47 protein-coding genes (1 of these 47 running past the window's edge) are annotated in these 57,671 nt (G+C 72.0%); 30 read left to right on the plus strand and 17 right to left on the minus strand.

Annotated features, from left to right (window positions below; all coding sequences use genetic code 11):
* The 6 genes from AB0411_RS15580 to rfbB form a co-directional block, all read left to right on the plus strand.
* The coding region (locus AB0411_RS15580; RefSeq protein ID WP_366417824.1) for an amino acid adenylation domain-containing protein at nt 1-8,723 on the plus strand (8,723 nt) is incomplete at its 5' end.
* On the plus strand, nt 8,720-9,964 hold the full coding sequence (gene ccrA / locus AB0411_RS15585; protein WP_366417825.1) for a crotonyl-CoA carboxylase/reductase: 1,245 nt from the start codon (nt 8,720-8,722) through the stop codon (nt 9,962-9,964). The genes AB0411_RS15580 and ccrA, both read left to right, overlap by 4 nt.
* A gap of 587 nt (nt 9,965-10,551) precedes the next feature.
* Nucleotides 10,552-11,769 carry a DegT/DnrJ/EryC1/StrS family aminotransferase gene (locus tag AB0411_RS15590; RefSeq protein ID WP_366417826.1) on the plus strand — a complete coding sequence of 406 codons (1,218 nt, stop codon included), beginning with the start codon at nt 10,552-10,554 and terminating at the stop codon, nt 11,767-11,769.
* Between the two features lie 21 nt (nt 11,770-11,790).
* A complete protein-coding gene (locus AB0411_RS15595; RefSeq protein WP_366417827.1) occupies nt 11,791-12,669 on the plus strand; it encodes a 2OG-Fe(II)-dependent halogenase WelO5 family protein in 879 nt (292 codons plus the stop codon).
* The gene (locus AB0411_RS15600) at nt 12,666-13,736 is read left to right on the plus strand and encodes a glucose-1-phosphate thymidylyltransferase (protein WP_366418227.1); all 1,071 of its coding nucleotides are present in this window, start codon (nt 12,666-12,668) and stop codon (nt 13,734-13,736) included. The genes AB0411_RS15595 and AB0411_RS15600 overlap by 4 nt, the downstream gene beginning before the upstream one ends.
* Nucleotides 13,733-14,716, plus strand: a complete 984-nt coding sequence (gene rfbB / locus AB0411_RS15605; RefSeq protein ID WP_366417828.1) for a dTDP-glucose 4,6-dehydratase — start codon at nt 13,733-13,735, stop codon at nt 14,714-14,716. The genes AB0411_RS15600 and rfbB overlap by 4 nt, the downstream gene beginning before the upstream one ends.
* 159 nt (nt 14,717-14,875) lie before the next feature.
* On the opposite strand, the gene AB0411_RS15610 is transcribed toward rfbB, so the two are convergent.
* The 3 genes from AB0411_RS15610 to AB0411_RS15620 are packed head-to-tail and all read right to left on the minus strand — an operon-like array spanning nt 14,876 to nt 18,560.
* Nucleotides 14,876-15,883 (minus strand): Gfo/Idh/MocA family protein, encoded by a 1,008-nt coding sequence (locus AB0411_RS15610; protein WP_366417829.1) that lies wholly within the window; start codon nt 15,881-15,883, stop codon nt 14,876-14,878.
* Entirely contained in the window at nt 15,880-17,289 is a 1,410-nt protein-coding gene (locus AB0411_RS15615; protein WP_366417830.1) for an NDP-hexose 2,3-dehydratase family protein, read from the minus strand. The genes AB0411_RS15610 and AB0411_RS15615 overlap by 4 nt, the downstream gene beginning before the upstream one ends.
* On the minus strand, nt 17,286-18,560 hold the full coding sequence (locus AB0411_RS15620; protein WP_366417831.1) for a glycosyltransferase: 1,275 nt from the start codon (nt 18,558-18,560) through the stop codon (nt 17,286-17,288). The genes AB0411_RS15615 and AB0411_RS15620 overlap by 4 nt, the downstream gene beginning before the upstream one ends.
* 158 nt (nt 18,561-18,718) lie before the next feature.
* On the opposite strand from AB0411_RS15620, the gene AB0411_RS15625 reads away from it, so the two are divergent.
* The 7 genes from AB0411_RS15625 to ispG are packed head-to-tail and all read left to right on the plus strand — an operon-like array spanning nt 18,719 to nt 28,591.
* Nucleotides 18,719-19,999 carry a glycosyltransferase gene (locus tag AB0411_RS15625; RefSeq protein WP_366417832.1) on the plus strand — a complete coding sequence of 427 codons (1,281 nt, stop codon included), beginning with the start codon at nt 18,719-18,721 and terminating at the stop codon, nt 19,997-19,999.
* 55 nt (nt 20,000-20,054) lie between these two features.
* A complete protein-coding gene (locus tag AB0411_RS15630) occupies nt 20,055-20,264 on the plus strand; it encodes an MbtH family protein (RefSeq protein WP_366417833.1) in 210 nt (69 codons plus the stop codon).
* A gap of 2 nt (nt 20,265-20,266) precedes the next feature.
* Nucleotides 20,267-20,875, plus strand: coding sequence for a 4'-phosphopantetheinyl transferase family protein (locus AB0411_RS15635; protein WP_366417834.1), 609 nt, complete (start codon nt 20,267-20,269; stop codon nt 20,873-20,875).
* A gap of 42 nt (nt 20,876-20,917) precedes the next feature.
* A complete protein-coding gene (locus AB0411_RS15640; protein WP_366417835.1) occupies nt 20,918-24,616 on the plus strand; it encodes an ABC transporter ATP-binding protein in 3,699 nt (1,232 codons plus the stop codon).
* A complete protein-coding gene (locus AB0411_RS15645; protein WP_366417836.1) occupies nt 24,613-25,596 on the plus strand; it encodes a 4-hydroxy-3-methylbut-2-enyl diphosphate reductase in 984 nt (327 codons plus the stop codon). The genes AB0411_RS15640 and AB0411_RS15645 overlap by 4 nt, the downstream gene beginning before the upstream one ends.
* A 23-nt stretch (nt 25,597-25,619) precedes the next feature.
* A complete protein-coding gene (locus tag AB0411_RS15650; RefSeq protein WP_366417837.1) occupies nt 25,620-27,413 on the plus strand; it encodes a 1-deoxy-D-xylulose-5-phosphate synthase in 1,794 nt (597 codons plus the stop codon).
* A gap of 47 nt (nt 27,414-27,460) precedes the next feature.
* Complete coding sequence (gene ispG, locus AB0411_RS15655; RefSeq protein ID WP_437042180.1) at nt 27,461-28,591, plus strand: flavodoxin-dependent (E)-4-hydroxy-3-methylbut-2-enyl-diphosphate synthase; 1,131 nt, start codon at nt 27,461-27,463, stop codon at nt 28,589-28,591.
* 144 nt (nt 28,592-28,735) lie between these two features.
* Here the strand turns inward: ispG and AB0411_RS15660 are convergent, their stop codons facing one another.
* Together AB0411_RS15660 and AB0411_RS15665 are read right to left on the minus strand one after the other, a co-directional pair.
* Nucleotides 28,736-29,248, minus strand: coding sequence for a GNAT family N-acetyltransferase (locus AB0411_RS15660; protein ID WP_366417838.1), 513 nt, complete (start codon nt 29,246-29,248; stop codon nt 28,736-28,738).
* 285 nt (nt 29,249-29,533) lie between these two features.
* Nucleotides 29,534-30,106 carry a TetR/AcrR family transcriptional regulator gene (locus tag AB0411_RS15665; RefSeq protein ID WP_366417839.1) on the minus strand — a complete coding sequence of 191 codons (573 nt, stop codon included), beginning with the start codon at nt 30,104-30,106 and terminating at the stop codon, nt 29,534-29,536.
* Between the two features lie 137 nt (nt 30,107-30,243).
* Between AB0411_RS15665 and AB0411_RS15670 the strand changes: the two genes are divergently transcribed.
* Nucleotides 30,244-30,573: an antibiotic biosynthesis monooxygenase gene (locus tag AB0411_RS15670; RefSeq protein ID WP_366417840.1), complete on the plus strand. Its 330-nt coding sequence runs from the start codon at nt 30,244-30,246 to the stop codon at nt 30,571-30,573.
* A gap of 217 nt (nt 30,574-30,790) precedes the next feature.
* Here AB0411_RS15670 and AB0411_RS15675 read toward each other — a convergent pair whose 3' ends face one another.
* Together AB0411_RS15675 and AB0411_RS15680 are read right to left on the minus strand one after the other, a co-directional pair.
* Nucleotides 30,791-31,174, minus strand: coding sequence for a hypothetical protein (locus AB0411_RS15675; RefSeq protein ID WP_366417841.1), 384 nt, complete (start codon nt 31,172-31,174; stop codon nt 30,791-30,793).
* 571 nt (nt 31,175-31,745) lie between these two features.
* Nucleotides 31,746-33,098, minus strand: coding sequence for an MFS transporter (locus AB0411_RS15680; protein WP_366417842.1), 1,353 nt, complete (start codon nt 33,096-33,098; stop codon nt 31,746-31,748).
* A gap of 264 nt (nt 33,099-33,362) precedes the next feature.
* Between AB0411_RS15680 and AB0411_RS15685 the strand changes: the two genes are divergently transcribed.
* The 3 genes from AB0411_RS15685 (at nt 33,363) to AB0411_RS15695 (ending at nt 36,117) form a co-directional block, all read left to right on the plus strand.
* Nucleotides 33,363-34,043 (plus strand): GntR family transcriptional regulator, encoded by a 681-nt coding sequence (locus AB0411_RS15685; RefSeq protein ID WP_366417843.1) that lies wholly within the window; start codon nt 33,363-33,365, stop codon nt 34,041-34,043.
* A 93-nt stretch (nt 34,044-34,136) separates the two neighbouring features.
* Nucleotides 34,137-34,979, plus strand: a complete 843-nt coding sequence (locus AB0411_RS15690) for an urea carboxylase-associated family protein (protein ID WP_366417844.1) — start codon at nt 34,137-34,139, stop codon at nt 34,977-34,979.
* A 451-nt stretch (nt 34,980-35,430) separates the two neighbouring features.
* A complete protein-coding gene (locus tag AB0411_RS15695) occupies nt 35,431-36,117 on the plus strand; it encodes a CBS domain-containing protein (protein ID WP_366417845.1) in 687 nt (228 codons plus the stop codon).
* On the opposite strand, the gene AB0411_RS15700 is transcribed toward AB0411_RS15695, so the two are convergent.
* The gene (locus tag AB0411_RS15700; protein ID WP_366417846.1) at nt 36,118-36,513 is read right to left on the minus strand and encodes a universal stress protein; all 396 of its coding nucleotides are present in this window, start codon (nt 36,511-36,513) and stop codon (nt 36,118-36,120) included.
* A 363-nt stretch (nt 36,514-36,876) separates the two neighbouring features.
* Between AB0411_RS15700 and AB0411_RS15705 the strand changes: the two genes are divergently transcribed.
* The 3 genes from AB0411_RS15705 (at nt 36,877) to AB0411_RS15715 (ending at nt 41,043) form a co-directional block, all read left to right on the plus strand.
* A complete protein-coding gene (locus AB0411_RS15705) occupies nt 36,877-37,563 on the plus strand; it encodes a CBS domain-containing protein (RefSeq protein ID WP_366417847.1) in 687 nt (228 codons plus the stop codon).
* 132 nt (nt 37,564-37,695) lie between these two features.
* Entirely contained in the window at nt 37,696-40,395 is a 2,700-nt protein-coding gene (locus AB0411_RS15710) for a bifunctional acetate--CoA ligase family protein/GNAT family N-acetyltransferase (RefSeq protein ID WP_366417848.1), read from the plus strand.
* 57 nt (nt 40,396-40,452) lie between these two features.
* Nucleotides 40,453-41,043: a CBS domain-containing protein gene (locus tag AB0411_RS15715; protein ID WP_366417849.1), complete on the plus strand. Its 591-nt coding sequence runs from the start codon at nt 40,453-40,455 to the stop codon at nt 41,041-41,043.
* 109 nt (nt 41,044-41,152) lie between these two features.
* Here AB0411_RS15715 and AB0411_RS15720 read toward each other — a convergent pair whose 3' ends face one another.
* A complete protein-coding gene (locus tag AB0411_RS15720; protein ID WP_366417850.1) occupies nt 41,153-41,728 on the minus strand; it encodes an Rv1733c family protein in 576 nt (191 codons plus the stop codon).
* 195 nt (nt 41,729-41,923) lie between these two features.
* On the opposite strand from AB0411_RS15720, the gene AB0411_RS15725 reads away from it, so the two are divergent.
* The gene (locus tag AB0411_RS15725) at nt 41,924-42,631 is read left to right on the plus strand and encodes a response regulator transcription factor (RefSeq protein WP_366417851.1); all 708 of its coding nucleotides are present in this window, start codon (nt 41,924-41,926) and stop codon (nt 42,629-42,631) included.
* Here the strand turns inward: AB0411_RS15725 and AB0411_RS15730 are convergent.
* On the minus strand, nt 42,622-44,367 hold the full coding sequence (locus AB0411_RS15730) for a sensor histidine kinase (protein WP_366417852.1): 1,746 nt from the start codon (nt 44,365-44,367) through the stop codon (nt 42,622-42,624). The two genes, AB0411_RS15725 and AB0411_RS15730, sit on opposite strands and share 10 nt — an antisense overlap.
* Nucleotides 44,368-44,818: 451 nt before the next feature.
* Here AB0411_RS15730 and AB0411_RS15735 point away from each other — a divergent pair, with 451 nt between their 5' ends.
* Nucleotides 44,819-45,712, plus strand: a complete 894-nt coding sequence (locus AB0411_RS15735; protein ID WP_366417853.1) for a universal stress protein — start codon at nt 44,819-44,821, stop codon at nt 45,710-45,712.
* Nucleotides 45,713-45,765: 53 nt separating this feature from the next.
* Here the strand turns inward: AB0411_RS15735 and AB0411_RS15740 are convergent, their stop codons facing one another.
* Entirely contained in the window at nt 45,766-46,272 is a 507-nt protein-coding gene (locus AB0411_RS15740) for a hydrogenase maturation protease (RefSeq protein WP_366417854.1), read from the minus strand.
* Between the two features lie 175 nt (nt 46,273-46,447).
* Here AB0411_RS15740 and AB0411_RS15745 point away from each other — a divergent pair, with 175 nt between their 5' ends.
* From AB0411_RS15745 to AB0411_RS15765, 5 genes are read left to right on the plus strand one after another with little or no spacing between them, the layout of a single operon-like run.
* Nucleotides 46,448-47,602 carry a 4Fe-4S dicluster domain-containing protein gene (locus tag AB0411_RS15745; protein WP_366417855.1) on the plus strand — a complete coding sequence of 385 codons (1,155 nt, stop codon included), beginning with the start codon at nt 46,448-46,450 and terminating at the stop codon, nt 47,600-47,602.
* Complete coding sequence (locus tag AB0411_RS15750) at nt 47,599-48,081, plus strand: cyclic nucleotide-binding domain-containing protein (protein WP_366417856.1); 483 nt, start codon at nt 47,599-47,601, stop codon at nt 48,079-48,081. Before AB0411_RS15745 ends, AB0411_RS15750 begins: the two co-directional genes overlap by 4 nt.
* Complete coding sequence (locus tag AB0411_RS15755; protein ID WP_366417857.1) at nt 48,078-48,902, plus strand: FAD/NAD(P)-binding protein; 825 nt, start codon at nt 48,078-48,080, stop codon at nt 48,900-48,902. Before AB0411_RS15750 ends, AB0411_RS15755 begins: the two co-directional genes overlap by 4 nt.
* Nucleotide 48,903: 1 nt before the next feature.
* Nucleotides 48,904-49,692 (plus strand): oxidoreductase, encoded by a 789-nt coding sequence (locus tag AB0411_RS15760; protein ID WP_366417858.1) that lies wholly within the window; start codon nt 48,904-48,906, stop codon nt 49,690-49,692.
* The gene (locus AB0411_RS15765) at nt 49,689-51,059 is read left to right on the plus strand and encodes a Ni/Fe hydrogenase subunit alpha (RefSeq protein ID WP_366417859.1); all 1,371 of its coding nucleotides are present in this window, start codon (nt 49,689-49,691) and stop codon (nt 51,057-51,059) included. The genes AB0411_RS15760 and AB0411_RS15765 overlap by 4 nt, the downstream gene beginning before the upstream one ends.
* 187 nt (nt 51,060-51,246) lie before the next feature.
* Here AB0411_RS15765 and AB0411_RS15770 read toward each other — a convergent pair whose 3' ends face one another.
* The gene (locus tag AB0411_RS15770) at nt 51,247-52,107 is read right to left on the minus strand and encodes a universal stress protein (RefSeq protein WP_366417860.1); all 861 of its coding nucleotides are present in this window, start codon (nt 52,105-52,107) and stop codon (nt 51,247-51,249) included.
* A 74-nt stretch (nt 52,108-52,181) separates the two neighbouring features.
* On the opposite strand from AB0411_RS15770, the gene AB0411_RS15775 reads away from it, so the two are divergent.
* Nucleotides 52,182-52,484, plus strand: coding sequence for a cation-transporting P-type ATPase (locus tag AB0411_RS15775; RefSeq protein ID WP_366417861.1), 303 nt, complete (start codon nt 52,182-52,184; stop codon nt 52,482-52,484).
* Here the strand turns inward: AB0411_RS15775 and AB0411_RS15780 are convergent.
* Both AB0411_RS15780 and AB0411_RS15785 read right to left on the minus strand, forming a co-directional pair.
* Complete coding sequence (locus AB0411_RS15780) at nt 52,414-53,589, minus strand: universal stress protein (protein ID WP_366417862.1); 1,176 nt, start codon at nt 53,587-53,589, stop codon at nt 52,414-52,416. The two genes, AB0411_RS15775 and AB0411_RS15780, sit on opposite strands and share 71 nt — an antisense overlap.
* Entirely contained in the window at nt 53,474-53,770 is a 297-nt protein-coding gene (locus AB0411_RS15785; RefSeq protein ID WP_366418252.1) for a hypothetical protein, read from the minus strand. The genes AB0411_RS15780 and AB0411_RS15785 overlap by 116 nt, the downstream gene beginning before the upstream one ends.
* A 362-nt stretch (nt 53,771-54,132) precedes the next feature.
* On the opposite strand from AB0411_RS15785, the gene AB0411_RS15790 reads away from it, so the two are divergent.
* Nucleotides 54,133-54,597 carry a Crp/Fnr family transcriptional regulator gene (locus tag AB0411_RS15790; protein WP_366417863.1) on the plus strand — a complete coding sequence of 155 codons (465 nt, stop codon included), beginning with the start codon at nt 54,133-54,135 and terminating at the stop codon, nt 54,595-54,597.
* A 176-nt stretch (nt 54,598-54,773) separates the two neighbouring features.
* Complete coding sequence (locus AB0411_RS15795; protein ID WP_366417864.1) at nt 54,774-55,649, plus strand: universal stress protein; 876 nt, start codon at nt 54,774-54,776, stop codon at nt 55,647-55,649.
* 47 nt (nt 55,650-55,696) lie between these two features.
* Here the strand turns inward: AB0411_RS15795 and AB0411_RS15800 are convergent, their stop codons facing one another.
* The 3 genes from AB0411_RS15800 to AB0411_RS15810 form a co-directional block, all read right to left on the minus strand.
* The gene (locus tag AB0411_RS15800; RefSeq protein ID WP_366417865.1) at nt 55,697-56,404 is read right to left on the minus strand and encodes a helix-turn-helix domain-containing protein; all 708 of its coding nucleotides are present in this window, start codon (nt 56,402-56,404) and stop codon (nt 55,697-55,699) included.
* Nucleotides 56,405-56,497: 93 nt separating this feature from the next.
* Nucleotides 56,498-57,367 (minus strand): universal stress protein, encoded by an 870-nt coding sequence (locus AB0411_RS15805; RefSeq protein ID WP_366417866.1) that lies wholly within the window; start codon nt 57,365-57,367, stop codon nt 56,498-56,500.
* Nucleotides 57,364-57,671, minus strand: partial view of a CBS domain-containing protein gene (locus tag AB0411_RS15810; RefSeq protein WP_366417867.1) — the final stretch only. 373 nt of this gene lie beyond the right edge of the window; the window shows 308 of its 681 coding nt (coding positions 374-681); the start codon falls outside the window, past its right edge — the gene reads right to left on this strand; the stop codon is at nt 57,364-57,366. The genes AB0411_RS15805 and AB0411_RS15810 overlap by 4 nt, the downstream gene beginning before the upstream one ends.

The raw sequence follows: 57,671 nt of genomic DNA on the forward strand, positions 1-57,671 counted from the left end.
TGTCGGAGCAGGGCGCAGGCGCGGTCCGTCCGGCCCTCGTCCGCCGGGAGCGACCCGAGGTCGTCCCGCTGTCCTTCGCCCAACGCCGGCTCTGGATCCTCGACCAACTGGAGGAAGCCGGTCCGCTCTACCACCTGCCGCTCGTCGCCCGGCTGTCCGGCGTCCTCAACGAGGAGGCGCTGCGCGGCGCACTGGCGGATGTCGTCACCCGGCACGAGAGCCTGCGCACCGTCTTCCGGCAGGACGGCGGACAGCCCCGGCAGGTCGTGCTCGACGCTGCTGAGGCCCGTCCCTCGCTGCGCGTCACACCGATCGACGCCTCCGAGATCGAGGCAGCCGTCACCGCCGCACGCAACGAGGGGTTCCGGCTCGACACGGACCTCCCGCTGCGGGCCACGCTGCTCGTCCTCGGGCCGCGGGACCACGTGCTGGTGGTGGTGCTCCACCACATCGCCGGTGACGCATGGTCGATGGGGCCCCTGGTGCGCGATCTCGGCGAGGCGTACACCGCGCGGTGCGCCGGCGGGGTTCCGCAGTGGGAGCCGCTCCCCGTCCAGTACGCGGACCACGCCCTGTGGCAGCGGGAACTCCTCGGGGCCGAGGGCGACCCCGACAGCGAGGGGTCCCGGCAACTCGCCTACTGGAAGGAGGCGTTGGCGGGCGTCCCGGAAGTCCTCCCGCTGCCCGCCGACCGGCCGCGGCCGGCCGAGGCGAGCCACCACGGCGGACTGGTCCCCTTCGGCCTGGACGCCGAGCTGCACGGCCGGCTGCAGGAGCTGGCCCGGTCCGGCCGCGCGACGGTGTTCATGGTGCTGCAGGCCGCCCTGGCGGCGCTGCTGACCGGACGGGGCGCGGGATGCGACATCCCCATCGGCACACCCGTGGCCGGACGCGGGGACGCCGCGGCCGAAGAGCTGGTCGGCTTCTTCGTGAACACGCTGGTGCTGCGCACCGACACCTCGGGCGACCCCACCTTCCGTGAGCTGCTGGCCCGGGTCCGGGAGGCGGACCTGGCCGCCTACGCCCACCAGGACGTGCCCTTCGAGCGGCTCGTCGACGGGCTGCGCGTCCCGCGCTCACTGGCGCATCACCCGCTGTTCCAGGTGATGCTCGTGCTGGACAACTTCTCCCGCACGACGGTCGGTCTCGACGGCCTGCGCAGCGTGGGCGGCATCGAAGCGCCGTCCGCCGAGGGGCCGGGACGGGCGAAGTTCGATCTGTCGGTGCGGGTGTCCGAGCGGCTCACGGAGCACGGCGCCGCGGAGGGCATGACGGGCAGTTTCGCCTTTGCGAAGGATCTGTTCGACCGCTCGACGGTCGAGGCGATGGCAGCCGGCTTCGTGCGGCTGCTCAGGACAGTGGCGGCGCACCCCGACCGGCCGGTCGGAGCGGTGGCCGCGGAAGTGGCCGGAGAGGCGGAGAGTGTGAACACCCAAGAGCACCACCAGCGGGCGCAGGAGCGCGACGGCACCGGCCGTCCGCTGCCGGAGCTGCTGGTACCGCAACTGATCGAGGCGCAGGCAGCCGGCGCGCCCGGCGCCCCTGCGGTGGTGTGCGGGGCCGAGACGGTCTCGTACGCCGAACTCAACGCGCGGGCCAACCGTCTGGCGCATCTGCTGATCGCGCGGGGCGCCGGGCCGGAGCGCGTGGTCGCGCTGATGGTGCCGCGGTCCGTCGACATGATCGTGGCGGTGCTGGCGGTGCTGAAGTCAGGCGCCGCCTACCTCCCGGTCGACAGCGCCTACCCGGCCGACCGGATCCGCTACCTCCTCGACGACGCCCGCCCGTCCCTGGTGCTCACCACCACCGAGGCCCTCGGCAGCCTGCCGGACTCCCCGGAGCGGGCCCGGATCGTCCTCGACGAGGCGGCCACCGCGGATGCCCTCGCGGCAAGCCCCGCGACGAACCCCGTCGACGCCGACCGGACGGCGCCGCTCACCCCGCGCACCCCCGCCTACGTCATCTACACCTCGGGCTCCACTGGCCTGCCCAAGGGCGTGGTCGTGGAACACCGCGGCATCCCGAACCTGGTCCTGGCGCGCATCGAGCCCTACGCCATGGGCCCCGGCAGCCGGGTGCTGCAGTTCGCCTCGCTGAGCTTCGACGCCGCGATGTCCGAGATCTGCACCCCGCTCAGCGCGGGAGCCTGCCTGGTGCTCGGGCCGGCCGACATGCTCGACCAGGTCGCCGAGCTGCCCGACCTCATCCGTGCCCACGGGGTGACGCACGCGACGCTGCCGCCCGCCGTCCTCAGCAGGCTCGCACCCGACAGCCTGCCCTCGATCCGGACCCTGACCATCGCGGGTGAGGCCGCCCAGCCAGGCCTGGTGTCCCAATGGGCACCCGGGCGTCGGATGTTCAACGCCTACGGACCCACCGAGACCACCGTCTCGTGCACCATGGCGGGCCCTCTCGGCGCCGAGGGCGGAGTCCCCTCGATCGGGCGTCCGCTGCCGAACACCCTGGCCTACGTCCTGGACGACGGCCTCCGGCCGGTGGACACCGGCGCGGCCGGCGAACTGTACGTCGCCGGGGCGGGCGTGGCCCGCGGCTACCTCGGCCGGGCCGCACTGACCGGTGAGCGGTTCGTCGCCGACCCGTTCGGCCCCGCCGGCACCCGGATGTACCGCACCGGAGACGTGGTGCGCCACCGTCCGGACGGCACCCTGGAGTTCGTCGGACGCGCCGACGACCAGGTCAAGATCCGCGGCTACCGCATCGAACTCGGCGAGGTCCAGGAGGCCCTGCTGGCCTGCCCCGGGGTCGGCGAGGCCGTCGCCGTGGTCCGTGAGGACGAGCCCGGCCACCAGCGGCTCGCCGGATATCTGACCCCGGTGCCGGGCGCGGGCCTGGACACCGCCGCCCTCCGTGCCCGGCTGGCGGACGTCCTGCCGGCGTACCTGGTGCCGTCCGTGCTGGTCGTGCTCGACCGCATCCCGCTGACCGTCAACGGCAAGGTGGACCGGGCGGCGCTCCCGGCCCCGGCCGCCACCGCACCGTCCCCGGCCGCCGCCACCCGCGGCCCGCGGGGACGGCGGGAGGAGATCCTCTGCCGGGTGATCGCCGAGGTGCTCGCCCTGCCCCAGGTCGGCGTGGACGACAACTTCTTCGCCCTGGGCGGTGACAGCATCTCCGCGCTCCAGGTCGCGAGCCGGGCCCGGCAGGCGGGGCTGGCGCTGGCGCCCCGCGACGTCTTCCGGCACCAGACCGTCGCCGAACTCGCCCCCGCGGCCGAGGAGACCGGGCAGCAGCGCACCGCCCGCCCCGACGACGGAATCGGCCAGGTCCCCTCCACTCCCGTACTGCGCTGGCTCGCCCAGCGCCGCGGCCCGATCCAGGGCCTCAACCAGGCCGTCCTGCTACGGGTACCCGCCCTCGGGCAGCGAGCCCTGACCCTCGCACTGCAGACCCTCCTCGACCACCACGACGCGCTCCGCGTCACGCTGGCCGGCTCCGCCACCGGTGTCACCTGGGGGCTGAACGTCCAGGCCCGCGGCGCCGTCCGGGCGGCGGACCGGATCACCCGGGTCGATGTGAGCGGCCTGCCCGACGACCCGGCCGACCCCGCCCTGACCGCCCTCGTCGACGAGCAGGGCGAGGCGGCCCGCCGCCGCCTGGACCCGCAGGCCGGGGCCGTCCTCGAAGTGGTCTGGTTCGACGGCGGCGCCGACCGGTCCGGCTGGCTGCTGGTCGTCGCACACCACCTGGTCGTGGACGGCGTCTCCTGGCGCATTCTGCTGCCGGACCTGGCGGCCGCCTGGCAGACGGCGGCGGCCGGCGGCACCCCCGAACTCGCGCCGGTCGGCACCTCGCTGCGGCGCTGGGCCCAACTGCTGCTCGCGGAGGGCCAGAACCCCGAGCGCACCACCGAACTCGACCTGTGGACGGGGATCCTCGACCGGCCCGACCCGCGCCTCGGCGCCGGGCGGCTCGACCCGGCCCGCGACACCCGGGCCACGGCCCGGTACCTGTCGGTGACCCTCCCCGCCGAGATCACCCACTCCCTGCTCACCGAGGTGCCGGAGAAGTTCCAGGCGCAGATCAACGACGTGCTGCTGACCGGCTTCGCGCTCGCCGTCGCCCGATGGCGCGAGCGCAACGGCTGGGGCGACGAGCGCTCGGTCCTGGTCGACGTCGAGGCCCACGGGCGGGAGGAGATCGCCGAGGACATCGACCTGTCCCGCACCGTCGGCTGGTTCACCAGCATCCACCCCGTACGCCTGGACCCGGGCGCCGTCGACATCGGCCAGGCCTTCGCCGGCCGGGCCGCCGCCGGGAGCGCCCTCAAGCACATCAAGGAACAGCTCCGCGGCATCCCGGACAACGGCCTCGGCTACGGCCTGCTGCGCTACCTCAACCCCGACACCGCAGGACTCCTCGCGCAGTACGGCGCCCCGCAGATCGGCTTCAACTACCTCGGCCGCACCCACTCCGCCGCCCTGACCGCACCCTCGGGCGGGCACGACGGCGGCTGGCGCGGCGAATCGGGGATGGACGTCCGGGTCGTCCCCTCCGACGACGGCATGCCGTTCGCCCACTGCCTGGAGATCAGCGCGGTCACCCGGGAGACCGCGGACGGACCGCGGCTGAACGCCACGGTCTCCTGGCCCGACGCCCTCTTCGCGCCGGACCAGATCCAGGACCTGCTGGACACCTGGGCCGAGGCGCTGCACGCCCTCGCGGCCCGGGCGGGCAGCGCGCCCGCCGGCGGCCTCACCCCCTCCGACCTGCCGCTCGTCGACCTCACCCAGACCGAGATCGACGAACTGGAGGCCCGGCCGGGCGGCGTCGAGGACGTGCTACCGCTCTCCCCGCTGCAGGAGGGGCTCCTCTTCCACGCGCTCTACGCCGACAGCGGACCGGACGTCTACGCCATGCAGATGGCCGTCGACCTGGAAGGCCCGCTGGACACCGACGCTCTGCGGGCCGCCGGACAGGCCCTGCTGGAGCGCCACCCGAACCTGCGCGCCTGGTTCCACCGCCGCCCCGGCGGCCAGGCCGTCCAGGTCATCCAGTCCCGGGTCGGCCTGGCCTGGGACGAGGTGGACCTGACGGCCGAGGACGAGGCCACCCGGCAGGCCGAGCTGGAGCGGCTCACCGACGAGGCCCGCCACCAGCGCTTCGACCTCGCCACCCCGCCGCTGGTCCGGTTCCTGCTGATCCGCCTCGGCACCGGCCGGCACCGCCTGCTGATCCTCAAGCACCACATCGTGCTCGACGGCTGGTCCATGCCGCTGTTCCTGCGCGACCTCGTCACCCTCTACCACCGCGGCGGCGACCGGACGGCCCTGCCGCCCGTCGTCCCCTACCGCACCTACTTCGACTGGCTGGCGGACCAGGACGCCGAGGCGACCCGGGAGGCCTGGCGCGACGCCCTGTCCGGCGTCACCGAACCGACGCTGCTCGCGCCGGCCGGCGCCGGCGCCCCGACCGAGCTGCCGCGGGACGTGACCCGACGGCTCCCGGCCGACCTGACGGCCGCGCTGCAACGCCACGCGGTCGACACCTCGGTGACGCTCAGCACGGTCCTGCAGAGTGCCTGGGCCGTCCTGCTGGGACGTCTGCTCGGCCGGGACGACGTGGTGTTCGGCACCACCGTGTCCGGCCGGCCGCCGGAGATCCCCGGCATCGAATCCATCGTCGGCCTGTTCATCAACACCCTGCCGGTCCGGGTCCGTCTCGACCTGTCCGAGAGCTGGTCGGCGCTCGCCTCCCGGCTCCAGGAGGAACAGACCGCGCTCAGCGCCCACCACCATCTCGGCCTGACCGAGATCCAGCAGCACACCGGCCTCGGTGAACTCTTCGACACCCTCATGGTGTACGAGAACTTCCCCGTGCCCGCGGGGGGCGAGCAGCAGCCCACGGCGCTGCGCGCCACGGCCGTGGAGGGACGCGCCGCCGCGCACTACCCGCTGTCCCTGATCGCCTCCCTGGGCTCCGAAGGCCTCCGCCTGCGGCTCGACTACCGGCCCGAACTCTTCGACGCACCGACCGTGGAGCGCCTGCTCGGCCGCCTGGTGCGCCTGCTGGAGGAGATCGGCGCGGCCCCCGGCAAGGCCGTCGGGGCGCTGGACGTCCTTGCCCCCGACGAGCGTGCGCAGCTGGTCGAGGGCTGGAACGGCGGCCCGCTCACCCTGCCGGCCGGTCCGCCGACGATGCTCCGCGCGTTCGCCGACGCCGTCGCCGCGGGCCCCGACGACCTCGCGGTCCGCCTCGGCGACCAGCGGCTGACCTACCGGCAGCTGGACGAGGAGGCCAACCGGCTGGCCCGGCTGCTGACCGGGCTCGGCGTACGCCCCGAGACCCGCGTGGGAGTGCTGCTCGACCGCTCCACCGAACTCCTGGTCGCCGCGCTCGCCGTGCTCAAGGCGGGCGGGGTCTATGTGCCACTGGAGCCCAACTACCCCGACGAGCGGGTCCGGCTGCTGCTCGACGAGACGGCCTCGCCGGTCCTGCTGACCGACGCGGGACGGGTGGCGGACTGGACGGCGAAACTCGGCGACCGGATCGAGGTCGTCGCCGTCGACGGCGACCCGCGCCTGGCGGCACAGGACCGCACCGCCCCCGAAGTCGTCGTCCTGCCCGACCAGCTCGCCTACGTGATCTACACCTCTGGTTCCACCGGTGTGCCCAAGGGCGTCGCCGTCACCCACCGCAACGTCGTGGAGCTGGCCGCGGACCACTGGTGGCAGCTGGACCGGACCCACCGGGTGCTCTTCCACTCCCCGCACGCCTGGGACGTCTCCACCCTGGAGTGGTGGGTGCCGCTGCTGAACCACGGCGAAGTCGTCATCGCACCCCCGGGAAAGGTCGACCTCGAAGCGATCGCCCGGCTCGTCATCGAGGAGGACATCACCGGACTGTGGGCCTCCGGCGGCCTCTTCCGGCTGCTCGCCGAAATGCACCCGGAGTGCTTCGCCGGTCTGACCGAGGTCCGCACCGGCGGGGACGTGGTCCCCGCGTACGCCGTGCGCAACGCCCTCGCGGCCGTCACCGACACCGTCGTCACCGCCGGATACGGCCCGACCGAGACCACCGTGTTCTCCACCCGCCACTCCATGCGCCCCGGCGACGAAGTGCCCGAGAGCGTGCCCATCGGCGCCCCGCTGGACGAGACCAGGGCCTACGTCCTCAGCCCCGGCCTCGAACCCGTACCGGTCGGGGTGGTCGGCGAGCTCTACCTCGCCGGCTCCGGAGTCGCCCGCGGATACGAGAACAACCCGGCCATGACCGCCGAACGGTTCGTCGCCGACCGCTACGGCGAGCCCGGCACCCGGATGTACCGCACCGGCGACCTGGTCCGCCACCGCCCCGACGGGCTCATGGAGTTCGTCGGCCGCGTCGACGAACAGGTCAAGCTGCGGGGCTTCCGGGTCGAGCTGCGGGAGGTCGAGGTCGCCCTCAGCGCGTACCCCGGCATCGGCCAGGCCGTCGCGCTGGTGCGCGAGGACCGGCCCGGTGACAAACGGCTCGTCGGATACGTGGTGCCGGACGCCGGAGCCGCCGCCCCCGACCTGGCCGCGCTGAAGGCTCAACTGGCGGAGAAACTGCCCGAGTTCATGGTGCCGTCCGCGCTCGTCGTGCTCGATGCGCTGCCGCTGACCGCGAACACCAAGCTGGACCGCAAGGCGCTGCCCGCCCCCGAACGGCAGGCGGAGCACCGGAGCCGGCCGCGCAGTCCCCAGGAGGAGGTGCTCTGCGCCCTGTTCGCCGACGCCCTCGGCGTGCCCGAGGTCGGCATCGACGACGACTTCTTCCTGCTCGGCGGCAACTCGCTGCTCGCCGCGTCCCTGGTCAGCCGGATCCGGGCGGTGCTCGGCTCCGGGCTGAGCGTCCAGGCACTGTTCACCGCACCGTCGGTGCGCGGCCTGTCGCAGCGGCTGGAGGCCGGCATCGGCCCGGACGAGGACAACGGGCTGGAGGTGCTCCTGCCGCTGCGCGCACGGGGGAGTGCGCCCACGCTGTTCTGCTTCCACGCCGGCGGCGGCCTGAGCTGGCGTTACGCCGGACTCCTGCGCCACATACCGGACACCCACCCGGTCTACGGCCTGCAGGCACGCGCCTTCGGCACCCCGGGCTACGTGCCCGGCAGCATCGAGGAGATCGCCGAGCACTTCGTCGAGCAGATGCGGACCGTGCAGCCGGCGGGCCCGTACCACCTGCTGGGCTGGTCCTTCGGCGGACTGGTGGCACACGCCGTGGCGGTGCGCCTCCAGGCGGACGGCGACCAGGTCGGGCTGCTGGCGATCCTCGACTCGTTCCCCGTCGAGAACCCCGGGGCGGCACCGGACGGCCCGGCCGGCGAGGACCTGATGCGGGCCCTGCTGGAAGCCGCGAACCTCGGCACCGGCGAGCGGCGGGACGAGCCGCTCACACCGGACGCTGTCGCCGGTGCTCTGCGCGCGCAGGGCAATCCGCTCACCGACCTGCTCGCCGCACACCTCGGCACGGTCCTGGACACCTACCGCGGCAACCTCGCGCTGCGGTACGCGTTCACCCCCAAGGCGTTCCACGGCGACGCCACGCTCATCACCGCCGGGGCGAACCGGCCCGACGGCCGGCCCGGCGCCGACCGCTGGCGGCCGTACATCGACGGCAGCCTGCACGAGCACACCGTGCCCTGCCGCCACGAGGACATGCTGCTGCCCGGCCCGCTCACCGAGATCGGGCAGATCGTCTCCGGCCGGCTGCGCAACCACAGTGAGGAGGAGGGGAACCGATGACCCGGGAGATCTACGACATCGGCGAGATCCCGCCGCTCGGCGAGGTGCCGCGGTACATGCACGCCGCCCTGGTCCGCCCCGAGCGGTACGGACCGCCCAGCACCGCGATGGCCGTCGAGCCGGTCGAGGTGCCGCCCGTCGGCCGCGGCCAGATCCTGGTGATGGTCATGGCGGCGGGTGTCAACTACAACGGAGTGTGGGCAGGTCTCGGCACTCCCGCCGATGTCATCGCCGCCCGCCGCAAGCAGGGCGACCCCCACGACTTCCACATCTCCGGCTCGGAGGGCGCCGGCGTGGTGTGGGCGGTGGGGGAGGGGGCGACTCAGTACCGGGTCGGCGACCACGTCATCGTGGCCGGCGTCAAATGGGACGAGTCGGCGCCCGACATCCGGATGGGCACCGACCCCACGGCCTCGAAATCCCAGCGTGCCTGGGGCTATGAACTGAACTTCGGTTCCTTCGCCCAGTTCACCGTGGTCGACGAGTACCAGTGCCACCCCAAGCCCGCCCATCTGACCTGGGAACAGGCCGGCTGCTTCCTCGGCGGCGGCTCCACCTCCTACCGCATGCTGAACGGCTGGGCCCCGCACACCGTCCAGCCGGACGACCCGGTGCTGATCTGGGGCGGGTCCGGTGGTCTCGGCTCGATGGCCATCCAGATCACCGACCACTTCGGGGGCGTCCCCATCGCCGTCGTCTCCGACGACGACAAGGCCGAGCACTGCCTGAAGCTGGGCGCGCGCGGCGTCATCAACCGCCGCGACTTCGACCACTGGGGACGGCTGCCGAACGCCGAGGACAGCGCGGAGTTCGGCCGCTGGCAGCAGGGCGCGCGGGCCTTCGGCCGCCGCATCTGGGAGATCCTCGGCGAGCGCCGCTCACCGCGGATCGTGCTGGAACACCCGGGGCGGGACACCCTCGCCACCTCCGTCTACGTCTGCGACCACGCGGGGATGGTGGTGACCTGCGCCGGAACCAGCGGATACAACGGCGACATCGACCTGCGCTTCCTGTGGATGTTCCAGAAACGTCTGCAGGGCTCGCACGCCGCGAATGTCCGGGAGACCCGGGCGATCATCAACCTCGTGGCGGCGGGACGGGTCGACCCCTGCCTGAACCTCACCATGCCGTTCGAGGAGATTTCCCAGGCCCATCAAATGGTCTACGAGAACCGGCACCCGGCCGGGAACACCGCGGTCCTGGTCAATGCCCCCGAAGCGGGACTGACCGGAATGCCGTGACCCACCCATCCCGGCAGCGGAAACAGCTGTGAATACGGGAAAGGAAAAGAAAAGGGCCGCCGGCGACACCGGCGGCCCTTTTGCGTACGGAGCGGCAGTTGTGCGTCAAGGACGTGTCCAGCAGGCCGCCGCCGAAGTCTCCTACGGTGATCCACGTCGAATCGACATACCGCTGGGGGGACATGGTGAAGGCGCCACGAAGTGCTCCAGCGGAGCGAAGCGATGACGGCGGCGGACCGGAAAGGCAAGAAGGAACCGTTCGCCGAGGTTTTCCCACGCCTCTATTGGGCGGTGCTCCGCGACATGTGGAATGCCGCAGCCGAATACGGCGGCGGCCTCGTCGTCCACTCCCGCCATGACCGAGAGTGCGCCGGGCAGCTCGTGGAAGAACCCGGCGTGCCCCACCGCCGCCCTTCGTGCAGCGCGACCTCGCCCCGCCGCACTCGCCGGCGCCCTCCGCCGGGCCGTCGCCGACCCCGGACCTCGCAGCACGGCCGCCCTCGCCCGGCAGGTGCGGACCGAGCACGGCGCCGAACGGGCGGTCCGAGTGCTGGAGCGTCTTCCCACCGAACAGTCAGGAGAACGCCGTGCAGGCGACCACGCATGACAGCGTCACGCAGCCGACCGCACCAGGAGGCCGTGACCTGGCGCTCTTCGGAGGCCGCCCGGCCTTCGACCGTCCGCTGCATGTGGGCTCGCCCAACGTCCCCGACCGCAAGCGCCTGTTCCGGCGCATCGAGGAGGCACTGGACCGTGGCTGGCTCACCAACAACGGCCCCCTGGTGCGGGAGTTCGAGGAGCGGCTGCGCGCCCTCACCGGCGCCGCACACGTCCTGGCCACCAGCAGTGGCACCGCCGCCCTCGAAGTGCTGGTGCGGGCCCGGGGCCTGAGCGGCGAGGTGATCGTCCCGTCCTTCACCTACGTCGCCACCGTCCATGCCCTCCAATGGCAGGGCATGACTCCGGTGTTCGCCGACATCGACCCCGAGACGGGCACCCTGGATCCCGAGCACGTCGAGCAGCTGATCACCCCGCGGACCAGCGGCATCGTCGGCGTCCACCTCTGGGGCAGGCCCTGCCGCACCGACGCGCTCCGGCGGATCGCCGACACCCGGGGACTGGCCCTGCTCTACGACGCCGCCCACGCCCTGGGCAGCGCGGTCGACGGCCGGCCGGTCGGCCGCCTCGGGGACGGGGAGATCTTCAGCTTCCACGCGACCAAGTTCATCAACGCCTTCGAGGGCGGAGCGGTCGCCACCAGCGACCCCGCACTCGCCGAAACCGTCGACCGGATGCGCAACTTCGGCTTCGGCCCCGGACGCGAGGTGCTCACCCACGGCACCAACGCCAAGATGAACGAGATATCCGCCGCCATGGGCCTGACCGCCCTGGAGCACATCGACGAGATCATCGCCGCGAACGTGCTGCGCTTCGAGCACTACCGGGCCGGTCTCGCCGGCGTCCCCGGCGTACGGCTGCGCACGCCGGGACCGGGGGAGCGCAGCAACCACCAGTACATCGTCATGGAGATCGACTCCGCCGTCGCCGGAATCGGCCGCGACCAGCTGCTGCGCCTGCTGCACGCGGAGAACATCGTGGCCCAGAAGTACTTCCACCCGGGCTGCCACCGGATGCGCCCCTACGCCCTGCGCTCCGACATCCACCAGCCGCTGCCGCTGCCCGGCACCGAGCAGCTGGCCGAGCGGGTGCTGGTACTGCCCTCGGGGCTGGCCGTCACCCCCGCCGACGTCGACCGGATCTGCGAGGTCGTGCGGCTGGCGGTCGCCGCCACCCCCGCGCACTGACCACACAGGAGGAACACGCACATGAGCACGATCACCACCGCGACCGCGGGAGGCACGGCCGACGGGCAGCGGCTCACCGGCTGGAGCGGCGACGCCGACTACTTCCGCTTCCGGGAGCTGACCACCTTCGAACCGCAGGCCGTCGTCGACGTCCTCAAGGGCCGCAGCGCGGGCGTCGTCTTCCGCAACGTGGTCGCCACGGACACCTGCGCCCAGCTCTCCGAGCGCTTCTGGGACAGCCCGGACCGGATGCGGCGTGTCTCCGTCGCGCCGAGCTACTACCTGGGCACGTACCACTACCACAAGACCACCGCCGCGTACCTGGACGAGTCCGAGCGCACCGGCCCGGCACTGGAGCGGGTCCTCGACATCCCGGAGGACCCGCTGAGCGGGTTCTACGAGGGCCTCGCCAAGGCGCTCGCGCCCGAGGGCGTGACCGTGCGCCAGGCCCGCCACGACGGCCGGCAGGCGTGCCGCGGACTGCTGAGGTCCTGGCACGGCGCGGGACGGTACACGCTCGACCCGCACGAGGACAGCTCCCAGTGCACCGAACCCGGGCAGGCGGACTTCGAGATCCAGCGGGTCCTCGACCACCACATCGCCGCGCTCAACATATGCCTGGAGAACGGCGACGGCGGGCGTCTGGCGGTGTGGAACATCCAGCCGGACGAGGCGAGCAAGCGCCGGCTGGGCCTGCACCACCTCGGGTCGCCCTACCCCATGGACACCCTGGAGGGCATCGAGCGCCAGTGGATCGAGGTCAACGCCGGCGACATCTACGTCTTCAACGGCGGACACATCCACGCGGTGGAACCCAACACCGCGGCCGACAGCCGCCGCACCACCGTCGCGGGCATCCTCGGCTTCATCGACGACGAAACGGTCGTCTCGTGGACATGAAAGCCCTCGTCCTCGCCGGAGGCACCGGCAGCAGGCTGCGGCCGATCACCCACACCTCGGCCAAGCAATTGGTCCCCGTCGCCAACAAGCCGGTGCTCTTCTACGTCCTCGACTCCCTCGCCGAGGCCGGCATCACCGACATCGGCATCGTCGTGGGCGACACCGCCGACGAGATCCGCGCCGCCGTCGAGAGCGGCGGCTACGCGGACCGGCTGGACCTCACCTACATCGTCCAGCCCGCACCGCTGGGCCTGGCCCACGCGGTGCGGGTCGCCCGCGACTTCCTCGGCGACGACGACTTCGTGATGTACCTCGGCGACAACTTCATCGTCGGCGGCATCACCGAGCAGGTCGCGGCGTTCCGATCCGACCGCCCCGATGCGCGGATCCTGCTGACCCGGGTGCCCGATCCCACCGCCTTCGGAGTGGCCGAACTCGACGAGGACGGGCGCCTGGTGGGCCTGGAGGAGAAGCCGTCGAAGCCCAAGAGCGACCTCGCGCTCGTCGGCGTCTACCTCTTCACCCCCGCCGTCCACGACGCCGTCCGCGCCATCGTCCCCTCGGCCCGCGGCGAGCTGGAGATCACCCACGCCATCCAGTGGCTGATCGACCGGGACCGCAACGTGCAGTCCGCGACGATCTCCGGCTACTGGAAGGACACCGGCAACGTCGACGACATGCTGGAGGTCAACCGGACCGTCCTGGAGACCGTCGAACCGATGGTGGCCGGCGACGTCGACGAGAGCACCAGGATCATCGGGCGGGTGCGGATCGCGCCCGGCGCCGTGGTCCGCCGCTCCCGCATCGTCGGCCCGGCCGTCATCGGCTCCGGTGTGGAGATCACGGGCTCCTACGTCGGCCCCTTCACCTCGGTCTCCGACGACTGCCGCATCGAGGACAGCGAGATCGAGTACTCCATCGTGCTCCCCGGCTCCTCGATCACGGGTGTCCGGCGGGTGGAGGCCTCCTTGATCGGCCGCAACGTCGAAGTCACCCCCGCCCCCCGCGCCCCCGCGGCGCACCGGCTCGTCCTGGGCGACCACAGCAAGGTGCAGATCTCCTCATGACCACCAGGATCCTCGTCACCGGCGGAGCCGGCTTCATCGGCTCCCACTACGTACGCACACTGCTCGGCCCGCAGGGGCCCGGCGACGTCCGGGTCACGGTGCTCGACGCCCTGACCTACGCCGGGACCACCGCGAACCTCGACTCGGTCCGGGCACACCCGGCGTTCCGCTTCGTCCACGGAGACATCCGCGACGCCGCCCTCGCCGACGACCTCGTCGGCCGGCACGACCAGGTGGTGCACTTCGCCGCCGAGTCGCACGTGGACCGCTCCATCGAGAGCGCCGCCGCCTTCGTCGGCACCAACGTGGCCGGCACCCAGACCCTGCTCGATGCCGCGCTGCGCACCGGCCTGCGCACCTTCGTGCACATCTCCACCGACGAGGTCTACGGCTCCGTACCCGTCGGCAGCTCCACGGAGACGGCGCCACTGGAGCCCAACTCCCCCTACGCGGCGTCCAAGGCGTCGAGCGACCTGCTCGCCCTGGCCCACCACCGCACCCACGGTCTGGACGTCCGGGTGACACGCTGTTCCAACAACTACGGCCACCACCACTTCCCCGAGAAACTCATCCCCCGCTTCATCACCTCGCTGCTCGACGGGGGCACGGTGCCGCTGTACGGGGACGGTCTCCACATCCGCGACTGGCTGCACATCGACGACCATGTCGCCGGCATCGACCTGGTGCGCACCGGCGGGACGCCCGGCCGCGTCTACAACATCGGCGGCGGCACCGAACTGACCAACAAGGCCCTCACCGGGCTGCTGCTCGACGCCTGCGGCGCGGACTGGGACCGGGTGGAGCACGTCGCCGACCGCAAGGGCCACGACCGCCGCTACTCCGTCGACTGGACCCGGATCCGCGACGAACTCGGCTACCGGCCGCGGAAGGACTTCACCACCGGCCTCGACGAGACCGTCCGCTGGTACCGCGAGCACCGCGCCTGGTGGGAGCCGCTGCTGCCCCGTGCGGTCCGGTGACGGCCGCCGACGTCCCCGCGGTGCCGGCCGACTGCGCCGACCGGCGGCGGGCGACGCCGCGGTGACACACAAGCCGGAAGCCCTCCTCGTCAACGGGGAGGGCTTCGCCCGCCTTGCGGCGACCTGCCGCGGCACCGGCACCCGGCTGCACCCGGCGGCTCAGCCGGTGACCTCGACGCGCAGCGCGCACGCACGGATCCGGTCCACCAGCTCCAGCGTGGTGACCGCATCCGCACGCCGGTCCGCCTCCGCCGTTCCCCCGCCCGACGCACCGCAGGTACGGACCGCGGAGGCGAAGTCCGCCACGCACCGCAGATACTGGTCGGCGGCCGGCAGGTCGAGCCGCTCGATCCCGCCCTGCTCCTCCAGCAGCAGGGCGGGACGCTGGTCGGCGGGTGGGCTGAAGGCGTGCTCCGTGGTGAGGCGGGCCCGGCTGCCCCACAGGGCGTACCGCGCCGCATAGGCGTGTTCGAAGCCGAACTCCAGGGACGCCTGCACACCCGAGTCGGCGGCGAGCAGCACCTGCCCGGACAGGTCGAGCCCATCGCCGGCCCGGGTCCGCAGCGTCGCTCCGGCCACCCGCAGACCGCGGCCGAGGAACCGTACCGCCGTCCGCAGCGGATACACGCCCGCGTCCAGCAGCGCGCCGCCGCCCAGCTCCGGTACGTAGCGGATGTCCTCGGCCGGGAGCGGCGGGATGCAGAACGCGGCGTGCAGCGAACGCAGTTCACCGATCCGGCCGGAACGCAGCAGCGACTCCACCGCGTCGTGGCGGGGGTGGTGGAGGAACATGAAGTTCTCCCGCAGCACCAGGCCGGCCCGTTCCGCGAGCGTCACCAGTTCCCGGGCCTCGTCGGCACCGCCCGCCATCGGCTTCTCCACCAGCACGTGCTTGCCCGCCCGCAGCGACCGGGCCGCCCAGGCGTGGTGCAGGGCGGTGGGCAGCGGTACGTAGACGGCGTCGATGTCGGGCCGCTCCAGCAGGGACTGATAGCCGGCGACGGCCGCACCACCGAAGCGGTCGGCGAACCGCCGGGCCCGCACCAGGTCGCGTGCGGCCACCGCCACCACGTCGATGTCCGGGCAGGCCGCCATCGCGGGCAGCACCCGCCGCCAGGCGATCGAGGCCGCGCCCAGCACCCCGACCCGGACCGGCCGGGCGCTCACCGCAGCGTCCGCAGGGCCGCGACCAGCGTTCGGGCCTGGACGTTCAGATGGCCGCTGTAGCGCAGCAGCTCATCGAGCTGACGTTCCGACACCCAGCGGAACTCCATGCCCTCCTCGACCGGGTCGCCGGGCTCCGCCTCGATGATCAGGTACCGGCTGCGGGCGTGGTGGAAGCGGCCGCCCTCCTCGGAGAGGACGGTGTCGAAGCGGGTGCGCTCGGCGCGCCGGCCGAGCACCAGGTCCAGATACGGGGGCCGGGCCGCGGCCGGCAGATGGGCGTAGTTCTCCGGGGTGCACTGCACGGTCGGTCCGAGTTCGACGCCGTCGGCGAAGCCCGGCTCCACCCGCGCCCGCATCAGCGCATGCGCCACCCCGCCGATCCGCCGCACCAGCAGCGCCGCCACCCCGTCGCCGTGCGGCCGCAGCAGCGGCTGGGACCAGGTGGGCACCTCGCGGCTGCGGGAGCCGACGTGCACGGCCACGATGCTGAAGTACCGTCCGCTGTCGTGGGAGAGCGCCTCGGGCGACCAGCGCCAGTCGGGCACCCGCGTCAGCGGCAGCCGCTCGGTGCTGAGCCGGTGCTCGGCCCGGCGCCCGGTGAGCCAGCTGCGGATCTCGCGGTCGGTGTGCAGGTCGGTCCCACGACGGGGTGCCTCGGAGGCGTCGTCGGCGCCGGTGTGCCAGTCGGGCAGGCAGGAGAGCACCGTGCGCGCGTCCATGTTGATCAGGTCCTCGTGGCGCATCAGCGCGTGCAGCTGTCCCAGGGTCAGCCAGCAGAAGTCCTCGCCGGCCTCGACCTCCGCTCCCGCCTCGATCACCATGTTGCGGTTGCGCTTGCGGTAGAACCAGGACCCCTGCTCGGACTGCAGGACGTCCGCCAGCACCCGGCCCGGCTCCGGCGACCGGAACAGGTCGAGGTAGGGCACCGGCGAACCGCCGTGCACCCGGGTGTAGTTGCTGCGCGTGGCCTGCACGGTGGGGGAGAGCTGCACCCCGTTGATGTTCCCGGGCTCGGACTTCGCCTGCATCAGCAGGTGCGGCACCCCGTCGAACTCGCGGACCGCGATGCCGAGGATTCCGCACTCCGGCTGGCTGATGATCGGCTGTGCCCAGGCGGCCACCGGCCCGAAGTCGGAGCGGACCCGCAGCCCCTGGACGGAGAAGAACCGTCCGCTCCGGTGCCGCAGGTCCCCGGTGTCCGGATCGGCATGCCACTGGGACATCTCGTCGAAACGGATCCGCTCGACCCGCTGGGCATGAGTGGCCCGGCGTTCGGCGAGCCAGTCGAAGAACGCGGCGGTGGACATCCGCAGCCCGTCCGTGCAGCGTACGGACTCGGCCAGCCGCAGCGGGCGGCCCGCGTCGGCCCGGAGCGGCCGGCTCGCCGCGGCGGTGTGCGTGCTCACAGCACTCCCTCCAGGAACCTCACCGCGGAGGCGGCGCCGTCCTCTTCGCCGAGCAGCCGGCCCAGCCCCGCCGCGGTGGCCGCCATGACAGGATCCTCCACCGCGGTGCGCACGGCGGCGGCCAGGGCGCCCGCGGTCAGGTCGCGCTGTTTGAGCGGGGGCGGTGCCACGCCCAGCCGGTGCAGATGACCGCCCCACATCAGCTGGTTCACCTCAAAGGGGCAGACGACTTGGGGAATCCCGGCGGTGAGCGCCGCGTTGTGGGCGCCGAGCGAGCCGGAGTTGACGGCCGCCCGGGTCTGCGGCAGCAGCCACCCGTAGGGGACCTCGTCGAGGGCGAGGACGTTCCCCGGGGCGCGGCCGATGTCGAGAGCGCCCCAGCCGGCGACGACGACGGCCCGGTACCCGGTCTGTGCGATCGCGTCCAGCACCAGGCGCGCGGTGTGCTCCGGTTCCGTGCCCACGGCGCTGCCGAAACCGAAGAACACCGGCCGCTCCCCGTCCTCCAGGAAGCGCACCAGACGCTCCGGCGGCTGCCAGCCGGGGGCCGGCGGCAGATGCCAGAAGCCCGCCGTGTGCACCGAGTCGGGCCAGTCGGACCCGGGCTTGATGATGTGCGGGCTGAAGCTGTGCAGCACCGGCGCGGGGGTGCCGTCGGCGCGGTGGCGGAAGTCGAGGAAGCCGTCGCGGGGCGGCAGCCCGAGGGTCTGTGCACGCCAGGACCGGACGGCCTCGATGACCTCCGGTCCGAGGAAGGTCCGCACATCCGTCCGGCTGTGGTCCGTGCGGTCCGAGAATGCCGCGGACAGCAGGCCGAACGAGGGGTAGTCCCGCGAGACGACGAAGTTCGGGTAGAGAGAGCCCAGGACGTGCGGCACCCCCAGCCGCTCCGCGATCTGCGGCACCGCCTCACGGAACGCGTGCGAGTGCACCACGAGGTCCGCGTCGCCGGCCGCCGCCTGCCACATGTCCTCCAGCACGGCGGTGTAGAGCGGCACCATATCCCTGCGGATCGAGGCCCGCTGCCGGTCGCTCTCCGCGGACGGACGGTCGCTGTTCACCTGCAGCTGCCGGATGTCGGCCCGCGAGCGGATCCGTACCGCGCCGTCGTCCAACGGGGCGAATTCGACGCCGTATTCGGCGGCCAGCGGAGCATAGAGACGAGGAGCCGCCAGCACGGCCTTGTGCCCCGCCAGGTTGAGGGCGTACGCGAGCGCCAGATACGGCTGCACATCGCCCCGATTTCCGTAGCAGTAGACCAGTGCCTTCAACGTCGAGCCCTCCCGTGGTCGTTGAGGGCACCCTTTCCGTTGATGCCGGAAGGGCACAAGAGGCAGCTTGTTCCGTACAGATCGCATCCAGCTCCCTTTCACCGCGTCGGACTTAACGTGACGGGAGCTCGGAGTACATCGACGGGAGGATCCGGCGCGTGAAAGCATTGATATATTCCCACGGCAGTCGTGGGGATATTCAGCCGTATCTCGCACTGGCCTACGCTCTTCAGCAGGCGGGACATGCGGCCACGTTGGTCGGGCCGCGTCTGTACGGATCCTGGGTCGCCGAATACGGCGTCGAATTCGCCCCGGTCAACGACGAGGGCGTACGGCTCCATTCGCGTCCCGACGTCCGTGAAATCCTCGTCAACAACGAGCGGTCGACGGACGACCATCAAAAGGCCCGGGAGCGCATTTTCCAGGAAATCTTCCCCCGGCTGTATCCGCTGATGCTGAAGGACATGTGGGACGCGGCGGCCGGCGGCGCGGATGTCGTCATCCATTCGCACTCCTCCCGGCAGGCCGTGCACCAGATCGCCGAGAAGCTGGGCGTCCCGCACGTCCTGGCCAGCCTCTACCCGCACTTCGTCGCCTCCCGCCGCTACCCGGCCGACGTCGGTACGTTCGAGGAACGGCCGGACAACCTCGCGCGGCACGCCGAGGCCAACGACCGTCCCATCAAGGGCCCGCTGGCGCAGATGTTCGCCCGCTGGCGCAGCGACGTCCTCGGACTGCCCCCGCGCGAGGGCTTCCTGGACAACAGGTTCCGCGCCGACGGGACTCCGGCGCCGGTCCTGATGGGGTTCAGCCCGCATGTCCTCGAACCGGCCCCCGACTGGCCGGAGTGGGTGCACACCACCGGATTCTGGATGCTGCCCCCCACCCCGGCGTGGCGGCCCCCGCAGCGGCTGCTGCGGTTCCTGGCAGACGGCGAGAAGCCCGTCTTCATCGGATTCGGCAGCCACTTGGGGATCGACCCCGAGGAGACCGGCCGGGCCGTGCTGGAGGCCGTGCGCCGGACCGGTGTCCGCGCCGTCGTCGTCACCGGCTGGGGCGGCATCGTCGTCCCCGACCCGCCCGAGAACCTCCTCGTCGCGGAGGAGATCCCCTACGACTGGCTGTTCCCGCAGGTGCGGGCCGTCGTCCACCCCGGCGGCACCGGGACGCACAACGCCGCGCTGAAGGCCGGCGTGCCCCAGGTGATCTGCCCCTTCCAGAAGGAGGGCGTCATGTGGGCGGACCATCTGCACGCCCTGGGGGTGGCCCCGGCTCCGGTCAAGCACCGCGACCTCACCGCAGACGCGCTCACCGACGCCCTCCGTCTGGCACTGAACGACCCCGGCATCGCGCATACCGTCGCCCGGCTCGCCGAGCGGACCGCTCCCGAGGACGGAGCCGGGAACGCGGTCCGCGTGCTGGAAAAGATCGTCGCGTGACCGCAGCCCCCGTACCGCCATCGCACACATCGAACCCACAGGAAAAGGCGAGGACATGACCAACCCGTTCGAGAACGAAGACGGCCGCTACCTGGTCCTGGTCAACGACGAGAACCAGCACTCGCTCTGGCCGAGTTTCGCCGAGGTGCCCGCCGGCTGGACCGTGGCCCACACCGAGGACACCCGGCAGGCGTGCCTGGACTACATCGAGGCGAACTGGACCGACATGCGCCCCGCCAGCCTGGTCCGGCAGATGGCCGGCTGACCATGCGCTCCTCCCTCCACACCACACCCCGGCCCGACGAGGAGCCGGTGACGGTGGTGTGGGGGGAACTGCCGCCCGGCCAGGAGCGCGAGGCCACCCACGCCGCTCTCCTGCGCGCCGCCGCGGAGCTGACGGGCGCCCCCGCCCACCGCATCCGGCTCGACCACGCGCCCGACGGCGGCCCGCGGCTGACCGGCCCCGCGTCGGGACTGCGGGTGAGCGTGAGCCACACCAGGGGCGCCGGGGCGGTCGCCCTGAGCAGACACCGGCCGGTCGGCGTGGACATCGAGACCATCCGCCCGATCGCCGCCGGACCGCTGGCCCGGCGCTGGTTCGACGCGGCGTGTGCCGACTGGGTCGCCCGCAGCCCCCGGAACGATGGGGTCCGGGCGTTCCTGTGGCTGTGGACCCAGAAGGAAGCGATCGGCAAGGCCCGCGGACACGGACTGGCCGCGGGGGGCCTCACCCAGCCGCTGGCGCTCCCGGCGGACACACTCACCGGCCCGACGGGCCGGCTGCGCCCGCTCCCCGACGACCCGCGCACCGCCTGCGCGGTACTCCCGACCGGGTCGCCGCGCCATGTCCTGGCCCTGGCCGTCGCCGACGGCTGACGTCCCGTATCCAACCCACCCACAGACGAAGGGAGCCGGCGAGTGGCGAGGCACGCCCGTGACAGCGCGGCCGGCCGCGGCGGCTGGTTCCGCCGCACCGCCCGCTACTGCCTGCGGCACCCCGGCGGGCTGCTGTTCTCGCTCATCGGCGCGCTCGGGGCCACAGCGGTGAGCGTGACGGTGCCCCTGGTCACCAAGGTGGTCATCGACGAGGTCACCGTCCACGCCAACCGCCCGCTCCTGCCCTGGATCGCCCTGCTGGTGGGCGCCGCGGTCGCCGGATACGGCCTGACGTTCCTGCGCCGCTTCTACGCGAGCCGGCTCGCCGCCGACGTCCAGCACGACATGCGCACCGACCTGTTCCGCTCCCTGGCGCGCCTGGACGGTGCGCGCCAGGACGAGTGGGGCACCGGCCAGCTCGTAGGGCGCGCCACCAGCGACCTCACCATGGTCCACGGCCTGGTCATGGTGCTCCCCGCCATGGTCACCAACCTCGCCACCCTCGGCGCCGCGGTGGCCGTGATGGGCGTCCTGTCCCCCCGGCTCACCCTGGTCGCCCTGGCCATGATCCCCGCCCTGTGGTTCCTGGCCCGGCGCAGCCAGCCCCGCATGCTGAAAGCCTCCTGGGAAGCCCAGGACCACACCGCCGCCCTGGCCGGAGTGGTCGACAGCTCCGTCGCCGGCATCCGCGTGGTCAAGGGCTTCGGCCAGGAGCGGCAGGAGCTGGCCCGGCTCACCGCGGCGGCCCGCCGGCTGTACTCCGGGCGGCTGCGGGTCCTGCGGCTCACCGCCCGCTACGAACCGCTGCTCCAGGCGATACCCGCGCTGGCCCAGGTCGGCATCCTGGCCCTCGGCGGCTGGATGGCGCTCCGCGGCGAGCTCTCGCTCGGCACCTTCGTCGCCTTCTCCGCCTACCTCGCCCAGCTCGTCGTCCCGTTGAGCATGCTGGTGGGCCTGTTGAGCGCGGTCCAGCAGGGCGCCGCCGCGATCAACCGGGTCCTCGACCTCGTCAAGGCCCGGCCGACGCTGGCACAAGGACGCGAGCGGCTGCCCGCGCAGTCCCCCCTCGACATCGTCTTCGACCGCGTCACCTTCGGCTACGACCCCGACCGCCCCGTCCTCGACGACTTCTCCCTGCGGATCGCCCCCGGCGAGACGGTCGCCGTCGTCGGCAGCCCCGGCTCGGGCAAATCGACCCTCTCCCACCTCCTGACCCGGCACTACGACCCCGACCGGGGCGCGGTGCGGATCGGCGGGGTCGACATCCGCGAGTTCACCTTCGACGCCCTGCGCGGCGCCCTGGGGCTGGTCCCGGAGGAGACCTTCCTGTTCGCCGCGAGCATCCGCGACAACATCGCCTTCGGACGCCCGGACGCCGACGACGCCGAGATCCGCGCCGCCGCCCGCCTCGCGCAGGCCGACGCGTTCGTCATGGGCCTCCCGGACGGCTACGACACCCCGGTGGGGGAGCGCGGCCAGAACCTCTCCGGCGGCCAGCGGCAGCGCATCGCACTCGCCCGCGCACTGCTCACCCGGCCCCGGCTGCTGGTGCTCGACGACGCCACCTCCGCCGTCGACACCCACGTCGAGGCCGCGATCCACGACGGGCTGCGCACCCTGATGGCAGGCCGGACCACGCTGCTCACCGCCCGCCGGAAATCGACCCTCACCATGGCGGACCGGATCGCCGTCCTGGACGGCGGCCGGCTGGCCGACACCGGAACCCACACCGAACTCCTGGCCCGCTGCCCGCTCTACCGCGACCTCTTCCACGGCCAGGAAGCCGGGACCCCGGACCGAGCCGAGCACGCCGCGGCACCTCCCGCGGCCCCACCGCAGCAGAGCGGGCCCCGCCCGGAGACGGCCCCCGCCGGCCGTCCCGCGGTGCCTGCCGCCGGCCACACGCCCGACGTGGACGAGGCAGCCGCGACCCGGGACACCGGAGGCCGGTTCGGCCTGCGCGATCTGCTGCGCGGCTTCTGGATCCCCCTCACCCTCGGCCTGCTCCTGGTCGTCGCCGACGCGGCCGGCGGACTGGCCCAGCCCTACGCCGTCCGGCAGGGCGTCCAGGCCTCGCTCGGTTCCGCACCCGCCGCCCTGTGGGCGGCCTGCGCCGGCGCCCTGCTGATCGCCCTGCTGCGCTGGGCCGTCCAGTGGGGCACCCTGCGGACGACCGGTCGCACCGGCGAACGCGTCCTCTACGCCCTGCGCCTCAGGGTCTTCGCCCACCTGCACCGACTCGGCCTCGACCACTACGAGAAGGAGGCGGCGGGCCGGACCATGACCCGGATGACCACGGACGTGGACTCCCTGTCCGCCTTCGTGCAGAGCGGACTCGTGGCGCTCCTGGTCAGCCTGCTCACCCTCACCGGGGTCACGGTGGCGCTGCTCCTGGTGGACTCTTCGATGCTGCTGGTCGTCCTGCTGTCGCTGCCCCTCCTGTACGCCGCCACGGCCGTGTTCCGCAAACGCTCCGTGCGGGCCTACGGCCTGGCCAGGGACCGCACCGCCGTCGTCAACGGCACCTTCCAGGAGTCCGCGGCGGGCATGCGGATCGCCCAGGTCTTCCGTCGCGAGGACACCGTCGTGCGACGCTTCACCGACGACAGCCTGGCCTACCGCCGGGCGCGGGTCCGCTCGCAGTTCCTGATGGCGCTGTACTTCCCCTTCATCCAGTTCCTCGCCGACCTGGTGGCCGCCCTGGTGCTGGCCCTCGGGGCCCGGCGGGTGGCCGACGGCTCCATGGCGGTCGGCACCCTCGTGGCCTACCTGCTCTACCTGGAACTCTTCTTCACCCCGCTGCAGCAGCTCTCCCAGCTCTTCGACAGCTACCAGCAGGCGAGGGTCTCCCTCGGCCGGCTCAGGGAACTGCTCGAACTGCGCAGCTCCACCCCCGAGGCCGGCGCCCCCCTGGAGGTCGGCCGGCTGCGCGGGGAGGTCGTCTTCCAGAACGTGCACTTCCGCTACCCCGCCGCGGGCGAAGCGGCCGGGACGGTCGGCCTGGACGGGCTCGATCTGCGGATCCCCGCAGGACAGCGGGTCGCGTTCGTCGGCGAGACCGGGGCGGGCAAGAGCACCCTGGTCAAGCTGGCCGCCCGCTTCTACGATCCGGACCACGGCGCGGTGCTCGTCGACGGCACCGACCTTCGCGCACTCGACCTGACCGGCTTCCGGCAGCGGCTCGGCGTCGTACCGCAGGAGCCCTACCTCTTCGCCGGCACGGTCCGCGACGCCATCGCCTACGGCCGCCCCGACGCCACCGACGCGGAGGTCGAGGCCGCGGCCCGGCAGACCGGCGCGCACCAGATCATCACCGGGCTCGACGGCGGCTACCGGCACCGGATCGCCGAGGGCGGGCGCAACCTCTCCGCCGGCCAGCGGCAGTTGATCGCCCTGGCCCGGGCCCAGTTGGTCCAGCCCGACATCCTGCTCCTCGACGAAGCGACCTCGTCCCTGGACCCGGCGACCGAAGCACTCGTCGGCCGGGCCACCGAACGGCTCACCGCACGCCGCACGGCACTGATCGTCGCGCACCGGCTCACGATCGCCTCCCGCGCCGACCGGATCGTCGTGCTCGACCGGGGCCGGCTGTGCGAGGACGGCACCCACGACGAACTCCTCGCGCTGGGCGGGCGCTACGCCCGGCTCTGGCAGGCCCACGAAGCACGACCGGCCCCGGCCGCCATCCCCGTTCCGACCGCGCCCGCTCATGGGCTCCAGATGCAGGAAAGGCTCCAATGACCGCACAGCAGCGCATCGTCCTGGCCGAGCCGAGAGGGTTCTGCGCGGGCGTACGCCGCGCCATCGGCATCGTGGAGCGCGCCCTGGACCTGCACGGCGCGCCCGTCTACGTGCGCAAGGAAATCGTGCACAACCACTACGTCGTCGGCGAACTGGAGAAGCGCGGCGCCGTGTTCGTGGACAGCGAGGAGGAGGTGCCCGAGGGCGCGGTCTGTGTCTTTTCCGCCCACGGCGTCTCCCCGGCGGTGCGGGACGCCGCGGACGGCCGCCGGCTCTCGGTCATCGACGCCACCTGCCCCCTTGTCGCCAAGGTGCACCAGGAAGCGGTGCGCTTCGCCCGCGACGGCCGGACCATCCTGCTGGTCGGCCACGCACACCACGAAGAGGTCGAGGGCGTCCAGGGAGAGGCCCCCGAGCGGACCGTCGTGGTGGAGAGCGAGGACGACGTCGCCCGCCTCGACCTGCCCGACGACACCCCCGTGGCCTATCTGACCCAGACCACCCTGTCGTTCGACGAGACCGCCAAGGTCGTCGAGGCCCTCCACCGGCGGTTCCGCGACATCACCGGGCCGCACGGCGACGACATCTGCTACGCCAGTCAGAACCGCCAGAACGCCGTCAAGTCCCTGGCCCGCGCCCACGACCTGGTTCTGGTGGTCGGCTCCCGCAACTCCAGCAACTCCCTGCGCATGGTCGAGGTCGCCCGCGAACACGGCTGCACCGCCCACCTGGTGCCCGACGCGAGTCACCTCGACGAGCGCTGGCTGCGGACGGCGACCACCATCGGCATCAGCTCCGGCGCCAGCGCTCCCGAGATCCTGGTCCGCGGCCTCGTGGACCGCCTCGCCGCGCTCGGCTACACGGACGTCCAGGTGGACACCGGCGCCACCGAGGACGTCGTCTTCACCATGCCCGCCCGCCTCGCGGACCCGGTCACCGGCCGCATCCCCCGTACCCCTCTGGCCGATGAGGCCCGTTGACGACCAGCACTGGAAGAGCAGCCATGCCGTCACTTGACTCCATAAAAGGACCAGCGGACCTGCGGGCTCTGAACGCCGCCGAAGTTCGTCAACTGGTCCCCGAGATCCGGCAGTTCCTCATCGACACGGTCAGCCGCACCGGCGGGCACCTCGGCCCCAACCTGGGCGTGGTCGAGCTGACCCTCGCCCTGCACCGGGTGTTCGACTCGCCCCGGGACACCCTCCTGTGGGACACCGGCCACCAGACCTATGTGCACAAGCTCCTCACCGGCCGAGCCGGGCGGTTCGCCACCCTGCGGCAGCCGGACGGCCTCTCGGGATACCCCTCCCGCGCCGAATCCGCGCACGACATCATCGAGAACTCCCACGCCTCGACCGTGCTCTCCTACGCCGACGGACTGGCGAAGGCCCACCACCTGCGGGGGATCACCGAGCGGGCCGTGGTCGCCGTCATCGGCGACGGCGCCCTCACCGGCGGCATGGCCTGGGAAGCCCTGAACAACATCGCGGCCGCGCCGCACCGCCCGGTCATCATCGTGCTCAACGACAACACCCGCTCCTACGCCCCGACCGTCGGCGGCCTCGCCAGGCACCTCTCCCACCTGCGCGCCCCCGGCGACGCGGCCCTGCCCGGCGTCTTCGAGAACCTGGGCCTGGCACACCTCGGACCGGTCGACGGCCACGACATCGCCGCACTGGAAACCGCTTTCCGCCAGGCCGCCGCGCTCGGCCGGCCCGTCGTCGTGCACTGCGTCACCGAGAAGGGCCGCGGACACGCCCCCGCCGAACAGCACGAGGCCGACCGCTTCCACGCGGTCCGCGCCCGGCCCACCGCGACCGCCGGCCCCGACCGCGCGCCCTCCCCGAGCTGGACCTCCGTCTTCGGAGCGGAACTCGCCGAACTCGGCGCCGCCCGGCCGGACCTGGCCGCGGTGACGGCCGCCATGCTGGAACCCACCGGACTCGCCGAGTTCGCCCGGCGCTTCCCGGAGCGCACCTTCGACGTCGGCATCGCCGAACAGCACGCCGTCACCTCGGCCGCGGGGCTCGCCCTGGGCGGACTCCACCCCGTGGTCGCCGTCTACGCCACCTTCCTCAACCGGGCCTTCGACCAACTGCTGATGGACGTCGCCCTGCACGGCGCGCCGGTGACCTTCGTCCTGGACCGGGCGGGCGTGACCGGCGACGACGGCGCCTCCCACAACGGCATGTGGGACCTGTCCCTGCTGCCTCTGGTGCCCACCCTCCGCGTCGCGGCACCCCGCGACGCCGTCACCCTGCGCCGGGCCCTGCGCGAGGCCGTCGCCGTCGACAACGCGCCCACCGCGCTGCGCTTTCCCAAGGGCCCCGTCGGCGCCCCCGTCCCGGCCGTCGATTCCGTCGCCGGCCTGGACGTCCTGTACCGCTCCGGCCCCCCGGACATCCTCCTCGTGGCCATCGGCACCATGGCCGGCCTCTGCGTCGAGGCCGCCCGGCAGCTGACGGAGTACGGCGCCGGTGTCACCGTGGTGGACCCCCGGTGGATCAAACCGGTCGCGCCCGCCCTGGTCGAGGAGGGGCTGCGCCACCGGACGGTGCTCACGGTGGAGGACAGCGGCCGCACCGGCGGCGCCGGCGCCGCCCTGGCCCAGGCACTGGCCGACGCGGGTGCCGCCGCCCCCGTACGCAACCTCGGCATTCCCCAGCGCTTCCTGCCGCACGGCACCCGCGACGGCGTCCTCGCCCGCAGCGGCCTGACGGCCCGGGGCGTCTTCCGCGCGGCCGTCGACGCCCTGTCCCGCCACGGCACCGTCGTCGAGGCTGCCGCCGAGCGGTAGCCCCGTCCGCGCACCCCACACCCCACGAGGAAGAGAAGAGAAACATCATGACGGTCACGCTCGGCATGCCCTCGGCCCCCGCGCCGACCCTCACCACCCGCCGCCGTACACGTCAGCTCCAGGTCGGACCGGTCGGCGTCGGCAGCGACCACCCGATCGCCGTACAGTCCATGACCACCACCGTCACCGCCGACGTGAACGCCACCCTCCAGCAGATCGCCGAACTCTCCACGGCAGGCTGCGACATCGTGCGCGTCGCCTGCCCGTCGCAGGACGACGCGGACGCCCTGGCCGCGATCGCCGCCAAGTCGCCGATCCCGGTGATCGCGGACATCCACTTCCAGCCCCGGTACGTCTTCGCGGCGATCGAGGCCGGCTGCGCCGCGATCCGGGTGAACCCCGGCAACATCAAGAAGTTCGACGACCAGGTCAAGGACATCGCCCGGGCCGCCAAGGACTGCGGGACGCCCATCAGGATCGGCGTCAACGCCGGCTCCCTCGACGCACGTCTGCTCGCCAAGCACGGCCGGGCCACCCCCGAAGCCCTCGTCGAGTCCGCCCTGTGGGAAGCGTCCCTTTTCGCCGAGCACGACTTCCACGACCTCAAGATCTCGGTCAAGCACAACGACCCTGTGATCATGGTGCGGGCCTACGAACTCCTCGCCGAGGCCTGCGACTACCCCCTGCACCTCGGCGTCACCGAGGCCGGCCCCGCCTTCCAGGGCACCGTGAAGTCCGCCGTCGCGTTCGGCGCGCTGCTCCGCCAGGGCATCGGCGACACCATCCGGGTCTCGCTCTCCGCCCCGCCGGTCGAGGAGATCAAGGTCGGCACCCAGATCCTGCAGGCGCTCAACCTGCGCCCGCGCAAGCTCGACATCGTCTCCTGCCCCTCCTGCGGCCGCGCCCAGGTGGACGTCTACAAGCTCGCAGCCGAGGTCACCGCCGCCCTGGAGGGCATGGACATCCCGCTGCGGGTGGCCGTCATGGGCTGCGTCGTCAACGGGCCGGGCGAGGCCCGCGAGGCCGACCTCGGGGTCGCGTCCGGCAACGGGAAGGGCCAGATCTTCGTCCGGGGCGAGGTGATCCGCACCGTACCGGAATCACGGATCGCCGAGACCCTCATCGAGGAGGCCCTCCGGCTCGCCGAATCCGGCGAGTTCGCACCGGCGGCCGGATGACGCCGGTGTGCTTGCACCGGCTCCGTGCGGTACCCGGCCCCGTGGGGGAGAGGGGTACCGGGGGGAGAGGGGCACCACGGCGAACGGAGCGGTTGTGCGGGGACCGGCAGCGGCGATGCGCGCCGCGGCCGGCCCCCGCAGGATTCACTGCCTGGACAGGTCCGCCGCCGTGATGCGGAAGCGGGCCGTGGTGGCGTCGTCGCTCCAGCGCCGTAGTCCGGCCTTCTCGAGTACGCGGACCGAGGCCGGGTTCGACAGCTCCACGTCGGCCTGCACCGTGTGCACACCCGGCGCCGTCAAGGCGAACTCCACGAGGGCCCGGCCGGCTTCGGAGGCGTAGCCGCGGCCCCGCCGGGAGGCGACCACGCCGTAGCCGAATTCGACGCAGCCGTCGCAGGGAGGCCAGAACAGGCCGAGGGAGCCGACCACCAGGCCGGTGGACCGCTCGACGATCTGGCGGTGGCCGTACCCCGCCGGACCCTCGGGCGCTTCGGAGATGACGCCGGCGATGACGCGGTCGCCCTCGGCGGGGAAGTCCTCCGCCCAGTGCGCCAGTCGGGCATCACGGACCACAGCGGTGAGTTCGGCGCCGGACCACGGCCGCAGCACGAGGCGGTCGGTGGTCAGATCGGCACCGTCGAGAGAGAAAGAAGACACGCAAGACTCCTGGTCGGTCGGAACGACCGGGCCGTCGGTGATCCTCAGACGGCCCGGACAAGGGCATGCTGATGACGGGTCCGGCGGGCCATATGCATCAACCTCCCTCAACCGTCGTCACGCACCGTGCGTACCGGCCGGAACCTATCAGCCGACGTCGGGGCGCTGCCTGCCAATTTCCCGACCGGGTGGGGGAGGCCACGACCGACCGCGACCGATCGCGGACCTACAGGAGCGGCCTCCGCACCCCTCCGCCCGGGTGCGTCCGACCGTTGCCGAGCGCCCTCAAGAGCCCTCACCAGGCGAGCCTTTGAGCAGGAGGTCGGAGGCGTGGGAGAAGACCTCGGTACGGGTCCGGCTGCCGTGGTGGTAGGCGAGGAAGTGATTGCCGATCGCCAGGCAGAAGGCGAGCAGACTGCGGGCCTCGGCCTCGTCCGGGTCCGCGCAGATGGTGCCGAACAGCTCACGCGCGTAGTCCATGCGCCGGTTGTCGACGCGGCGCAGGCGCTCGGCGACCGACTCGTCACGCCGGGCCCAGTCGCGGATGGCCAGGTCGATCGGCAGCAGACGGTCGCTGGAGAAGGTGAGCCGGCCCGCGTGCCGGATCTTCGTCCGGGCGTCCCCGCCCTCGCGCTCGACCCGGTCGCGCACCTGGTCGACGCTCTCGCGCTCCCAGGTGTCGAGCATCGCCTCCAGCAGCGCGTCGCGATTGGGGAAGTGCCCGTAGAACCCGCCCTTGGTGACGCCGAGCGCCCGGGCCAGGCTCTCGATCCGGACGGCGTCCGGGCCGCCGGCGGCCAGCGCCAGCAGGCCCTGCTCGATCCAGCTGCTGCGGGGAGTGCGTGTGACGGCGGGCATGTCCCCAGTATCGCCGGTGGTGTTGACAGCGTTTCACGGCGGTCTACCATGACGAAATATACGGCGCCGTATATTTGACGGTGCAGGGGGAAGTCACCGGACGGCAACGTCCGGTGCCGACGAAAGGAGGTGGCGGGATGACAGTCGGATTTGTCGGCGTTCACTACCCCCGCCCCACGCACTTCGACGACTTCATCACCCGCGTGCAACACGCTGTCGACGTCCTGCGGACGGCGCCTGGCTGCCTGTCCGCCGCATGCTGGGTCACGGGCGAGAACGATGCCGTCGTCTCCACCGCCCAGTTCGCCTCCGACGAGGCCCTCGCGGCATCCTTCGCCGTGGCCCAGGAGGCCGGCGTGGACTTCGCCTACGACGAGCGGGAACGCCTCCCTCGCCAGGTCCTCACCCTCCGCCCGTCGGCGGCACCGGCGGACGAGAAGCCCGTGACGATGCCGACGACCGGGTGAGGCGACGGCCGTTCGAAGCGTGACGGCAGCAAGGAGGTGCCCGGCGTCGGCAGCTGGGGACGGTGCTCAACACCGTTCCGTATCGGGGGTGTTGCCGAACCGGGTCCTCCGGCCGTACTCCGTCGCCCCAGGGCAGCAGCCCAGGCGGAGCGCGGCGACCAGCACCGCTGGGACCGCCGGACCACCAGAACGCCCAGGACCACCAGGACCAGCCCGGTCAGGGCGGGTCTCCCCACGCAACGCCGCCGCCGGTGACCACGCCGCGCCGGGCCAGCCACCGGCTCAGCCCCCGCGGATGCAGCAGCGGCAGCTCGCCGCCCCACTGATCCCAGTCCAGCCCGCCGTCCAGGTGGTGGGTGAGCACGCCGAGGACCACACCCCTCTCACCCCGGACCGTGAAGGTCACCTCACCCAGGCACATGCAGGTGAAGGGGGCGGCGGTCCCATCGGTCTCCAACAGGCCCGCCAGCTCGGCGATCTCGGCGACGCCGCCCACCATGACCGACGACCGCTCTTCCTCTCCGGGCCACCGAAGCTCCACCTCGACGGAGCGGGCCCCCGCCCACAGGGCATCGACCCGCCGCAGACCGATCACACCCATCCGACTCACCGCTTTCCCTTCCGCCCCGGCCCGTCATACCCGGCACGCACTGCCCGCCCACACCAGCGCGGTCACCACCGTGGTGGTCACTTCGACGGGCGCCGCCGGCGAGTTGGCGGCGCAGCACTCACGAGGAGCCGGCTCGGCCGGCTCCCGGACCTCGCCTCGTCGGACCCGGCAGGTGGCTCTGAGGATCAGGGGCGCGGGGCACCAATCGCCGGACGTCACAAAGCCCGCCTGTGAGGTTGTACCGGGTGGATGTCCTTCTGCCCGTCATGATGCATGAGACGCCGCTCATTTGCTCCTGCTGGTGCCGGCTGACCGCGGCGGGTCATGACGCGTCACCACCGCATGCTTCCCGTTCGCCGCTCTGGGGCGTGCTCACGCGTACGGCGCCACGGACGGCACGGCCACGGATGTCGCCGACCGGGCGAGCGGCGACGGGGGCCCCGGCCTCCCGGTCCGCACCGTGCCCGTCCGCCGCAGAGGATGAACAGCGGTTCTCCCCTGAGGCAGGGAGCGCAACGAGGCCGGGGCAGGACGCCGCCCCGGCCTCGTTGCGTCGTACGGTTCAGGTCGCGCTGCAGCTCTCCAGGGAGCGGCCGAGGGTTTCCGGTGCCATCACGACCGAGACCGTCACACCGACCACGGACACCGCGCTGGCCAGCAGCATGGTGGGACCGATGCCCCAGCTGTCCAGGGCGATGGGGGTGAGGAAGGTGCCCACGGCCGCCGCGATCCGGCTGAAGCCCGTACCCACGCCGACGGCGGTGGCCCGGATCTCGGTGGGGAACAGCTCGTTCGGGTAGATCCACTGCAGCAGGGTGGGGCCCCCGATGGCGATCGCGTACACCGCGAACAGCAGGCCGCTCGCGACCGGGGGCAGCCCCGGCAGGAGTCCCAGGAGCAACAGCGGCACGGTGGCCGTGGCGAAGGAGGCGATCAACAGGGGTCGGCGGCCGAACTTTCCGAGTACCGGGAGGAACGCCACACAGCCGATCATGAAGACCAGGGCGATCGCGGCCGAGCCGAGGTTGCTGCTGTCCTCACCGGCCAGCCCCAGCGCGGTCAGCAGTTGCGGGGCGAAGGCGTAGATCGCGTAGATCGGCATGATGGAGCAGGCCCAGAACAGGGAGACGAAGAAGGTCCGCCTGCCGTACTCGCCGCGGAAGACGGCGGAGAACTTCGCGGGCTGGGTCGGGGCGCCCAGGTCCTCGGCGGTCGCCGACGGACCGAAGACCTTCTTCATCACGGCGTCCGCCTCGGCCCGGCGCCCCTTGGACAGCAGCCAGCGTGGCGACTCGGGGGTGCCGAAGCGCAGGAGCACCAGGACCGCCGCGGGGACGGCGGGGCAGGCGAGCAGCCAGCGCCAGCCCTCCTCGCCGAAGCCCAGCATCCAGTCGCCGGCCAGGTACGCGGCCGCGCTGCCGACCGACCACATCACGGTGAGCAGGCCGAGCATGGCGCCGCGGTGCTTGCGCGGGGAGAACTCCGCGAGCAGCGAGGTGGCGATCGGATAGTCCGCCCCCACGGCCACGCCGATCAGGAACCGCAGTATCAGGAGCTGCTCCGGACCGGTGACGAAGGCCTGGGCGACGGAGAACACGACGATCGCGGCGAGGTCGATGGTGTACATGATGTGGCGGCCGTAGCGGTCGGTGACCCAGCCGAAGACCGTGCCACCGACCAGCAGCCCGACCAGGGCGGCAGCCGCGAGCAGCCCCTCCCAGGCACCGCCGAGACCCCATCGGGGGCCCAGCTGGGTGAGGGCGACACCGATCACGCTGAGGATCAGGCCGTCGAGGAAGGGACCGCCGGCCGAATAGACCGTGAGCCGGCGATGGAATCCGCTGAGTTTGCTGTCTTCGAGCAGATCGCGGCCGCTACGGGGCGCGGTCTCCGGGGCGAGCGGGGAAGAGGGCATGAGCCACCTCGGGGAGTCGAGAGGGGCCGGGACTGGTGGGGTCGAGAGGGGGCGGCGCGCAGGGGGGCGGACCTCGACGGCACTCAGGCCAGCAGTGGCGATGAAGCTAGAAATAGTTGAACGATCCTGTCAAGGGTGAGGCGAAAGCTCCCGTGAAAGATGCCTGATCTATGGCCTTATATCAGGGCAAAAGGCCATGGATGGCCCGGCTGAGCTTCTGGCCTCACTATGGATTGCTGAACAATCCTGAGGTAGCTTCCTCTCATGCCTGATGAAGAGAACGACGCCGCCGCGCCGCCTCCCTACCTCGCTGCCGAGGCGATCGCCGACCGGTTGCGCGACCGGATCACCTCCGGTGCGCTCGCTCCCGGTAACCCGCTGCGCGACGCCGCCCTCGCCGAGGAGTTCGGCGTCTCGCGCAATACCCTGCGCGAAGCCGTACGCCTGCTGGTGCACGAAGGCCTGGCGGTCCACCAGCTCTACAAGGGCGCTGCCGTCAAAGGCCTCGACGTCGCGGACGTCCACGACATCTACGCCGCCCGTCGCGCCCTTGAGCTCAGGGCGGCCGAGCAGAGCTTCACCGCCCCGCAGCAGGCGCTCGACGGCCTTGATCGGTATGTGGCGGCCGCCGAGCGGGCGGCCGAGGCCGGCCAGTGGAACGAGGCGGCCACCTGTTCTCTGGACTTCCACCGCGGTGTGGTGCACCTGATCGGCAGTGCCCGGCTCGACCGCTTCTTCCGCACCACCGTCGCCCAGCTTCGCCTCGCCTTCTCCGAGGTACCGATCGAAGCGGAATTCCAGAGGCAGTGGGTGCCGCGCGATCGCGAGCTGTGCGATCTGCTCCGGTCGGGCCGACGCGCCGAGGCTGCCGAAGGGCTGGCCCGCTACCTCGACGACTCCGAGCGCCAGGTCGTCGACATCGTGCGCGCGGTCCACAGCGCCTGACGCCTTCGCCCAGCCGACACCCGACCGGCACCCCCGGCCGGTCCCTCCGTCCCTCCGCGAAACCGCGGACGCACCAGGAAAGAGAGCGCACAGATGGTCAGCACCGAAGCCGCGTACCAGGCCACCGAGGGCGGCCCCCTCGACGTCGACAAGGCCTTCTACGACCGGGTCTCCGGCAGCCCCGGCGACCGCCGGCTGGTCGACCGCTTCACCATCCCGATCCGCTCCGGCCGCGCCTGGGAAGTGCCCGCAGGGCATCTGTGCCGCATCGTCACCGTGGACGGGCCCCAGGTCGGTGATCTCAACGTATGGAACCGCCACGACCCGCGCGAACGCCTCTGGGCGGCACGCACCCGTCAGCTCCAGCGCGCGCACGTCAGCACCTACGACCGGCTGTGGTCCACCCTTCCCTTCCTGCGTCCGCTGCTGACCGTCACCGACGACACGCTCGACGGCTACGGCACCGACGGCGAGGGCGGCAGGGTCCACGACCTGCTGGGCACGCGCTGCGACCCGTACGTCAACCGCATGCTGACCGGCGAGGACTTCGACTTCCACTGCCACTCGAACCTGGTCCGCGCGGTGCTGCCCTACGGGCTCACGGAGTTCGACGTGCACGACGTCCTCAACGTCTTCCAGTGCACCGGGCTCAACGCCGACGACCAGTACTTCATGAAGGCCTGCCCGGCCCGGCCCGGCGACCACTTCGAGTTCTTCGCCGAGCTCGACCTGCTCTGCGCACTGTCCACCTGCCCCGGCGGCGATCTGTCCGTGCCGCTGTGGGGGCCGGACGCGGGCGACCCGCTCGACGTGTGCCACCCGATCGGCATCGAGGTCTACGCGGTCGACGACGAACTCCTCGAAGGCTGGACGCCTCCGGAGCGCGCCGCCTACCGCAACCTGCACGGCATGAACCTCCCTGCCTGGAAGGGCTGATCACGTCGGCAGCCCTGATCGGCGAGGCCGGCGCCGGGGGTTTCGGCCCCCGACCCGTCGCCCTCCGGTGCCGTCCTCGCCTTCGGCCTGGTGCCGGCCGCCCTGCCCGACGTCGCTCGCGTTGGGTTCCCCGTCGGGTTGGGGCCCTTCGGAGCTTGGAGGCACCACGGTGCCCCGCAGTCCCAGCGGTGCGCCTGGGTCCCTGAGCCGTCCGGCTCCGTTCCCGGTATTCGCCACGTCGACTCCGTTCTCTCGCGGTTTGCTGTCGTGGCGCGGGGGACATCCGACGGCGGTGCTCCGTGCCTGCTCGTGTATGCGCTCGCACCTGACCTGCCCCTGCCGATCGGCAGCGAAAGGGGCCGGACGGCCCCTGCCCGGCCGGCTCGGTGTATTTCAGGCTGAAGGCGTCACGGCGGCCACGTGACGCCGCTCCGTGCACCGAGGAGGCATCATGCTCAACACTCCGCACATCGTCAGGGACGTGATGACGAAGACCGTGGCCGCGGTCGACCGGGGGGCGCGGTTCAAGGAGGTCGTCGAGACCATGGAGGAGTGGAAGGTCAGCGCTCTGCCGGTGCTTGCGGGGGAGGGCCGTGTGGTCGGAGTGGTCTCCGAGGCCGATCTGCTGCCGAAGGAGGAGTTCCGGGAGTCGGACCCCGACCGTCTGGAGCAGCTGCGGCAGGTCGACGACGTACGCAGGGCGGAAGCGGTGACGGCGGGGGAGCTGATGACCAGCCCGGCCCTGACCGTGCGGGCCGATGCCACGCTCTCCCAGGCCGCACGGCTGATGGCGCACGAGTCCGTCAAACGGCTTCCGGTGGTGGACGGGCACGGGGTGCTGAGAGGCATCGTCAGCCGTGCCGACCTGCTGAAAGTCTTTCTGCGTTCGGACGACGACCTCGCGGAGGAAGTCCGCCGGGACATCATGGGCGCGCTGTTCGCGGCGCCGACCAAGGATCTCCAAGTCACGGTCGCCGACGGGGTCGTCACGCTCAGCGGGCGGGTCCGGGACACCTCGCTCATCCCGGTGATCGCACGCCTGGTGCGGTCGGTCGAGGGGGTGGTGGATGTGGAGTTCGATGTGACCGGCGCGGCGTCGGCACGGCCTGGGCCGCCGGTGGCGGGCCGACAGATTTGATCAAGTCCGGCTGCGCGAGCGGGTCGACATGGCCACCGGCTCCTGCCCGGGCTGCTCGTCCTGTGCGGCCCGCGGGGCACGGACCAGTACGACGGGCCGCTCGGCGTGCGCGACCGTGTTCATCGCGACGGAGCCGAGCAGGAATCCGGCGAGCCCGCCGGCGCCGATGGTGCCGATCACCAGGAGCTCGGCTTCTTCGGCCGCCGCACGCAGCACCTCCGGGGGCGGACCGGTGAGGAGTTCCGCCGTGATGCCGAGGTCCTGATCGCATTGGTGCAGCTGGGCGGTGACCTCACGCGGGACGCCCTCGGACCAGCGCCGGGCGCCCTTTGGGCCGGCAGACGGGGCATGTGAGCGGGGCTGCCGCTCCGCTGCATGGACGAGCCTGAGCGGCACCTCGGAGCTGTGCCTCCCGGGCGCCCCGGTCCGTGGCGGCGAGGCCCGCAGGCGATCCGTCCCCCCGACAGCCATAGGGCGCGTCATGGCATACCTCCAGTGAGCGCAAGGCGTCGCTCCCTTCACACGCTGATCGGCGCGGACGATTCGGACGAGGGGCCGCAGGGCCATTTCACGGGCCGACCGGCCCAACAGGGGCCCGGTCCGCGGCGTGCGGACGCGGAGGACGACCGCGTGGCCTGCCCGGGACCGGCCGTCCGGCGGCGTTTGGGGCCGGACGGCCCCTGCCTGGCGCAGGCGCACGACAGCAGGCTGGAGGTGTCGCATCCGGCCGTGCGAGGCGGCCCGTCCCGAGGAGGCGTCATGGAGCACACTCCGCACACCGTCAGCGATGTGATGACCCAGACCGTGGTGGCGATCGGGCAGGAAGCGCCGTTCAAGGAGATCGTCGAGACCATGGAGCAGTGGAAGGTCAGCGCCCTGCCCGTGCTGGTGGGGGAGGGCCGTGTGGTCGGAGTGGTCTCCGAAGCCGATCTGCTGCCGAAGGAAGAGTTCCGGGAGTCGGAGCCGGACCGTATGGAGCAGCTGCACCGGTTGGACGATGTACGCAAGGCCGGTGCATTGACGGCGGGAGAGCTGATGAGCTCGCCCGCCCTGACGGTGCACGCCGGTGACACCATTGCCCAGGCGGCGCGGACGATGGCCTTCAAGTCCGTGAAACGGCTTCCCGTCGTCGACGCCGCCGGGCTGCTGCAGGGCATCGTCAGCCGCTCCGACCTGCTGAAGGTCTTCCTGCGCTCCGACGAGGACCTGGCCGGGGAAGTACGTGCGGAAGTCGTCGGCAGGCTGTTCGGCGACTCCGCGAAGGATCTGCAGGTCACCGTCGCCGACGGGGTGGTCACCCTCCACGGCGCGGTCCGCGACCCCTCGCTCCTGCCCGTTGCGGCCCGCCTGGTGCGGGCGGTCGAGGGCGTCGTGGACGTGGTCTTCGATGTCCCGGGCCCTGCTCCTGCCCGGACGGGGCCGCCCGGGGCGGGGCCGCAGTGGTGAGGTGTCCTCGGGGGGACGGGGCAGGCGTGCGAGAGGGCCTGCCGGCCCCCGCGGACAGCGCCGGACGGCCCTCGTGAGCAAGGGATGCCGCAGCCCATGGTGAGAGTCAGGACCCCGCGGAAGGGCGACCCGATGACACGCACCGCATCTCGTGCGCAAGAGGTCTGCGCACTGCTGGCCGACGGAAGCACGGTCCGGCTGCGCCCGGCCCGCCCGGAGGATCGCGGACAGGTACTGCGGCTCTACGAGGAGATGTCCGTGGACAATCTGCGCAGCAGGTTCTTCGCGGTGAGCACCCGTTCCGGCGAGCAGGCCGCGGACCGGCTCTGCGGCCCGGCCGGGCCCGGGCACCGCACTCTGGTCGCCGTGCACGGCGACCGGCTGGTCGGTGTCGCCGAATACGAGAACGTGGACGACCCCACCTCTGCCGAGATCGCTCTGGCGGTCGCCGACGACTTCCACCACCGCGGTGTCGGCACCCTGTTGCTGGAACACCTCGTCCACACCGCCCGCGAGAACGGCATCGCGGTCTTCACCGCCGACGTGCTCGCCGACAACCACCTCATCCACAAGGTCTTCGCCGACCTCGGCCTCCGGGTCACTCGGCAGTTCGACGGCACCACGGTGCGCGGTACCATCCGGCTCGCGCCGGACGAGCGTTACCTCTCGGCAGTGGACATCCGGGCGCGTACCGCCGACACCGCGAGCATGCAGCCACTGCTGCGCCCCCACTCCGTCGCGGTGATCGGAGCCGGCACCCGGCCGGGGTCGGTGGGGCGTGCCGTCCTGCACAACCTGCGCGAGGCACACTTCGCCGGTCTCCTGTACGCGGTCAACCCGCATGCCCACGCCGTATGGCGCGTCCCCGCGTACCCCTCGGTAGCCGACCTTCCCCACCCGCCCGATCTCGCCGTGATCGCCATACCGGCCGCCGCAGTTCCCGAGGCTGCGGCCCAGTGCGGAAGAGCGGGCGTCAGAGCGCTGGTGGTCGTGACATCCGGCCTCGACGCGGAGCAGAGCGCGGCGCTGACAGCGGCTTGCCGCCGCTGGGACATGCGGATGGTCGGCCCCAACTGTCTGGGCATCGCCAATACGGAAGAGCCGGTCCGCATGGACGCGACCTTCGCCGTCACCAAGCCCCTGCCGGGCACCGCCGGGGTCGCCGTGCAGTCCGGAGGCGTCGGTATCGCGCTCCTCGACGGACTCTCCCGCCTGGGCATCGGTATCTCCAGCTTCGTCTCGCTCGGCGACAAACGCGATGTCAGCAGCAACGACCTCCTGCAGTGGTGGGAGTGTGACGGCCGAACCGATCTGGCGCTGCTGCACCTGGAGTCGTTCGGCAATCCCCGTGCCTTCTCCCGCACCGCCCGGCGCGTCGCGCGCGGTATGCCGCTTCTGACGGTCGACGCCGGGCGTTCCGAAGCGGGCCGCCGCGCGGCCGCTTCGCACACCGCGGCCGCGGCGACCCCCACGATGACCCGCGGGGCTCTGTTCTCCCAGGCCGGGATCACCGCCACCCGCACCCTCGGCGAGCTGCTGGACACCGCTGCACTGCTGCACTCCCAGCCGCTGCCCGCAGGCGGGCGGGTTGCCGTGGTCTCTAACGCCGGTGGCGCGGGCGTGCTTGCTGCGGACGCGTGCGCGGACGCGGGACTGACCGTCCCCGAGTTGCCGCCGGATCTTGTGGGAGTGCTGCTCGCCCTGCTCCCGGGGGGCGCCGGCGCCGCGAACCCCGTCGACACCACGCCGACGGTGAGCGCGCAGGAATTGAGCGGCTGCGTGGACCGCCTCGCGGAATCCGGAGCGGTCGACGGAGTCCTGGTCGTCCTGGTGCCCACCGCACCGGCCACGGCGGTCGGCACCGATCTGGTCACCGCGCTGACCACCCGGGCGCCGGCTGCCCGCTCCGGCAAGCCGATCGTCGCCGTGCGGCTCGACCAGGCGGAGCGCGTCCGGCTGCTCCCGACCGGAGACGGACGGACGGTGCCTTCCTACGGCGAACCGCAAGCGGCAGCGCGAGCCCTTCTTCACGCCGCCGAGCGCGCACACTGGCTGGCCAGGCCGCACGGGAGTGTGGTGGAACCGCCCGGCATCGACTCCTCGCAGGCACGGGCTCTGGTGGAAGCATTTCTCGCCGGAGAGCCGGCTGGCGGCTGGCTGGACGCCCGCGCGACCGACCAACTCCTCGCCCACTACGGCATTCCGCGCCTGCGCCAGGCATGTGCCGCCACCGAGCAGGAAGCCGTCGAGGCCGCCGCGCGGCTCGCCGGTCCCGGCGGTGGAGTGGTGCTCAAGGCCCAGGGGCCTGGTCTCGTCCACAAGAGCGAGCGGGGCGCAGTTCTCCTCGACCTGCACGGTGAGCAGCAGATACGGGCCGCCTACCGTGACCTGACCGCCCGCCTCGGGGCAGTCATGTCCGAAGTCCTCGTCCAGCCGATGGCCGCCCGTGGCACGGAACTGCTGGCGGGCGTCGTCCAGGACGAAGTCTTCGGCGCCCTGGTCGTGTTCGGGCTCGGTGGCACCACCAGCGAGCTGCTCTCCGACCACGCGGCGCGCCTCGCACCGCTCACCGACACCGACATCCGCGAGCTCCTCACCACACCGCGCTGTGCGGCGTTGCTGTACGGCCACCGGGGCAGCGGACCGTCCGACACCGGTGCCCTGGAGGACCTGCTGGCACGTCTCTCCCGCATGGCCGACGACCTCCCTGAGCTTGCCGAGGCCGAATGCAATCCCGTCATCGCCGGGCCGGGCGGGATCACCGCAGTCGACGCCCGGGTCCGCCTGCTGCCACGTCGCGCACACGACCCGTATCTGCGTCGGCTTCCCTGAGGACGGACGCGAGCGGAGAGCGGGGCCGAGATGAAGCGTCGACGGGTCGGAAGCGTGATGACCGATGATGTCGTCAGCGCACGGAGCGGGACTCCGACTGGCGAAATGGCGCGGTGGCTGGCGGAGTACGACATCAGTGGCCTGCCCGTCGTGGATGCCGAGGACAGGGTGATCGGAGTCGTCTCCGCGACGGACCTGCAACGCAACCGGCGCACCACGGCCACAGACGGCCTGCTCACCGCCGGCGCGGTGATGTCCGCTCCGGCCCGCACCGTCCGTGCCGACGACTCCGTGGTGCGTGCGGCCCGCCTCATGAGCACGAGCGGCGTCGAGCGGCTCCCCGTGGTGGATGAAGAGGCTCGTCTGGTCGGCATGGTCACCCGGCGCGACGTGCTGCAGATCTTCGCCCGTCCGGACGCGGACATCCGCGACGAGGTCATCGACGAGGTCGTGGTGCGGGCATTGTGGCTGAGCCCGCAGAGCGTGGAGGTGGTGGTGAGGGAAGGCATCGTGACTCTCACCGGTCAGCTGGAGTCCAGTGGCGCAGCGGCCATCGCAGTACGGATGACGCAGCAGGTCGACGGCGTGACCGCCGTGGTCGATCGCCTCACCCACCGGCGTGAGGCCCCGTACCGGCAGCTGACGTAGCCTGCGGCCGAGCCTGCGAGCTGAACGCTTCCGTGCCCGACGGGGCTGTGCCGGAGTGGAACAGGCGGGCGAGGCGGGACGGTCCTCGCACGTACAGAGCCGACGCGGCTCAGGGCTGCCGGTGCCGCCACCGGAGGTCTGATTCTGCCCAGTCCTTCTCCCACTGGGCGTAGCGCCGGCGGTTCAGCAGGACGACTGCGGCTTTGTTCGCGCCGATGAGCAGAAGACCTGTGGTGGACGCGGCGACGACGCCGATCGCGACGCTTCCGGCGATGGCGTCCTCGGGGGTGGTGGGATCCCGCAGCAGGGACCCATGCCGGTTCAGCCATGCGGTGGTCCGGTCACCCGCCCGCAGACCCGGCGCCACGGCTGTCTCTCCCGTGCGTACTGTGCCGTCCGCGGCCGTCCACCGCACCGTGGCGTGGACCCGGCCGCCGGTGCCACCCGCGGAGTCAACACCGATGCGAGCAGGGGGATCTTCCGTGAGCACGGCGGACACGCTCTTCCACTCGCGCCCCTGCCGCTGGGAAGAGGCTTCCAGGTCACTCGCGGCCACCGCACCTGCGGCAGGCGCCGCCACGGCGATCAGGAACGCGGTCGTCAGGAAAATCCAGGCTTCCGCCACGTCCGTCCCGCGCTTGAGCGGGTTGCCCCGCCACCGCCAGCGCATCTCCTTCAGAGGCATGACGCACCCCTCTCGCCTCCTTTGACCTTGGCACGCCTGAAGAGCGCAGGTGAGGGGCCGAACGGCCCCACCCGGGGACGGGTCGGCGCCGTGGGCAGGGCAGGCGCGGGACCGTTCGGCCCTGGCGAGCCGGCCGCGGAGGCCGCACGATGGGGGAGCGGGGCACGTCCTCGTATCCCGCGCCCGGAGGGCAGCATGACCGACGCAGCGACCTTCTCACCGCAGCGGCCGATACGCGTGTTCCTGCTCGACGATCACGAAGTCGTCCGCCGGGGTGTGCAGGACCTGCTCGATGCCGAGCCCGACATCGAGGTGGTGGGCGATGCCGGTACGGCGGACCATGCGCTCGCCCGCGGTCCGGCGCTGCGGCCGGATGTTGCGGTGCTGGACGTACGGCTGCCGGACGGGGACGGCGTCTCCGTCTGCCGGGAGCTGCGCTCGCGCATGCCGGGGCTGGCTTGTCTGATGCTCACCTCGTTCGACGACGACGATGCGCTGCTCGACGCGATCATGGCTGGTGCGGCCGGCTACGTACTGAAGGAGATCAAGGGGGCGGATCTGGTCGCCGCGGTGCGCACGGTCGCGGCCGGCCGGTCCATGCTCGACCCGGCGACGACGTCGCGGCTGATGAGCACGCTGCGGGGCGAGGACTCCGACGAGGAGCCCGAGACGGACGCGCTGTCGAGCCTCTCACCACGGGAGAGGGAGATCCTCGGGCTGATCGGCGAAGGGCTGACGAACCGGCAGATCGGCAAACGGCTCTATCTCTCCGAGAAGACCGTCAAGAACCACATCTCCCGCCTGCTGGCCAAGCTCGGTGTGGAACGGCGTATCCAGGCGGCCGTCCTCGCCACCCGGGCCGCCCCGGAGCCGGACGCTCCCGCCGGTGGACGTCACGACTGAGGCATGCGGTGCGGATGCCCGTCATGCCGAGTCAGCGGTACACACCACACCAGGCGGGACCCGCCTTCCGCCGGTGCTTCGAGGGACATCTCCCCGCCCATGCTCTCCGCCCGTTTCGCCAGATTGCGCAAGCCGCTGCGTCGCCCGTCATGGGGGATGCCCACGCCGTTGTCCTGGACCGTCAGAGTCAGTCTCTGATCGCGGACGATCAGTGACACGTCCGCCGCACTGGCGTGAGCGTGCTGCGCGGTGTTGGCCAGCGCTTCGCCGAGCACGGCCAGCACATGCTCCGCGACCTCTGCCGTCACCTCCGTATCGATGAGTCCCTCCATGCGCAGGGACGGCCTGAACCCGAGCGTGTCGGCCGCCCGTTCTGCCGAGGCGGTCATGCGGGCCCGCATGCCGTGGGCGGCCCGGCCGGAGTCAGGGGTGCGGAGGCCGAAGATGGTGGAACGAATGATCTTGATGGTCTCGTCCAGATCGTCCACGGCCCGGAACAGTCGTTCGCTGGCCTCGGGGTGATCGACGAAACGCAGCGCGCTCTGCAGGGTCATACCCGTGGCGAAGAGTCGTTGAATGGCCAGATCGTGCAGGTCACGGGCGATGCGCTCATGGTCCCTGAGCAGAGTCAGCTGTTCGGCGTCCTGGCGTTGGTCGGCCATCTCCATGGCGAGGGCCCCTTGTCCCGCGAACGTCAGCAGCGGCGCGGTCTCCGACTCGGTGAAGGGACTGCGGCCGTGGAGCCGGGCCAGCAACAGCACACCGCGCACCCGCTCGCCGGTCATCATCGGGACGGCGACTGCGGGCCCCAGGCCCATCCAGCGGGGCGGGCCGATGGTGATTCTGGGATCGTGCTCGACATCAAGGCTGATCAAGGGACTCCGGGCGGTGAGAGCCGCCCCGACGAAAGATCCGTGGCGAGGGAGGATCAGGCCTCTGTGCGCCTCGGCATCCACGCCGACAGCGAGAGCCACACTCAAGTTGTCGCCGTCGACCGGCAGTGCCAGCACTCCGAGGTCGGCGGAGAGGATGCGTACAGCGTGGTCGACGATCATCGTGAGGACGTCGGTCTCACCCGCCCCGGGCAGCAGACCGGCGACGATCTCACCATTCGCCTCCAGCCACCGCTGCCGATAGCGGGCCTCCTCGTACAGGCGGGCATTGTCGATGGCCACACCGGCCGCCACGGCCAGCGTCGACAGTACGGTTTCGTCCTCGGCGTCGAACTCCCTGCCACCACGCTTCTCGGTGAGGTAGAGATTGCCGAAGACCTTGCCGCGGACCCGGATCGGCACCCCGAGAAACGAGTGCATCGGCGGGTGATTCGGCGGGAACCCGTACGACGCGCGGTGTTCGCCCAGTTCGGCGAGGCGTAGCGGAGCGGGACGGCGGATCAGTTCACCCAGAATTCCGTGGCCGGCCGGAAGGGCACCGATGGCATGAGCTTCCTCCTCGGAAATCCCGACCGGAAGGAACTGGGAGAGCCGGTGGTCGTCACCGATCACGCCGAGCGCCCCGTACTCGGCGTCCACGAGGGCGACTGCGGCCTCGACGATGCGGCGCAGCACCTGCGACAGGTCCAGCCCCCGGCCCACGGACATCACTGCTTCGAGCAGGAGAGAGGGCGGTCCGCCCGTGTTCCTTCCCACCGCCCTGAGGCGCTCTTGCAGGTCGTCCGGAAGCGTGCCCAGGCGCCACTGAGCGTCTTCGGCTCGGTCAGGTCTCTCGTCGCCCACGACACCCTCCGCGGTGACCGCCCGGGGCGCGGCCACACCCTCCACGGTACTGACCGTGGACGGACGAGCACCTTGGGAGCCGGTGGGGCCCGCCGGCCGAGTTGCGTGGAGAGCCCTGAGTTCCTGCAGCGGTAAGTACGGACCTGGACCGTGAGGAGGTGGAGGCAGGAGGGCAGTGGGCCGTTCGGCCCTTCGGCAGCGCCCATCGGCTCATTGCCCGGAGGACGACGAGCCGAGCACGATCGAGGAGCGGGGCGGGCGCGCGCCCGCCCCGCAGTGCGATGCGACGAGCCGACGGGGGAGCCCACCGTCGGCAGCCCGGCCGAAGGGGCACCACGGGAGGGACGGACGGCCGGCACCACTACGGTCGGGGCGCGGCGCGGGGCAGCGGTGACTCCGTTCCGGGGATGCAGGTCTGTTTCCTTTCACCACCCCCGAAAGAAGGACAGCCATGGAGCCGGAATTGATCACTGTCGGGCTCGACGGTTCACTGGAGAGTCTGGCAGCCGCACGGTGGGCCGCTGACGAAGCCGAACGGCGGAATTCGGTGCTGCGTCTTCTTCATGCCTGGATCCTGCTGGCCGCCGAGGCGCCGGATACTCCGCCCGACCGTGCCCAGAACGCCGGAGCGCGGCAGGTCGTGGAACGGGCTCTGGGTGAGGTCCGTGCCCGCCATCCCCATCTGCAGATCATCGAGGATCTGGTGGGCTCCGAGGCCGAGCCGGCGCTGCTGCGCGCGGCCGGCGAATCGCGGATGCTGGCGCTCGGGTCACGGGCTCTCACGGCGTGGGAGAGCTATGTGCTCGGTGATGTCAGCCTGGAGGTCGTCGGCCGGGCCGACGGGCCGGTCGTTCTCGTCCGAGGGGGCTGGAGCGCGAGTCCACCGCAGCCGGAAATCGGGGACCTCGTCACTCGGCCCGATCCGCGCATCGTCGTCGGCATGAGCCTGAACGGGCCCTGCGAACCCTTGCTTGCCTTCGCGTTCGACGCTGCAGTGAGCCGCGGACTTCCCCTGCAGGCCGTGCACGGGCGTTCGCTCCCTGTGCACGCCTACGCGCCCTGGGGGGTCGCCCCCGATGTCGCGGAGGAACTCACCAAGGATGCGGACGGCGAGCTGAGAGAGAACCTGCGCCCTTGGCGTGAGCGCTTCCCCGAGGTGCCGGTACGAGTGACCGTGCTGGTCGAGAACCCGACCCGGGCCATGGTGCAGACCGTCCCGGGGGCCGAACTCCTGGTGGTGGGCCGTAGGCGCCACCATCCACCCCTCACGCCACGTGTCGGACCTGTGGCGCACGCAGCGATGCACCATGTGGCCTGTCCCGTGGCCGTGGTCCCTCACGACTGAGCCCCGCTCGCGAGCGGCGGGCCCGGAGCACTCGTCCGGTCGCCCGCTCGGCCTCACCGAGTGGCCGCGGCGTGTCGCACGAGGTCCTCCTCGATCTGCCGGACGAGCGGTGCGACCGCGTCCGCGACCTGAGGCGAGAGCCCGGTACCGAGGCTGGTGTCGGCCGCTTCGACGGCGTAGACGAGCAACTCCCCGGGCAGTCGGCCCAGTGCGCGGGCGAGCTGCACGGCGTCGCCCAGAGCGAAGCCGTGCGAGCTGGTTTCGCCAGGGCGCGTCTGCGGCAGATCGCCATCGAGCCGGAGGCGGTGCACATGCCCGGGACGGGCCGGGTGGACGTGAGCGGCGTCCACGACGACGGCCAGGCGGGCGCCCTCCCACGCGCCGATCAGCCGGGTGGGATCGCCGTCGGTACATGTGAGCGTGGTACCGCGGGGGAGCGGTCGGTGCTCCCCTCGTTGCGCGAGCCGGCCCACGACCGCCCAGCCGACGCCGTCGTCGTGCCGGTAGTCGTTTCCGACACCGATGACGGCGATCCGCGTGGCCGTGGCAGATACGTCCATGAGCCGATGCTTCCCCGTGCTGCCCGGCAAGCACCAGGCAGGGACCTCACCCCTGTCAGCCCGTCCGGGGGACGGAGAGGGCCGTACGGGGCACGCCGGGATCGGCGGACCGCATGTGGGCACGAGAGCGGCACATACTGGCTGCGCTGACACGATCCGTGCCGGAAGGCGGGCGATGACGGGCAATGAGACCACCGCGGTGATCGGCACGGACGGGCTGGACGCGCTGATCCGCGTCCTCGCCGCACGTGGCCGAACGGTCATCGGGCCGACCGTGCGCGACGGCGCGATCGTGCTGGCCGAGATCGCCGGCGGCGACGAGCTGCCGTACGGCTGGGGCGTCGAACTGGAGGCCGGACACTACCGGGTGCGCCCCCGCGAGGACGGCGCGGCGTTCGCGCACAGCGCGGGTCCGCAGTCCTGGAAGACGTACCTGCACCCGCAGCGTGAGCGGCAGTGGACCGCCGACCGCGGGGCTGACGGCGCGCTGGTGATGACCGAGGACGACACGCCGCCGACGTCGTACGCCTTCCTCGGGGTACGCCCTTGCGATCTGCGGGCCATCTCCGTGCAGGACCGGGTACTGGCCGGCGGCCCGCACACCGACAGCCGCTACCGCGCTCGCCGGGAACGGGCCTTCCTGGTGGCCGCGGAGTGCACCGATCCGGGCGCCACCTGCTTCTGCACGTCCATGGGCGCGGGCCCCGCCGCGGACAGCGGCTACGACCTGGCGCTGACCGAGGTGGTCGAAGAGGGCGACCACCGGTTCTGGGTACGGGCCGGCAGCGACGAAGGTGCGTCAGTGCTGGCTGAGCTCCCACGTCGGCCCAGTGACCACGAGACCGAGTCCGCGGCACGGGAGCGCGTCGCCGAGGCGGCCGACCGCATGGGCCGCAGCATGCCACTGGTGGACCTGCAGACGCTGATGCGTGACACGTTGCAGGCCGACCGCTGGAACGATGTCGCCTCACGGTGCCTGACCTGCGGCAACTGCACCATGGTGTGCCCGACCTGCTTCTGCACCACGGCCGAGGACGTCACCGACCTGAGCGGGGATCACGCCGAGCGGTGGCGCCGCTGGGAATCCTGCTTCGACCTGGAGTTCTCCCATCTGCCGGGCGGACCGGTGCGGGCGTCGGGCCACAGCCGCTACCGGCAGTGGGCCACCCACAAACTCGGCACCTGGTACGACCAGTTCGGCAGCTCGGGCTGCGTCGGCTGCGGCCGGTGCATCGTCTGGTGCCCGGTGGGCATCGACATCACCGAGGAGGCCCACGCGCTGAACGCGGAGCGTGCTGCAGGAACGGCACAGGGCGAAGCGTCGTCATGACGGCACGAGGACGCAGAATTCTCAGTGCGCTGGCGCCCGAACACCGTGACCGGCTGCTCGGTTTCGCACGTGACGTCTCCCTGCCGGCCGGCGTCCGCCTCTTCGAGGAGGGCGGTGCGGCCGACCGGTTCTGGATCATCCGTACCGGAATCGTCGTCCTCGACGTGTATGAGCCGGGCCGTGGCGCCATGGTCGTCGAGACCCTTGGTGAGGGTGAACTGCTGGGCTGGTCCTGGTTGTTCGAGCCCTACCGCTGGCACCTGGGCGCGCGGACCAGAGGGGATGTGGAGGCGTACGAGTTCGATGCGCATCGGGTGCGCGCCGCTCTCGACGAGGACCCCGCCTTCGGCCTGGCGGTGACCCGGTGTGTCGCCGGCGTGGCGATCGGCCGACGGTTGCGCGCCGCCCGTACCCGCCTTCTGGACCTGTACGGGCCGCCCGGCAGCCACACCACCGCGGCCGGTGGTGAAGCGCCGTGACGGCCGCGAGCCCCGCCCTGGCCCCGTTGCCCTACCGGGTGGTCGAGCGGAGGGACGACACCGCCGACACCGCCGAGATCGTCCTCGAACCCGTGGTGTCGGCCCTGCCGCCCTTCGTCCCCGGGCAGTTCGCGATGGTGTACGCCTTCGGCGTGGGCGACATCCCGCTGTCGCTGAGCGGCATCGCCGGGAGCCGGCTGACCCACACGATCCGCGCGGTCGGGGCGGTGTCCGGAGCCTTGCACGGCCTGCAACCCGGCGCGACGGTCGGCGTACGCGGGCCGCTCGGCACCGGCTGGAACCTGACCGCCGCGGCCGGACGCGACCTGGTGGTCGTGGCCGGCGGCCTCGGCCTGGCGCCGCTGCGGCCACTCGTCCACGCGGCACTCGCCACGCCCCACCGGTACGGCCGGCTGAACATCCTCATCGGGGCTCGCACCCCCGCCGACCTGCTCTGCACGCGGGACATCGACCGGTGGCGCGCGGTCGGCGCCCGTGTCCAGGTCACCGTCGACCGCCCCGACGACAGCTGGCAGGGGGACGTCGGCGTGGTGACCGCCCTCCTGGACCGGGCCCGGTTCGCCCCGGCCGGGGCGGCGGCCTTCGTCTGCGGCCCCGAGGCCATGATCCGGGCCACCGCCCGCGACCTCGTCCACCGCGGGCTCGCTCCGGACCGGATCCGGATCTCCCTGGAGCGCACCATGCACTGCGGGACCGGTCACTGCGGCCACTGCCAGCTCGGCCCGTTGCTGCTGTGCCGGGACGGGCCGGTCGTCACCTGGGCCCGAGCCGAAGCCCTCCTCGCCGTACGGGAGCTGTGACATGGCCGCCGTGCCCGACCCGCGTCCGCGGCTGGCCGTGTGGAAGTTCGCCTCCTGCGACGGCTGCCAGCTGACCCTGCTCGACTGTGAGGACGAACTCCTCGGCATCACCGAGCGGGTGGAGATCACCCACTTCCTGGAGGCGTCCAGCGGGCCCGGCCCGGGACCGTTCGACCTGTCGCTGGTCGAGGGCTCCGTCACGACCTCCCAGGACGCCGAGCGGATCCAGCAGATCCGCGCCGCCTCCCGCCGCCTGGTCACCATCGGTGCCTGTGCCACCGCGGGCGGGGTCCAGGCGCTGCGCAACTACGCCGACGTGTCCGAGTTCCGTGCCGTGGTCTACGCCCGGCCGGACTACATCGACACCCTCGCCACCTCCACCCCCATCAGCGCCCATGTCCCCGTCGACTTCGAACTGCGCGGCTGCCCCATCGACCGAGGTCAGCTCGTCGAGGTCATCACCGCCTACCTCGCCGGCCGCACGCCCGACGTTCCCGCGCACAGCGTGTGCTTCGAGTGCAAGCGGCGCGGCACCGTCTGTGTGACGGTCGCGCACGGCACCCCCTGCCTGGGCCCGGTCACCCACGCGGGGTGCGGCGCGCTGTGCCCGGCGTACGACCGCGGCTGCTACGGCTGCTTCGGCCCGTCGAACTCGACCAACTTCCCTTCCTTCATCCCGCTGTTGCGCCGCGACGGCATGGAAACCCTGGACGTGGTGCGGGTACTGCGTACGTTCAACACCGCCGCGCCGGAGTTCGAGGCGGCCGTACGGAAGGAACTGCCCGGGTGACCCACCGCGAGTCGAAGGTGCTGAAGGTGGCCTCCCTCGCCCGCGTCGAAGGCGAGGGCGCGCTGCATCTGCGCCTCCACGACGGCGAGGTCGCCGAGGCCCGGCTGAAGATCTATGAACCCCCGCGGTTCTTCGAGGCGTTCCTGCGCGGCCGTGCCCACACCGAGCCGCCCGACATCACCTCCCGGGTGTGCGGCATCTGCCCGGTCGCCTACCAGATGAGCGCCTGCCGCGCGATCGAGGACGCCTGCGGCATCGTCGTGGACGGCCCACTGGCCGCGCTGCGCCGGCTGCTCTACTGCGGCGAATGGATCGAGAGCCAGACCCTGCACGTCTACCTGCTGCACGCCCCCGACTTCCTCGGCGCCGGCAGCGTCATCGACCTGGCGCGCACCCATCGCCCCCACGTGGAGAGGGGCCTCGCGCTCAAGCAGACCGGTAACGCCCTCATGGAACTCCTCGGTGGCCGCGCCATCCACCCCGTCAACGTACGTCTCGGCGGCTTCCACCGCGTCCCGGCCAGATCCGAGCTGCGGCCCTTCGCGGAACGGCTCAAGCGCGCCCGGGACGACGCCGAGGCGACCGTGCGCTGGGTCGCCGGCTTCGACTTCCCCGACGCCGGGATCGACACCGCACTTCTCGCGCTCGCCGAACCGGGCGACTACGCCATCGCCTCCGGGACCCCCACGGCGATGGCCGCTCCGAGCACCGCAGGACTGCCCGGGGACAGCGACCGTGCGCTCCCCACCCGTACCTTCCCGCTGCACACCTTCCCCGACCACGTCATCGAGACGCAGGTGCCGCATTCCACCGCCCTGCACTCCCTGCTCGACGGGAACCGCCACCTCACGGGCACACTCGCCCGCTACGCCATCAGCGGCCGCTGGCTGCCCCCCGACGTGCTGCAGGCCGCACGGGAGGCCGGGCTCGGCGACCCACGCGAGGGAGCGGTGTGCCGCAACCCGTTCCGCAGCATCGTCGTCCGGGCGGTCGAGGTCCTGTACGCGGTCGGCGAGGCGCTGCGCCTCATCGAGGCCTACGAGCCCCCACCACGCCCGTACCTCGACGTGCCCGCGCGGGCCGGCACCGGTCATGGCGCGACGGAGGCCCCCCGCGGGCTCCTCTACCACCGCTACAGCCTCGATGCCGACGGAACCGTCACCGATGCCGCCCTCGTCCCGCCGACCGCGCAGAACCAGGCCGCGATCGAGCAGGACCTGCGCCGCACGGCGCAGGAGCGCCTCGGCGTCGCGCCCCACCCCTCCGACACCGAGCTGACCGCCCTGTGCGAACGAGTGATCCGCAACCACGATCCGTGCATCTCCTGCTCCACGCACTTCCTCGATCTGACCATCGCTCGCGACTGAGGAATCCAGGGCCCAGGCGCCGCGGCGAGGGCAGGTTCGAAAGGCTGGTGACCGGAACCAGGGGGCGGGGTGGATTCGCCGGGATGCCCCTGGGCTCGGTGAGTCAGGGGCGCTGCATCGCGCACAGTGCCCGCTCGTCACCGTTCCCGTTCCGGAGAGGCGTGGCCAGTCGTTGAAGCGGTGAGTCTCAGATGCGCGGGACGACCGCAACCGGGCAGAAGGAATGGTGCAGAACGGCGAACACAATGGGCCCGAGAAGCATCGGGGTGCGCTGCATTCGACGCCCCACGACCAGCAGACTCGCCTGTGAGCATGCCTCCAGCAGTACCGGTGCAACTCTGCCCCGCTGTACGTGTTCGACTACGTTGACGCCGGGGAACTTCGCCCGCCAAGGGGCCAGGATGCCGGCCAGCTTCTTCTCCTCGGCGAGTGCGCACCGGTCCTCTTCCGGTGAGTGGGCAGGCATGGTGGGCACATACCCCCGGCCGCCCAGCGGCTCCCACGCCCGTACGGCGCGCACGCTCGCATGGTGGGCCTTCGCGGCACCGAACGCGAACTCCAGCACTGCCTCACCTCGTGTCCCGGGCTCCTGGACACCGATCACCACCTCGGGCCTCCCATAGGGGACGGTTTCCTCCTCGCGCACGGTGACCGCCGGGCACTCCGCGCGTCCGAGAACGTGCAGGCTGACCGAACCGAGCAGGAACCCGGCTATCGCACCGTGCCCGCGCGATCCGAGCACCATCATCGTGGCCTGCCCACTGCGGTCGACCAACGCGTCGACCGCCGGCTCCGAGACCTGCTCGGTCGTCACCGGGATGTCCGGGTGCAGTTCGAGCGCCCTGGCTTCGGCTGATGCGAGCACCTCGGCTCCGAAGCGCTTCTTGTTCGCGGCCTCCTGGGCGATGGGGAGATTCTGGGGCTGAGAGGTCCAGGAGTGCAGAAGGTGGAGCCGTAGGCCGCGGGCCGCCGCTTCCTCGGCGCCCCAGCGCACAGCGGGCACGCTGTTACCGGTGCCGTCCAGCCCCACGACAACAGACCCGCCCATGACGACCTCCACGCAGCCAGGGCTACGGATACGAACATCGGGTTCCAGCATCGCCGCGGCCGAGGAGGAGACCAATGGGCCGAGCGGTCCTACCAGGAGGCCACGTGGCGCGCCGGGGTGCCGCTCACCCGGTTCGTCTGCCCGTCTCGGGCCGGGCCGGGCGCCGACCCGCTCGGGGCCCTTTCGACCCCCAGGAGGTGGCACGGCGACGCGCACAGTGGGGGCCGAACCGCATGCCGCGTGTACCCGGCCGAGGGGTGTGGCGCAGGATTGCCGGCCTGTGTGTGCCTGTTGCCGCGCCGGCGGTCAGCTGTCCCTTCCCTCTGCGGGAACGACCGCGACGGTGCACGGCGCATGGTGCAGCATCGCGTGGTTGACGAGTCCGAGCTGCAGCACCAGAGGGTCTCGCCGCCGTCGGGCTCCCACCACCAGCAGACCTGCGTGGGAAGCGGCCTGCAAGAGTGCCGGCCGCGCGCGACTCTCGACGGCGACACGACGCACGGGCACGTCGGAATGCACGGCCGTGGGTCGTGCGAGGGCCTCATCCAGCCACAGCTTGGCCTGCTGTTCGTGGAACAGCCGGGTTTCGTTGAAGTCGCCGGAGCATACCGTGGCGTGTTCCCGTCGTGGGCGCGCCCAGGCGTGTACCACTTCGACCCCCCAGCCGCGCAGGGCCGCTTCCGTGAAGGCGAAATCGACGGCCGCGGTCGTCGTGCCGGGTGCGGCGAGCCCGACCACGACCCAGCGTTCGTCCGTGGTGGCCGGGACACCACCGCGCACCACGAAGACCGGACAGCGGGCCCGCGCCGCGACCGTCAGACTCACCGACCCGAGGAGGGTGCCGGAGAGCCCGTGCCCCCGGCAGCCGACAATGATTGCGGCGGCACCCTCGCTCGCGTCGGCCAACGCGTAGACCGGGTCCTCGTCGCGGACGTCGGCTGTCACAGGCACCTCCGGGCACCGTGACCGTGCCCGCACCTCAGCGGCGGCGGCAACGGCCTGGGCGGCACCCGCGCGCTGAGCCCGTCGGGAACCACCGCAAGAGTGCGCGGGCTCCTCGTGGAGTGCCCACAACGACGCGTACAGCAGGCGCAGCGGGCATCCGCGAAGCGCGGCTTCATCAGCGGCCCAGTCCACCGCGCGCATGGCGTCAGGGGAACCGTCGGTGCCTACGACCAGGGGAAAGACCATCCTATTCACCGCCTGACGAGGGTAGGGGGCATGCCCACTGGGTGCCAGGGTGCGGCCGATGCGGAAGGGAAAACAGGGGCTCATCGGCCCAACGCCGGGCCGTTCGGCCTTGGGGCCTGAAGTGCGGGTGCCACCCTCGCCACCTGCCGTGAGGCGGGCATCACGCCGTTGCTCATTACGCGGCATCAACGACGGCCCGGCCCTCCGGCAGGCCGGCATCGGTGTGGCGGTGGGGCGCCGCGGAACCGAAGTGGCGCGCCAGGCAGCGGATTTGGTTCTCGCGGACGACATCCTCGGCACCGTCCTCCCGGCGGTGGTGGAAGGGCGCCGCATCCATGCCGATGTCCGTCGCCGTCGGGCGTGCCGGGCGCCGCGGACCGGACGTTCCCGGCAATCGCGGATCTGCCTCGTGCTCGGCGACACCACTCGGCGCTGCCCTCGGATCGCGCAGCCGCCCGCGCAGTTCCGCCACCCCCTTCCTCCTCGCTGCGGTGGCGCTGGCCTTGGTTCTTCAGGTGGCAGGTGTTCTCCTGCCGCCACTGCGTTCCCTGCTGGGAGCCGAGCCGTTGTCCGGGTCCGAGCCGGCGCTCGGGCTGGCACCGGTGTGCTGGGGGCACCTGGCGACGCGCGTCCGGCGCAGGTTCTTCCGAGCGGATCCCGCAGACCTCGATGGTGGCTGTCGGCCCCGTGAGGTGCCCCGCCGTGGGGCCCTTCGGCCCACCGCACCCCGCCGAACAGCCCTGTACCGATCATCGTCACGAGCGCACTCTGGCAGTGACCGGCCTGTACGGCTCGGTGGCCGCACGTCGCCCACGGAGATCCGGGAGAACCGGCATGAACTCCACACCACCATTGCTTCATGCGCTCCCCACGGAGGGGCGCGAACGCCTGATGCAGTTCGCCCGTGAAGTGTCGTTCCCGGAGGGGAAGCGGATCTTCGAGGAACACGGGCTCGCCGACCGGTTCTGGATAATTCGCACCGGCTCGGTGAATCTCGACGTCCAGGTGAGGGGCCGGCGGCCGATGGTCGTCGACATGCTGGACCACGGCGACCTCGTGGGCTGGTCGTGGCTGGTACCGCCGTACACCTGGCGTATGGGCGCGGAGGCGTCCAGCCCCGTGCGGGCCTACGAGTTCGATGCGACGGCGGTACGCGCCCTGTGCGAGGCGGACCCGGCGATCGGCCTGGCAGTGACCCGCCGGGTCCTCGACGTGGTCGCAAGCCGTCTCCAGGCCACCCGTCTTCGTCTGGCCGATATGGGCGGGCCCGGATCAAGGGCCATGCCCGCTCCGCCGTGAACGCAGCCGGCCCACCTCCCCGGAAGGTGTCGGGCGACGGCGCGCCCCGACGCTCCTTTCAAGGAGAGCCGAGCGGCCCACTGCCCGTCTCCATCCGGCCCTGCTCCCCGGCGGCCGACGATGCGACGGTGAGGAGAAGGGCATTTCTCTGCTGATGCAGGAAGGCGGTGGGGACCATGGTGCGCCCCCTGGTCGTCGGTGTAGACGGATCGGATGCCAGTTTCGTCGCGCTCGACTGGGCGGTGGACGAGGCCGCGCGGCACGAGTTGCCGCTACGCCTGGTCCACGCCTCCCAATGGGAGCGTTACGAGGATGTGGCGCTGGGGCCGAGCCTGAAGCGCCCTGCCGGGGAGGTTCTCGCCGGCAATATCGTGGGGTCTGCGGTCGAACGCACCGAGCTGCGCAACGCCGACGTCGACGTCTCCACCCAGATTCTGGGGGACGATCCGGAATCCGTGCTGCTGCGCGAAGCCGACCATGCCTCCGCGGTGATCGTGGGTTCGCGGGGCCGCGGTGCCTTCACCGGCCTGTTGCTGGGGTCGGTCGGACTGGCCGTCGCAGCCCGGGCGCGGTGCCCCGTGATCGTGGTGCGCGGAGACAAGGCGGGGCTTGCGGGGACACATGAGCGCGTCCTCCTCGGCGTCGGTGAGTCGGCCGAAGACTCGGAAGCCGTCCGGTTCGCCTTCCGCGAGGCCGCGGCCCGGGGGTGCGCCCTCGAGGCCGTCCGTGCCTGGCGCTGCCCCGCGCACGAGACCACCGACCACCCGCTGCTCGCCGGAGACCCGGAGCGGTATCACCAGGAGCGGGCATCGGCCGTGCTGGACGAGTCGCTGAAGGAGATGGTCGGTGAGTACCCGGCGGTGCGGCTACGGCGCGCCACGGTTGAAGGGCCGGCCCACAAGGTGCTGGTGCAGCGTTCCGCCGCCGCGGACCTGCTGGTGCTCGGAGCACGGCGCCGTGACAGTCGTCTGGGGCTCCAGCTGGGGCGGGTGGCGCACACCGCTCTGCACCACGCGGAGTGCCCCGTGGCGGTCGTGCCGCAGCCGACGTGACACAGGGGTCGGACCTCGGGCCCTGGGGGAGGTACGCCACTTCCCCGTCACGACCTTGCTCTCGATGGCGCATGGGTGCCCATGACGCGAATGCGTCGGCCGGTGATCCGCGTGGGACGGATGGCGATCCACTCGTGACGTCCGTCGCCCACCCAGGGTGCCGTGCGGGCATGTTCCTCGAGCCGACGTGATTCAGAGGAGTCGGTGACCACGTGGGCGCGCCCCACCACCAGGACGCTCCAGCCCTGGCTGAATGCGTCATCGATGTGATCGACCTCCAGCGCGACCTCGTGGCCGGCCGCCGCGGCCGGTCCGGCTTCCGGGGCGGTGCGGTAGGCGATCAGCTCGTCGGCCACGGTGTAGTTCACAGGGAACACCGCGGGTGTGTCGTCAACGGTCACCGCTACGCGGCCGACGCCGTGCGTGGAGAGCCGCTCGCGGCACTCGGCAGGACTGAGAACCAGTACCTCGGGATGTGGGGCTGCCTTGCCGAATCCGGCCGGCAACTCCATCGTCCCGCCCACCAGCTCGGCCACCGTCGTATCCAACGCACCGGCCAGGCGCAGCATGAATCCGATGCCCGGCTCGGCGGCGCTCTCCTCCACGTACTGGAGGAATCCCGGCGAGGCAGCGGCGCGGGCCGCGACCTCCTCGCGGGTCAGCCCCAACTGTTGCCGGCGCAGTGCGACCCGCCGCCCGAGGTCACTGCGGGGCCGGAGCGGCTCCGAGCCGGAGTCGGGCTCCCTGTTCGTCATCGCGTACACATCCCTTCGTCGAGCCGTGTCAGCGGTGGCCCGGCCGCGGTTCGACAACGGTGCCACCCCGCACGGAGCGTGCCGTGCTACGGGTCAATCGTGGGGGACAACCACTATCGGACACGGGGCGTGGTGCACGGCTGCCTGGACGACGTGGCCGATGCGAGGCGGCAGCAGGCGGCCTCCGTGCCGCCGGCCGACAACCAGCAGTTCCGCGTTCGGGGTGCCGTGCAGAAGCGCGGGCGCCGGACTCTCCATTATCACCTGCTCGTCGACGTGCACGTCCGGGAACTTCGCCCGCCATGGGCGCAATGCCGCAGCCAGCTCGTCCCGTGCGCTCTGAGCCGATTCCTCGGCAGCGATCCGGTCCACGCCGCCGCCGCGGTTGTAGGCATACGCAGGCAGGTGCCTGCCGTGCACGGCCCGCAGCGCGACGGCCCGACGGGCGGCGGTTTCGAAGGCGAACGCCAGCAGCCCGTCGCACGCGGCGTGCAGACTGACGCCGACCGTCACATTGCCGCTTCCGATGCGGGCCGGGGTGTCCTGCTGGGCACGGACAAGCACAGTCGGGACGGCGGTGCGGGTCACCAGTTCCAGCCCGATCTCTCCCAGGGTGAAGCGCGCGGCGGCTCCGAGCCCTCGCGATCCGAGAACCAGCAGGTCCGACTGTTCAGCCGCCTTGGCCAGGGCATCCGACGGTTCTCCGCGCACCAAGCCCACGTCCACAGGAAGGTCGGGGTGGGACGAGGCCACGGCTGTCCGAGCCTCATCGATGATCCGGTGCGGCCAGTAGTTCTCTTCCGCTTCCTCGGACGGCGCGCCGGTCGGCTCCGGGGCGAGCAGGATCCAGGCATGCAGAAGCCGCAGCCGCGCCTTGCGCAACTCCGCCTCCCGCGCTGCCCACAGCGCTGCGGACAGCGACTGCAAAGTGCCGTCCAGGCCGACCGTGATGAGGTCTTTCATGAGGGTTCTCCGCTCCCATCAGCCGAGTGGGCGGCCACGGCCGGCTTCAGGTCTTCGGAGACCGACACGACGCCGTCGACGCTGGCGCACATGCGGACAAGAACCGGGGTGAGCAGAGGCTCGGCCACCGAGCCGTGCAGTGCCACCTGACCCTGGACGACGTCGGCGGTCACGCCTGCTGCGCCGAGGCGTGCGGTGCGTCCGATGATCTCCCGCGAGATTTCCTCCTGGATCGCCTTGTCCTGGCGGAGGAAGACGCGCAGCAGATCGCTGCGGCTGACGACGCCCAGCAGCGTCTCCGTCT

This window comes from Streptomyces angustmyceticus, from assembly GCF_040701845.1.
GTDB classification, from domain to species: domain Bacteria; phylum Actinomycetota; class Actinomycetes; order Streptomycetales; family Streptomycetaceae; genus Streptomyces; species Streptomyces angustmyceticus_A.

Coding starts and splice junctions, on each gene's coding strand:
- ccrA (WP_366417825.1), top strand. CDS start 8,720: ATGACCCGGGAGATCTACGACATCGGCGAGATCCCGCCGCTCGGCGAG.
- AB0411_RS15595 (WP_366417827.1), top strand. CDS start 11,791: ATGAGCACGATCACCACCGCGACCGCGGGAGGCACGGCCGACGGGCAG.
- AB0411_RS15600 (WP_366418227.1), top strand. CDS start 12,666: ATGAAAGCCCTCGTCCTCGCCGGAGGCACCGGCAGCAGGCTGCGGCCG.
- rfbB (WP_366417828.1), top strand. CDS start 13,733: ATGACCACCAGGATCCTCGTCACCGGCGGAGCCGGCTTCATCGGCTCC.
- AB0411_RS15630 (WP_366417833.1), top strand. CDS start 20,055: ATGACCAACCCGTTCGAGAACGAAGACGGCCGCTACCTGGTCCTGGTC.
- AB0411_RS15635 (WP_366417834.1), top strand. CDS start 20,267: ATGCGCTCCTCCCTCCACACCACACCCCGGCCCGACGAGGAGCCGGTG.
- AB0411_RS15645 (WP_366417836.1), top strand. CDS start 24,613: ATGACCGCACAGCAGCGCATCGTCCTGGCCGAGCCGAGAGGGTTCTGC.
- AB0411_RS15650 (WP_366417837.1), top strand. CDS start 25,620: ATGCCGTCACTTGACTCCATAAAAGGACCAGCGGACCTGCGGGCTCTG.
- ispG (WP_437042180.1), top strand. CDS start 27,461: ATGACGGTCACGCTCGGCATGCCCTCGGCCCCCGCGCCGACCCTCACC.
- AB0411_RS15665 (WP_366417839.1), bottom strand. CDS start 30,106: ATGCCCGCCGTCACACGCACTCCCCGCAGCAGCTGGATCGAGCAGGGC.
- AB0411_RS15670 (WP_366417840.1), top strand. CDS start 30,244: ATGACAGTCGGATTTGTCGGCGTTCACTACCCCCGCCCCACGCACTTC.
- AB0411_RS15675 (WP_366417841.1), bottom strand. CDS start 31,174: ATGGGTGTGATCGGTCTGCGGCGGGTCGATGCCCTGTGGGCGGGGGCC.
- AB0411_RS15680 (WP_366417842.1), bottom strand. CDS start 33,098: ATGCCCTCTTCCCCGCTCGCCCCGGAGACCGCGCCCCGTAGCGGCCGC.
- AB0411_RS15685 (WP_366417843.1), top strand. CDS start 33,363: ATGCCTGATGAAGAGAACGACGCCGCCGCGCCGCCTCCCTACCTCGCT.
- AB0411_RS15690 (WP_366417844.1), top strand. CDS start 34,137: ATGGTCAGCACCGAAGCCGCGTACCAGGCCACCGAGGGCGGCCCCCTC.
- AB0411_RS15695 (WP_366417845.1), top strand. CDS start 35,431: ATGCTCAACACTCCGCACATCGTCAGGGACGTGATGACGAAGACCGTG.
- AB0411_RS15705 (WP_366417847.1), top strand. CDS start 36,877: ATGGAGCACACTCCGCACACCGTCAGCGATGTGATGACCCAGACCGTG.
- AB0411_RS15710 (WP_366417848.1), top strand. CDS start 37,696: ATGACACGCACCGCATCTCGTGCGCAAGAGGTCTGCGCACTGCTGGCC.
- AB0411_RS15715 (WP_366417849.1), top strand. CDS start 40,453: ATGACCGATGATGTCGTCAGCGCACGGAGCGGGACTCCGACTGGCGAA.
- AB0411_RS15720 (WP_366417850.1), bottom strand. CDS start 41,728: ATGCCTCTGAAGGAGATGCGCTGGCGGTGGCGGGGCAACCCGCTCAAG.
- AB0411_RS15725 (WP_366417851.1), top strand. CDS start 41,924: ATGACCGACGCAGCGACCTTCTCACCGCAGCGGCCGATACGCGTGTTC.
- AB0411_RS15735 (WP_366417853.1), top strand. CDS start 44,819: ATGGAGCCGGAATTGATCACTGTCGGGCTCGACGGTTCACTGGAGAGT.
- AB0411_RS15740 (WP_366417854.1), bottom strand. CDS start 46,272: ATGGACGTATCTGCCACGGCCACGCGGATCGCCGTCATCGGTGTCGGA.
- AB0411_RS15745 (WP_366417855.1), top strand. CDS start 46,448: ATGACGGGCAATGAGACCACCGCGGTGATCGGCACGGACGGGCTGGAC.
- AB0411_RS15750 (WP_366417856.1), top strand. CDS start 47,599: ATGACGGCACGAGGACGCAGAATTCTCAGTGCGCTGGCGCCCGAACAC.
- AB0411_RS15760 (WP_366417858.1), top strand. CDS start 48,904: ATGGCCGCCGTGCCCGACCCGCGTCCGCGGCTGGCCGTGTGGAAGTTC.
- AB0411_RS15770 (WP_366417860.1), bottom strand. CDS start 52,107: ATGGGCGGGTCTGTTGTCGTGGGGCTGGACGGCACCGGTAACAGCGTG.
- AB0411_RS15775 (WP_366417861.1), top strand. CDS start 52,182: ATGGGCCGAGCGGTCCTACCAGGAGGCCACGTGGCGCGCCGGGGTGCC.
- AB0411_RS15780 (WP_366417862.1), bottom strand. CDS start 53,589: ATGTCGTCCGCGAGAACCAAATCCGCTGCCTGGCGCGCCACTTCGGTT.
- AB0411_RS15790 (WP_366417863.1), top strand. CDS start 54,133: ATGAACTCCACACCACCATTGCTTCATGCGCTCCCCACGGAGGGGCGC.
- AB0411_RS15795 (WP_366417864.1), top strand. CDS start 54,774: ATGGTGCGCCCCCTGGTCGTCGGTGTAGACGGATCGGATGCCAGTTTC.
- AB0411_RS15800 (WP_366417865.1), bottom strand. CDS start 56,404: ATGACGAACAGGGAGCCCGACTCCGGCTCGGAGCCGCTCCGGCCCCGC.
- AB0411_RS15805 (WP_366417866.1), bottom strand. CDS start 57,367: ATGAAAGACCTCATCACGGTCGGCCTGGACGGCACTTTGCAGTCGCTG.